The sequence below is a fragment of the Bacillus sp. YKCMOAS1 genome (assembly GCF_030268125.1).
GTDB classification, from domain to species: domain Bacteria; phylum Bacillota; class Bacilli; order Bacillales; family Bacillaceae; genus Bacillus; species Bacillus safensis.
In genome coordinates, this window is the sequence record NZ_BSEI01000003.1 from 631191 (window position 1) to 681491 (window position 50301).

A 50301-nucleotide genomic window follows, 5' to 3' on the forward strand; every position below is an offset into this window, starting at 1 on the left:
ACCGCCATTTCCTGACTCAAAAATGGTCACGATCTCACCATCATTTGATTGTTCACGTGCTCTTTCGGTGAAACCAAGGATGTCTGTTAAAACACGAATCGTCTTATCAGCTTCTGCAACAGTTAATTCAACTGGACCTAAACCTCTAATCGCATACTCTGCAGGAATATCATCATGCACTGGCGGTGATCCTTCTTCTTGTGCGTTGGGCTCTACTGTTAAAAACAGCTGCTGCCCTTCTGGGTCTTTAAAACGTAAGGCAGGTCTTCCGCCTCTCAAGGAAGCTGTTTCTTGCTGCACGCCTTTATCTTCAAACCGCTTTTCCCAAAACGTGAGTGCTTCTTCAGAAGAAACGAGAAGGCCTGTGCTTGTGATCGCATTTGTCCCTTCCAAACGGCGGGCAAGCATTGGAATTTCAAAGAATGTTAGCTCCGTTCCTGGTGAAGCGACCTCATCTCCATAAAATAAGTGGTACATAGACGGGTCATCCTGATTGACTGTTTTTTTTACAAGTTTTAAGCCAAGGATTTGGCGGTAGAAATCAACATTTTTCTGAGCATTGGCTGTTAACGCAGATACGTGGTGAATCCCATTGATTTTCATTATTTTCACTCCTATTTTAAATTATCTCGAATTCGAGATAATATCCTTATGAATAAAATAGTTCATTTTTCAAGAAAAGTCAACCATTTAACTGTAGGTTTACTGGATGTTCGGTTTCTGGCCATTAAATTAACATTAAATCGAAAATATTCTTTCATTGTTCGTTTTTAACACAACATTCACCCTAATATCTCCAATAAATGAACACTTTCAATCACAAATACGAAAATCAGAAAATTTTTTTAATTCTTGTTTTCCTAAAATCGTATTACAATGAACAAAATACATGTCACAGTAACGTACGAAAGTGATGCAGGAGGTCGTGTGTAATGAACAAAGAACAACCAGCGTTAAAACAAGACATCGGCTTATTTTTCGCCCTATCTCTTGTCATCGGGACCATTATCGGGTCAGGCGTCTTTATGAAGCCAGGCAACGTCCTTTCCTATTCAGGGAGCTCAGACATCGCATTATTCGCTTGGCTGTTAGGTGGAATCTTAACCCTTGCAGGCGGACTGACTGTCGCTGAAATTGGTACACAAATCCCGAGAACCGGCGGTTTATACGCCTATCTTGAAGAAGTGTATGGTGAATTTTGGGGCTACTTATGCGGCTGGGTGCAGATTATTATTTACGGACCCGCCATCATTGGTGCACTTGGTCTTTATTTTGGTTCATTATTAGCCAATTTATTTTCGCTTTCGACTTTATGGTCTACAACGATCGGCATTATCACCGTTTTATTTTTATGTATCATCAACATCATGGGAACAAAATACGGCGGATTTGTTCAGGGGCTGACCACTATTGGAAAGCTTGTCCCAATTGCCGCTATTATTGTGTTTGGCATATGGAAAGGTAACGAAAACATCTTCATGGCTGTCAACGATAGCATCGCTCAAATGAACTTCGGTGCAGCGATTTTGGCTACGTTATTTGCTTATGATGGCTGGATTTTACTTGCTGCGCTTGGTGGAGAAATGAAAAACCCTGAGAAACTGCTTCCTCGTGCGATGGCAGGCGGAATTTTAATTGTGACGGCTTGTTATCTCTTTATTAATGTCGCACTTTTGCACGTGCTGCCAGCTGATCAAATCGTCCAGCTAGGTGAAAATGCGACGAGCACTGCTGCTACCATGCTCTTTGGACCAATTGGCGGGAAAATCATTAGTATTGGGATCATCATCAGCATCTTTGGCTGTTTGAACGGAAAGGTTCTTTCATTCCCACGTGTGATTTTTGCAATGGCAGAACGAAAGCAGATTCCTTTCGCCAACGCGATTTCCCGTATTCACCCTACGTTTAAAACACCTTGGATCGCTGTATTTGTGCAAATTTTGATCGCCATTGTGTTTATGATCGTCAGTAATCCCGAGAAGCTCTCTGAAGTATCGATTTTCATGATTTACATCTTTTATGTCATGGCCTTTTTCGCCGTCTTTAAGCTGAGAAAACAAAACAGCGGAATGAAGCGTGCGTACAGTGTACCACTTTACCCGCTGACACCAATCATTGCGATTATCGGTTCATTATTCGTCTTAATCAGCACCATGATCACCGATTGGAAAAGCTGTCTGATCTCCATGCTGATCGGGATGGCTGGACTGCCTATTTATTATTATATGAAAAAAACACAAAATAAAGCAGAGCACTAATCAGTGCTCTGCTTCATTTTTTATATTGTTTGATCACTTTATATGATTCGTTTAAATATCTCATGAGCCGGTATGGCTTACTAAGCACGCGGATTGGGAGCCTTGAGATAAATCCATTCAGGTTCGACTTATATTCCTGCGTGATCCGCTTTGGCTTAGTCGCTATTTTTTCATATACTTCTTTGTAAAATTCCTTCATGATGTCGACTTGCACACTGATCTTTTGATGACACTCTGTACACTCAACGCTTTTCATCTGATCATTCACATAAACGATGCTGTGGAGGGTCTCTTCTTGGCACCGAGTACAATGTAGGTTTGCTTCCATTTCGGTTTTCTTCAAGATACACAGCTCCTTTCTCGTTTGATGTTGCTCTTGTTATACCATTCGAACGCTGCAAGCCTTTTATTGCACGGATGCTTCCTTTAAAATGGCTGCCGCCGTTAGTTCGTCTGTCACCAGTACTTGGATGAAGCCGCCATTTAAAGCCCCTAAAATACTTTCAGCTTTATGGGTTCCTTCTACAACAGCGATGACCGTTTTGACGCTCTTTAATTGTTCCAGCGATAAGCCTATGACCTTTTGATTCAGTTCATCTTGGACAGGTTTTCCTTCTCCATCAAAGAAACGAAAACCAATATCACCAACAGCGCCTGATTGCCTTAAACCAGATAAATCCTCTTCTTTTAAATAACCGACTGTTTTTAAAGTCGACCCTTTATGCGGGTTGCCAATACCGATGAGGGCAATATCCACATTTCTGCCTTCTTCAAGCACAGCTTCTATGTCCTGCATCGCCATAAGCCGTTCTTTTAATTCTTCTGTTTCTAAAATCGCAGGGGCGTATAAATAGGAACACGTGCCGTTCATTTTCTTTGCCAGCTCATATGCCAGCTGATTGGCATGAATATCGACTGCCTGCCTGCCCATTCCGCCCTCTAAAGGAATGACCTTCACATCGTTTCTTCGTTCAAACGGATATTCTTTGACAAGCTCAGCAAGCGTTGTCCCCCATGAAATCCCGATTTTCTCCGCATTTTTCATGTTTTTAGACAAATAATAGGCACCTGCTTGACCGACTGCCCGCTTCACCATCTCAGACATTGTCCCAACACTTGGGACAACGACCGCATCTGTTAATCGAAAGGTTGTTTCCAGCTGCTTCTCAAGTTCCACTGTATGAATGCTTTCATCTTTAATGTACACTTCAACGATTCCCACATCTTTTGCTTTTTGTAAGAGCTTTGAAATGACTGGTCTTGAGACATTGAGCTTTTTTGCAATTTCTTGCTGCGTCCACCCGTCTGTATAATAAAGATGAGCAACTTTGACGAGCTGTCGTCTTTCTTCCCAATTCAGCATGTGACATCATCCTTTTAATATACTATACTTACCAGTATATCAAACATTCGTTTCCAATTGGAACAATTGTTATGAAAATGAAAAAAGAGCGATTAACTCTCCGCTCTTTTTCCCTCAGTATATTTCGGCTGATATGTTCTCCCACCGTCTAACAGGATAATTTGTCCGTGCAAATAACTCCCCTCATCACGTGTGAGAAATAAAGTGAGTCCTGCAATATCCTCAGGCTTTCCTAACCTTCCGATGGGAATGAGTGATTGCAGCTGCCGTTTCTCCTCAACAGTCGGATAGAGTGTATCAAGCATTTGAGATTCAATCACGCGGGGAGCAATCACATTGATGCGTATATGATGGGAGCCTAGTTCCTTTACGAGCGATCGCATCAATCCAAAAGCACCTGCTTTTGATGCATAATATTGAATACCGCCGCCTGAGCCGGTGATGGCCGATCCCGATCCAATAATGACAACACTGCCTTCCTGCCGCTCACACATATAGGGTGCCAACGCTTTGATGCAATAGTAAAGACCATATAAGTTCACAGCCAGTGTCTTTTTCCAAAGTGAAAAATCGACTTCTAAAAAAGGCAGAGATTTTGTCATTCCTGCTGAATACACAAGATGAGCAATACCGCCCAGCTCCCTTTCAGCTGCTGATATCATTTGCTGAACACTTTCCCACGATGAAACGTCAGCTTGAAATATCAGCAGCTGAGGATACTGTGTCTTTAAGAGCGAAAGTCCCTTTTCATCTATATCTGACACAGCAACTGGCTGTCCTTCTTTTAAAAAACGCTCAGCTATTTCTTTTCCGATCCCTTGTGCTCCGCCAACGATGAGAACTGGTTTTTGATCATTAGCCAGCGCTCTCACCCCCATCAAGCATAATCGCCACGCCATCTGTAAATGCACCATAGGATGTACTGAGGAACACCGTCATATGGGCCACAGTCTCCTTGATTTGCTCTGTATCAGGAACCAAATCGAGAGGCGGAGGCAGCAGCGCAAGCACCCGAATGCCTTTGTCTTTAAATTCTCTCGCTAACCCTTTTGTCATGGCATTCAGCATAGAATTCGAAGTAGCATGCGAGATCCCGCCATCTCCTGTGATACTGCCTGATGACGATATATTAATGATGCAGCCTTGCTTCTGATCAACCATATGCCATACGGCAGCCTGACTGGAAAGAAAGACGGTATTCACAGCCGATTCCACTTCATCTACCCATCCATCAGGGCTCACGTCATCAAGCTCTGCGCACGCTCCTTGCTCTGCTTGATTGACCAGAATATCCAGTTTACCGCATGTATCAATCACTTGCCTCAGCATCCGTGTCGCATCACGTGGCGTTTCCAGCGGGTTCTGAATAATACTCGCTTGACCGCCCATTTTTTGAATGTCTTCACGAATGGTTTTAGCCTTTGATTCATCATGAAACGTGTGTAAAAAAACATGTGCACCTGCCCGGGCTAAAGCCAGGCAGATGGCTTCTCCAAATCCATCTGTGCTACCTGTCACAAGTGCCGCTTTCTGATGAAGCTGGACGTGCACACGTATCTCCTCCCTATCCCTTGTTTGACCATTATTTTCTCAGCTTACTCACGATATCAAGTGCTGCTTCATAAAAACCTTCTGAGATGGTCGGATGCGGATGAATCATTTTCGCCATCTCTTCTGCTGTTCCTTCTAAATACATAAAGGAGGAAGCTTCTGAAATCATCTCTGTGACGTGCGGGCCAACCATCGTCGCGCCAATTACTTCACCATAGGCTGTATCGTATACCAATTTAATAAAGCCTGTTTGCTCACCTGCCGCTAGTGCTTTACCGCTTGCCGCTAAATCAAATCGTTCTGCCCGCACGTTAAGTCCTTTGGCTTTTGCCTCTTTCTCAGTCAGACCGACACTTGCTACCTCTGGTAATGTATAAATACATCTAGGCATGATATCAGCATTCATTTTTTCAGACACACCGCAAATATTACTGACCGCAACAGCGGCCTCTGCCATCGCTGCATGAGCCAGTTGATAGCCGCCCGCAACATCCCCAACTGCATAGACACCTTCAACGCTTGTCTGCATCTTGTCATTCACCTTGATAAAAGGACCATCCAGCTGAAGATCAAGCTGGCTGACAGCAGAAACAGTAGGTCTTCTTCCTACACAAACAAGCAATCTTTCAGCCGTAAAGATATGCGTCTCCCCTTTATCGTCTGATGCATGAACCGCTTTGACTCCTTCACTTTCCGTTACCTCTGTCACAGTGGTTTTCTTCGCGATATGGATGCCTTTTTTCTTTAATTCTCTTTCTAGCAGCTTAGATGCTTCCTCGTCCTCTTGCGGAATAATGGACGGAGCTGCTTCAATAATCGTGACTTTTGATTGAAGGCTCTGGAAGATACAAGCCAGCTCAAGTCCAATGACACCGCCGCCAATGATGACGACAGAAGCAGGAATATCTGGGATGTCAAAGATCGTATCACTTGTGTCAAATTGAATGTCTTTAAGGCCCGGTATTGGCGGAATGGCAGGTGAAGATCCAGTGGCAATAATAAGCTCTTTCGTTTCAATCGATTCTGAACCGTCTTGTTTTTCAATCTCAATCTGGTGTCTTGTCACAGCTGTACCTCTGCCGTTATATACATCAATCTTTCCTTGCTTTAATAAAAAGGCAATTCCGCCTCTGAGCTTTTCAATGACGTCATCTTTGCGCTTTCTCATTTTATCGAAGGAAAGGACCAAATCACCTGTTTCAATTCCCCAGCTTTTCGCCTTCTCAATTGATTCAATGACTTCTGCATGTTTGAGCAGTGTCTTTGAAGGAATGCAGCCCCGATTTAAACAAGTACCGCCAAGAAAATCCTCTTCAATCAATGCGACCTTCCGTCCACGCTCAGCTGCTTGAAGGGCGGCAGTATATCCGCCAGGCCCTCCGCCAATGACTGTCAGATCATACGTTTTCGTCATCCGATTCATCTCCTACATTAGCAATTCAAATGGTTGTTCAAGCACTTTTTTAAGGTCTGTTAAAAAGGCAGCCGCTGGTGCGCCATCTACCACTCGGTGATCAAACGATAAACTAACGCCCATCATCGGCCGCACCTGAATTTCTCCATCTACCACAACAGGTTTTTCTTGAATGCGCCCAACGCCTAAGATCGCCACTTCTGGCTGATTAATAATCGGGGTAAAGGTATCAATGGCATACATACCTAAGTTACTAATGGTAAAAGTGGACCCTTTCAGCTGGTCTGGCAGCAGTTTTTGGTCACGTGCGTTTCGGCCGATTTCTTTCGCCTCTTTTGTCAGCTGTTTTAATCCTTTTTGGTTCGCATGAGAAATGACTGGAACCATTAAGCCATCTTTTACAGCGACAGCGAGACCAATGTGCACATCATCATGGAAATGGAGCTCATTTTGTTCAAACGTCATATTGATATGCGGGTGGCTCGTGAGTACATTGCTAACCGCATGAATGATAATTTCTGTGAACGACAGTCTGTAGCCTGTCTCTTTTTCAATCGCTGGCAATAGCTGTTTGCGTACTTCTTTTGCTTTTGTCATATCGATTTCACTTGTTAATGTCACGTGCGGTGCTGTAAAGGCACTTTGTGACATGCGATCAGCAATCACTTTTCTCATGCCAGCTAGTTTTTGTGTTTTCACTGGAGAAGACTCAGCTGTTTTTACAGCTGCTGCCGTTACATCACTCTTCATAATTTTTCCGTGCGCACCAGATCCAGCAACATTCGCTAAATCGATTCCTTCACGAGCAGCCACTTTCTCTGCTAGAGGTGACACGCGCTGATCTTTCTCATTAGAGTGGACAGCCGCCTCGACGTCCCGCTTTTGAACTCTGCCTTTAGGTCCTGTGCCAGATACCTCATGAATCGCTACATGATGATCCTTTGCCGTTTTTCTCGCCGCAGGAGTGGCACGCACTTTTTCATTAGGTGTTTTTGGGGCTTCAGTAGAACTGGATGAAGCCGTGTCTGATGAAGCCGATTCGCTGCTGCCGGATGAATCTTCATCTGATTGTGCTGGCGGTTCGCTTGGCACTTGTTCATTTGCCTCTCCGATGTATCCAATGACAGCATTGACTGGAATTTGATCATCGGCTTCATAATATTTCTTTAGAAAAATACCATCATCATAGGCTTCCACCTCGATATTGATCTTGTCTGTCATAATTTCAAAAAGAGGCTCACCGATTTCAACCGAATCTCCTTCTTCTTTAAACCATTGAAGCAAGGTGCCGACTTCCATCGTACTGCTTAGCTTCGGCATAAATATCTCTTTTGGCATGATCTTCTCCCCTTTACTTAAGAGCGCACAAGCTCTTTTGCTGCTTCAATAATATCTGGCACTTGTGGAATGACCGCTTTTTCCAGCGTCGGGTTGTATGGTATTGGAACCGCAAGACCGCCAAGTCGTTTAATTGGAGCATCTAAGTAGTCAAAGGCTTCACTTTCCGCTATCATACTTGCAATCTCTCCGCCATAGCCGCCTCGTTTTACCGCTTCATGAACCACGATACATTTACCTGTTTTCTTCACAGATTCGATAATCGTTTCTTCATCTAATGGGACAAGTGTTCTTGGGTCAATGATTTCAACATCGATTCCCTCTGCTTCTAGTTCCTTCGCAGCTTCTAACGCTTTGTGTACCATAATCGCTGTTGCTACAATCGTGACGTCCTTCCCGCTTCTTTTCACATCTGCTTTTCCTAGAGGAATTGAATATTGCTCTTCAGGCACTTCACCGATTGTTTTATATAAAAGCTTGTGCTCGTAGAAAATGACGGGGTTGTCATCATCCATCGCTGCTTTTAAAAGACCTTTTGCATCATAGGCTGTTGACGGCTGAACCACTTTGAGTCCTGGAATATGTGCCATCCACGCTTCTAAGCTTTGTGAGTGCTGCGCCGCTGCACCTGTTCCTGATCCTGCTGGTGTTCTTACAACGAGCGGCACCTTCCCTTTTCCGCCAAACATGTATCGTGTTTTGGCTGCTTGGTTCACAAGCTGATCCATTGCGATTGTAATAAAGTCAGAGAATTGAAGTTCTAAAATCGGACGCATACCGGTTAAAGCCGCTCCGACTGCCCCACCTGCGATGGCAGCCTCTGAGATAGGTGTATTGCGAACGCGCTCTGGCCCGAATTCTTCAATCATGCCGCGCGTGACCCCAAAAGCACCTCCATATACGCCGATATCTTCACCTAAAATGAAGACATCTTGGTTTTCTCTCATTTCCTGACTCATAGCCTCTCGAACGGCTTCTAAATATGAAATCTCTCTCACTGTTGTTTTTGTCACGTGATTCCCCTCCTAATTAGGCGTATACATCCTCTAATAGTGTGTCGATTGACGGTTCTTTACTGTTTTTGGCGAATTCTACAGACGCTTCAATTTCCTGCTTCGCTTCTTCCTGTAAGCTTGCTGCCTGCTCTTCTGTCAAAACATTCAGTTCAATCAAGAGAGACTTAAAGCGTTTGATGCCGTCTTTTTGTCTCCACTCTGTCTCTTCTTCACGTGTACGGTATTTTTTCGCATCACTCTTAGAGTGACCCTTCCAGCGGTACGTTTTCATTTCAATAAGTGATGGGCCTTCTCCCGCTCTCGCACGGTTGACTGCTTCATCAACTGTGTTCATAATTTCAACCATGTCATTTCCATCAACTGTTTTCCCTGGCATTCCATAGCTTTCTGCTCTTGTTGAAATATCTTCAATGTTGATCATTTCTTTCACAGGACCAGACATACCGTACTGGTTGTTTTCACAAATAAACACAACCGGTAAATCCCAAATGGATGCGAGGTTTAAAGCTTCATGGAAGCTGCCTTCATTTGTGGCACCATCTCCGAAGAAACAAAGAACAACAAAGCCTTCCTGCTTCATTTTAGATGTGAGCGCTGCACCTGTTGCCAGCGGGATACCGCCGCCAACGATTCCATTTGCCCCAAGATTTCCTTTTTCTAAGTCCGCGATATGCATGGAGCCGCCTTTTCCTTTACAATAACCGGTTTCACGTCCAAACAATTCAGCCATCATTTTATTGACCTCGGCCCCTTTTGCAATACAGTGACCATGTCCTCGGTGTGTGCTGACGATCTTATCTTTATCCTTTAACACGGCAATCGATCCAACAGCTGACGCTTCCTGTCCAACACATAAATGAGTGGTGCCATGGATAAGTCCTTTTGCAAAGAATTGATCGACCTTTTCATCAAAATATCTCACTAACCACATTTGTTTATATAAATCTGCTAACTTCTCATGACTAATCTGTTCAGGCAAAGTGATTTGTTTTTGCATTTCTTCTCTCCCCTTTACATTTGTTCTTGTATGTTACATTTGTAATCATCATACGTTTAAGTGTCAACGAAGTCAAGCAATTCTCTCTCATTTTTAAGCGTTTTCATCTTTTGTCAGAAAAAAAGAGAAAGGCAAAGCCCTTTTCCAAAGAACTTCTCTTTCTCTTTTAATCTCCTACACTCATTCATCTGGATACATCATGATTTTGACGCTCTCACCCTCAGGATTCCTTGCACATTCTATCGCCTGAAACAGCTGGCTTAACGGATAACGGTGCGTCACCATCTTTTCAGTGTTGACTACTTTTGCTTTCAGAAGCTCAAGAGCTTCACGATAATGATATGGATGCGATGAATAGGCACCTACTACCTTCACTTCATCATTGAAAAATTGTTCAGCAGGAATGGCCACATCTCCCTTTGGAAAATGAGCAAATACCAAAATTGTCCCGCCTCGCGCTACAGCCTGAAACGCCTCTTTTAAAAGCGCACTGCTTCCAACAGAAATAATAACGAGGTCTGCTCCCTTTCCATTTGTTTCTTTCATCACCCGGTTTTCCACTGGTTCAGCTGCTGGATGAAAAGCGGCATCTGCACCTAAACTTCTCGCACGCAGCAGCCTGTTCTCATTCACATCTGTTATCATCACTTTTCCAGCTAAATAATATTTGGCAAGCTGCAATTGAATACAGCCAATTTGCCCCGCTCCAAGGATCAAGACGGAATCTCCTGGATGAACAGGTGCTCGTTCAAACCCGTGCAGGCAGCAGGCAACCGGTTCAACCATCGCTCCTTGCTCATACGATACGTCTTTAGGAAGCTTGCCCATCGTGTGCTTGACATGCAAAGCAGGTATACGGATATATTCTGAAAACCCGCCTGGCTCTACATTTGTGGCTGTAAACTGCGGACACATCGTATAAAACCCCTTTTGACAAAAGTCACAGGTGAAACAAGGCACATGATGCGCCACATAGACCCTGTCTCCCGTCTGGACATTTGTCACCCGCTTGCCGGTCTCGACAATATCACCAGCGATTTCATGTCCCAGCACGGTCCCAGGCGGTACTGTCTCATGCGTTGCTTTATAAATATCCGTTCCGCATAAGCCGCAGGCTCGTAGCTTTAACAGAACTTCATCATCACCGATGGCTGGCCGGTTCCGCTCCTCATACCGAATATCCTCTGAAGAATAAAAGACAGCTGATTTCATGTAGCGGCATCCTCCTTTTCATCACCCGTCGCAAAATCCTGTAACGTTTGAACAAGCTGCTTATACTCACTCATCTCACTTGATATCCAGTAGCGCCCTCCGAATATCCGGGCTGGTCCCACCCTGACATAGACTTTCCCAATATGAGGATATGGCTTTAAAAAAAGCTTTCCTTTAATATCAGACACTGCATATGTGTGCCATCTGCCAAAAGCCCCTATCTTCAGTTGATCTTCACTAATGACGACATTTGTCGGCTGGTTCAGTCCTGTGATACTAGACAGCATGAGAATCGGCAGTGTATAAACGCCCAGCACAGCTAACGGCTCAGGTCCTGCTGACCATAACGTATAAAGAGACCAGAGAAAAAACAGACAGATGAGCACAGCCGGAAGAAAAATAGACAACACTGCAGACGTTCGGCTATAAGCATGATGCTGCATGAGACTTCCTCCTTTCAAATCACTAGAAGGAGCCGCGAAAGCTCCCTCAGAAAATAGCCCTCTACTTGATATGCTCTATGATTTTCTCGATATCATCTTCAATACCAAATCCAGTTAAAAAGGATAATGTTTGAATCACAGGCGTTCCTTTTGTATCACTAACAGGCGTTGTCGTCACAATTAAATCAGCACCCTCTGCTTTTTGCGGGACTTCAGATGCCTTACATTGTTCCACCACGACATCATATCCTTTTTCCTTTAATGTCTCTTCTACCTTTTTAGCCACAACCGTTGATGTTGCAACTGCCGTTCCGCATGATACTAATATTTTCTTCGCCATTAGAATCCCTCCAGCTCATTTATTGTTCTTTCTGATCTAAGCCCATTTCTTTTGCATACTGCTTTTTAATATCATTTCGCACCCAGTACCATAGAAGCGCATAAGCCAGAGCACAGATGATCGCTGCAATAAAGTAAGGGTTGCTCGGATCAAGAAGTCTCACCATGATCCAAGGAATGACGTGAGAACCAAGGTCAATACCTGAAATCATGTTTGCTCCTTCTGGGAAATCAAAGCCGACGGCTTTCCCCATGGTTGTTGCAAGCGGTGCAAGGTTCGTTGCGATAAAGAAGACAATCATTAATGTAAAAACACTGTTAATAAGGCCGCGAATAATATTTCCACGAGCGGCTGCTACTGCCCAGACAACTGTAAATGGCAGAACCGATAAGTCAGCAAACGGAAGCATGCCATTGTAAGGCAGAACAACAGCGAGCAAAATCGTAATCGGCACCATTAAAAGGGCTACCGCCATATTCGCTGGATGACCAATGACAATTGCTGTATCTAAACCAATATAGACATTTTTCCCTGGGAAACGCTTTTGAATATAAGAACGAGCGCCCTCAGAGATTGGAATCAGTCCTTCCATTAATAACGCAACCATTCTTGGCATTAAGACAAGAACTGCTGCCATTTGAATCCCGAGTGTCATCACGCCTTTTGCATCATAGCCGCCAAGAAGACCAATAATGATACCAAGTATGAGACCCATCACAAGCGGTTCGCCAAAAATGCCAAAGCGTTTCTTTAATGTTTCTGGATCAGCATGAATTTTGTTTAAACCAGGAATTTTATCAATGACGCGGTTGGACGCATACATCAGCGGTGCGAAGTTGACCGTTTCAGCATGAGCCATCGATACGCCTTTTAATCCAAAATGGTGTTCAATTGTCGGTGCTGTCCAATCGGCTAATTTAAGCGTGATCGCAGAAACGATCAAGCCAACAGCAAGAGCCAAGAACATATTATGATAAGCGTAGTAAGTAACAGAGGCTGCGAAAATCAAATGCCAGAAATTCCAAATATCCACATTCAGCGTTTTCGTAAAGTTCACGGACAATAAGATGACATTTAATAAAAGCACAAGAGGAATCATGAGCGGGGCAACGGGTGTACCAAAGGATATGGCAGCTCCAATCGGCCATCCAACATCCAAAATATCGAGCTTTAGCCCAAGGGAATTAACCATGGCTTTCGCTGCTGGCCCAAGACCGCTCACGAGCAAATTAATGACAAGATTGACACCGACAAATCCAATTCCGATCGTAATACCGGCCCTGAAGGATTTCTTAAAGCCCTGTCTTAAAATCATACCGAAAAGCGTCATAATAATCGGGAGCATAATAGTTGGCCCAAGATCTAATATAAAATCGACGGCTTGCTTGATCATACATCCACCTCCTGAATTTTTCAGATAAAGCGCTTACATATTTTCGTGAATGGCTATTGGTTTAGTTCTTGTTGAAGCACGTCAACCGCTTCTTCATAAGATGTCATGTGAGACAGCTTTGTCATCACTTCTTCTTTTCTAAAAAGTGTCATGAGCTTCTCGAGCATCACAAGCTGCTTACTAGGCTCAGAGATTGCTAGGACAAACACAATTTTGGCTTGCACTGTTTCATCAGGGCTTCCCATCTTATGAAAAATAACAGGTTCTTTTAAAGTAGCTACACTAATCGCCGGTTTGTTCACATGCTCAGGATCTGTATGCGGAATTGCTACCCCAAAGGCTGCAAGTGGAAGGCCTGTCGGATATGTTTTTTCTCTTTCAAGCACTGCTGGTAAAAAGCTCGATTTAATGTACCTTCCAGCTTCTAACCTATCTGCTAAGTATGTCGTCACCTCCTCTCTCGAAGATGCTTCGAACTGCAGCGTAATCAGTTGTTCATTTAACTCAAACAAGTTATTCAAACAACCACCCCTTTCATTTGGTATAAATGTGAACACATGTAACAAAAAGAAAGAACATTTTAGAATAGAACCTTTTATAAAGCGCTTACAATATTAATTTATTGAAAATGTTCAATATTGTTACCTTTGTAAAGATATTATAATATTCGAAATTATAAGTCAATGTTCCTAGGGAAATTTTTATAAAAAAAAGACGCAGTGATCGCTGCGTCTTTCCCTACTCACCTTCTATACTTCTTGTTAAATGTGGCTTCCTATATCTAAAAATTCAGATACAAATAGATTGTCAGTCTGTACTGCCATTTCTTCCTTTGTGCCAATTTTTTCGATTCTTCCTTCATTCATCACCACGACACGATCAGCAATATCGAATGCTTCTTCTTGATCATGTGTCACAAAAATAGTGGTCATTTGAAAGTCACGATGAACTTTTTTCAGCCAATGCCTTAATTCTTTCCTCACCTTTGTGTCAAGCGCACCAAAAGGTTCATCTAATAAAAGTGCCTTCGGCTGAACGGCAAGTGCTCGTGCCAGTGCTACACGCTGCTTTTGTCCGCCTGACAGCTGCTCTGGATAACGCTGCTCATACTGTGTGAGCTGAACAACCTCTAAAAGCTCATGCACCCGCTCTTTGATATCTTTTTTAGGTAGTCTTTCTCCTCTAGGTTTAATTTTCAGCCCATATGCCACATTATCAAAAACCGTCATATTTCGAAAAAGCGCATATTGCTGAAACACAAATCCAATCTGCCGCTTTCGTACTGGAACGTGTGTATAATCCTGATCTCCGAATAAAATCTGCCCGTAATTGGCGTAATCAAGACCTGCAATGATTCTTAACAACGTCGTCTTTCCAGAGCCAGATGGTCCTAGTAAAGAGATCAATTCACCATTTCTTATCGATAAATCCACGTTTTGCAAAACCTTTGTCTGACCAAATTGTTTTGAAATTTGTTTTGCTGTAATCCCCAAGGCCGATCCCTCCATTTATGTTGAACGCTTGCCAAGCCGGTGATCCCTCTGCTGAATGATTTGTTTAGTAATTAATGTAATGACTGCCACAAACGCCATGAGAGACGCCACAGCAAAAGCGGCTTGAAATTGGTACTCATTGTATAAAATCTCAATATGAAGTGGCATCGTATTGGTCATCCCTCGAATATGACCTGATACAACCGACACAGCGCCAAATTCACCAATCGCTCTTGCCCCAGCTAAAATAACGCCGTAAAAAAGAGCCCATTTGATATTTGGGAGTGTCACAAGGAAAAAAGTCTTCCATCCGTTTGCACCAAGTGTGAGCGATGCTTCCTCCTCATGAATGCCTTCATGCTGCATAAACGGGATTAATTCTCTAGCAATAAACGGAAATGTAACGAATATGGTGGCTAGAATCATGCCTGGTACAGAATAAATGACTTTCCATCCATTCTCCATAAGCCAAGGTCCTAAAAGCCCGTTTGAACCAAATAAAAGCACAAATACAAGTCCAGCAATCACAGGCGAAACGGCAAACGGGAGGTCAATCACAGTCGTTAACAAACGTTTGCCGCGGAAGTTAAATTTTGTGATAAGCCATGCAGCACTCACCCCGAAGATCATTTGAAGCGGCAAGGTAACGACGACAATGAAAACGGTCAATTTGATCGCCGCTAGTGTATCTGGATGTGAGATGGCCAGAAGGTATGAACTCCACCCTTTCTCAAAGGCCTTTGAAAACACGGCGATCAGCGGTATGAGTAAAAATAAAATCAAAAAAGCATACACAACCGTAATTAATAGGATTTTCACCGCTTTAGATTCGGTTACAGGACTTTTATACTGAACATGATGCCGATGACTAAGCTCTCTCTTCAATGGTTTCACCTCACGTATACTTGTTTTTTCCGCTCAACATACCACTGAATGCCGTGAATCAATAACAGGATGAAAAACGAAAGAAGCAGCATCAAGCATGCAATCGCTGCTGCACTATGATAATCATATTGTTCAAGCTTGGACATGATCATCAGCGGTGTAATTTCTGTTTTAAACGGAATATTTCCAGCAATAAACACAACAGAGCCATATTCCCCTAGTGCTCTTGCAAACGCAAGTGAAAATCCAGTCATCACCGCAGGAAACAAGGCTGGTAGCAGCACGTGAAAAAAGGTCTGTCTCCTTGTCGCACCAAGAATCGCCGCAGCCTCTTCCACTTCCTGCTGCAGCCCTTCTATCACAGGCTGAACGGTTCGGATAACGAATGGTATGCCGATAAAAATAAGTGCCAAAATAATCCCAATCGGTGTGTATGCCACCTTTAAATGCAGAAATTGACCAATCCACCCATTTGGAGAATAAAGGGTGGTGAGAGCGATACCCGCAACAGCCGTTGGGAGCGCAAAAGGCAAATCGATGAGAGCATCTAAAATTTTCTTTCCGGGAAATGTGTACCTGGCGAGAACCCAGGCAATCAGTACACCAAACCCTGCATTGATGAGAGCAGCTGCAAAGGAAGTCGTCACGGTCAGCTGGAGCGACTTCAATACTCTTGCATCGGTAAACACCTTCCAAATCCCCTCTGCTCCTAATGAAGCCGTCCAAATAAATACCATGGATAAAGGAATGACGACAATCGCACTTACATAAACGAGCGTCACCCCAAGGCTCAGCCCAAATCCAGGCAATATACGTTTTCTTTTATTGGCGGCTGCATGTGTTTTCTTCATCACATCGCCCCCTATTTTTGTCCGCTGTATATTTGATCAAATAAGCCGCCATCATCAAAAAATCTTTTCTGCGCCTTTCTCCACCCGCCAAATGCTTGATCAATCGTCACCATATCAATCTTTTTAAACTGGTCTTTATATTTGTTTAAGACTTCTTGATTTCTAGGACGATAATAGTTTTTCGCCGCAATTTCCTGCCCTTTTTTAGAATATAAATAATCTAAATAAGCCTTTGCCACTTTCTCTGTTCCTTTACGTTTCACATTTTGATCGACGACCGCAACAGGCGGCTCTGCTAGAATACTGATTGATGGGGTGACAATCTCAAATTTGTCTTTGCCTAGTTCGTGCTGTGTTAAATAGGCTTCATTTTCCCATGCAATTAACACATCTCCAAGACCGCGTTCAACAAAGGTCGTTGTGGCCCCGCGTGCACCTGAATCAAGGACTTCGACATGTTCATATAGCTTTTTGACAAAATCCTTTGTTTTGTCTTCATTCCCATGAAATGTTTTATCGGCATATGCCCATGCAGCTAAGTAATTCCATCTCGCACCGCCGGACGTTTTCGGATTTGGTGTAATGATGGACACACCTGGTTTAATCAAGTCGTCCCAGTCTTTAATATTTTTGGGGTTCCCTTTCTTCACAAGAAACACAATGGTCGATGTATACGGAGTTGACTGATTTGGAAATTCTTTTTGCCAATCTTTCGAAAGCAGTCCGCGATCTGCAATCGCATCAATGTCATACCCTAAAGCCAGCGTTGCCACATCTGCCTCGAGTCCATCAATAATCGATCTTCCCTGCTTTCCTGATCCACCGTGAGACTGCTTGATCGTGACATCCTCACCTGTTTTGTCTTTCCAATACGTCTGAAAGGCTTGATTGTATTCCTGATACAATTCACGTGTAGGATCATACGAAACATTTAACAGCTCAACCTTCCCCTTTTGCTTTGATGCTTCGTTTGCGTTTGAGCACGCAGCACTCGTCACAGCCAAGACCACTACGATGGTTACAACCGAGACCCATTTCCACTTTTTCACGTTATCCCGCTCCCCTGTTATCAAATAATAGTGACACCAACCTTGCCGTTTCATACGCAAAAAAGACCCTTAGCCACTTGAAATACATTACAGTCCTGTACTTCAAATTGCCAAGAGCCTTCGGTTGTCCGATCAGCTATGTATGATTGATGTTAGTCTATATATTATTCAAACTATTCACAGGTGTCAACTCTGTTTTTATTTAAACAAAAAAAGAAACGCCATCTTGCAGAGGCGCTTCTTTTCCCGGGAAATGGTTTTAATCGGCAGATAGCTTTAAATTGACACCAACAGCGGTTCCATTTCTCGAGGAGTCAGCTACTCCAGTAAATGTCCCTGCTTTTCGATCAATGAGTAAAGCTTGCACATTTCCTATATCAATAGGCGAACTGCCAAAACGGTGACCCATGTCATTTAGCTTCGTTCTCACATCAAGGGGAACTCCTACTTCGTAACGGTAAGAAGTTGGACTGTTTGTATATATCCGCGGCTCTTCCACTGCATCTTGAAGCTCCATATCGTATTCAAGCAAGTTTAGGATGGTTTGTGAAACAGAAGCAATAATGGTCGTTCCTCCAGGTGAGCCAACAGTCATGACCGGCTCGTTATCTTTGAATATGATCGTCGGGGTCATACTGGATAATGGACGTTTATTCGGCTGGACTTCATTTGCTCCGCCTGGTCTTGCGTCAAAATCTGTTAGTTCATTGTTTAAGAAAAAGCCATATTCCGGAACAAGAATCCCTGTACCAAATAACTGTTCAATGGTTGTTGTGAATGACACGACATTTCCCCACTGATCGGCAACAGTAAAATGAGTGGTCTCGCCAATGGTTTTATCTTCTGGCTGCGGGACAATCGGGGATGGATTTTTTTCATCCTCATAAGCCCATGGATCTCCTTCTTTCGGGTTTTTGTTCATTTGATCTAATTGAATGAGAGAAGCTCTTTTTGAAATGTAATCATCGTCTAGTAGTCCTTTTAGTGGAACATCTACGAATTCGGGGTCGCCTGCATATGCAGCACGGTCAGCATAGGAGAGATGCATTGTTTCAGCAAGCAGCTGATATTTTTCGAATGATTTGGGGTCATATTGTGATAGATTGAAGTGATCTAGTATTTTGAGTATTTGCAGCATAAACACACCGCCTGAGCTTGGTGGAGGCATGCTTGCAAGCTGGTATCCTTTATAGTCCCCCCAGATAGGCTTGTCAGTCTTGACCTCATAACGACCAATGTCATCAGTTGTCATTGTTCCGCCAAAATCTTGGACTGTATTTGCAAGTGCCTTTGCTACTTTTCCTTCATAAAATGCTTTACTTCCTTTTTTCGCAATGAGCTTAAATGTTTTGGCAAGGCCTGGCTGTACAAGCAGATCGCCTTCTTTGAGCGGCTGATCATCTGGAAGAAAGATTGGCGCTGCAGCCGTTTTTTTCAGCTTCCCTTGATGATCTTCAATGGCTTGTGCCAGAACAGAATCGATTTCAAATCCATCCTCTGCAAGCTGAATGGAAGGCTCAATCAATTCCTTCATCGAACGGGTCCCCCACTTATCCAATGCTGCCTCGAGGCCTTTTACTGTCCCTGGAACACCAACCGCATTACCGTGTGTAGACCGCTCAGCAAATGGGATGACTTTTCCCTCGTCCGTTAAAAACATGTCAGGTGTTGCGCCCTGTGGTGCTCGTTCTCTACTATTGATGATGGATGTTTCTTTTGTCTTTCCATCATAAACCATCATAAAACCACCGCCGCCAATTCCAGACATCATTGGCTCTGTCACATTCAGTGCGTACTGGATGGCAACAGCAGCATCCACTGCGTTTCCACCTTTCTTCAATACATCAGCACCTACTTCTGATGCCAGCGGGTGAGCAGTAGCCACCATGCCATCTTTACCAACAGCTACTTTACTCCCATGAGATTCGTTCGCATTGACTTGGCTGACAGGCAGAAAAAACGAGAAAACAAACAGACATATGGACAAAACAGTTAGAGAAATGCGTTTCATGAACAACACCCCTTCCATATTCTTACTTTGACCTTACCGACTTCTTGACCAGAATACAATAGATTATTCTAAAATTTCAAAAATTTTCATCCTATCATCCTACATTTCCCAAATTAAACATTGATTTTCAAAACATATGACGCACTCGATCATTAGGAATAAAGACACATCATTTCCAACGATTCGGCTTCAAGGTATAATAAATACAACAAAGAGGGGGAAAAACGGTGAACAACAAAAGCAAATTATTTTGGGAAGACTATTGGAAAGAGAAATCAGAACAAGCACCTGCTGACGCATTTGTATCGGCGTGGGCATTCGGATCAGATCCAGATCATTTACTTGATCTTGTCAAGCAAGGAAAGAAAACAGCCACTTGTTCTGGACACCTGTTTTATGAAAAGGAACAGGAGCCGCTTCCACAACCTGGACAATATGCGGTCATTTTGGATAGCCAGGAAAAGCCAAAAGCCATCATTGAAATCACACAAGTAGATGTCATGCCAATGAATGAAGTCCCCGAATCATTTGCAAAAGCAGAAGGTGAAGGCGATTTATCTTATGACTATTGGTATAGAGAACATAAAGAATTTTTCACAGAAGCACTCCAATCATACGGATTAGATTTCAAAGAGGATATGCTTCTTGTTTGTGAACGGTTTAAGCTGATTCATTCGGCTTCTTAGCCTATAAGCGGTGCCAAAAATGGCCCGCTTTTTTCGTTGCTTTTCCCCTTTTAGAAAAAGGTGTGTTGAGATCACATCTTTAGGTCAGAATAAGATCAAATAGAAAAAGTGAAGAAATTTTCGACTACACCTGTTTTTTTTCGACAAAAGAATATATAATTATTTGATGTGTGCATTGTCTCATTTATACAATGGAGGGTTTTTACATGTTAAAAAGGAAAAAAGACAAGTTTTCCGTCTTGTTAACGGAAATTGCTAAAAATTTAGATGAAACTGCTGAGTATTTTGTTAGCTATAAAGTAACAAATCAAACCACTCTGAAAGAATTTTCTGACACATTGAAGGAATATGAGACAAAAGGTGATAATCATGTTCATACCATGATTAAAGAGCTGAACAAAGCCTTTATTACACCGATTGAACGTGAAGACATTCTTCAATTAACGAATAGCCTCGATGATGTTTTAGATGGAATTGAGCATTTTTCCGCAACATTAGAAATTTACTCAATCACAAGCTCTGACGAACATATCGACAAATTCAGCCACTACATCAGAGAGTGTGCGAAAGAAATTTTAATCACAATTGATTTACTAGCTGAAAATCGCTTGAAAGATATTCATCCGCACGCAATTAAGATTAAAGAGATTGAACATAATTGTGACAATCTTCATCGTAAATCATTAAAGAACTTGTTTGGAAAAGAAACAGATCCAATTAAGGTGATTCAATACAAAGAAATTTACGAAACACTTGAAGAAATCGCTGATTCCTGTCAAAGTGTTGCCAACAATCTAGAAACAATCATTATGAAGAATGCGTAACGGGGTTAGTTAAACATGGACACATTACTCATCCTTACCATACTTATTGTCATTTGTGCACTTGCTTTTGATTTCATTAACGGGTTCCACGATACAGCAAATGCCATTGCGACTTCAGTTTCAACGAAGGCATTAAAGCCTAGACATGCGATTATCATGGCAGCGTTCATGAACTTCTTAGGAGCAATGACATTTACAGGTGTGGCAAAATCCATTACAAAAGACATCGCAGATCCATTTACACTTCAAAACGGCTCTGTTGTGATCTTGGCTGCTTTAATTGCCGCCATCACATGGAACTTGCTTACTTGGTATTACGGGATTCCGAGTAGTTCTTCACATGCACTAATCGGATCAATTGCAGGAGCTGTTATTGCCTCTGCCGGTTTTGGCGCATTAAACTATTCGGGATTCATTAAAATCATTCAAGCCCTTTTGCTTTCACCTATCCTAGCTTTCGTATTGGGATATATCGTGTATACCATTATCAAAATTATATTTAGAAACAACAATCTCGCAAAAACAAATAAACAATTCCGACGTGTTCAAATCTTAACGGCTGCACTGCAATCGTATACCCATGGAACAAACGATGCGCAAAAAGCGATGGGAATTATTACGATGGCTTTAATTGCAGGTAATTTGCATACAACAGACGACATTCCTTTCTGGGTACAATTCTCTTGTGCGCTTGCAATGGGGCTAGGTACTTCTATTGGCGGCTGGAAGATTATCAAAACAGTCGGCGGTAAAATTATGAAAATTCGTCCAGTAAACGGAGTATCTGCCGACTTAACGGGTGCAGCTATTATCTTCGGTGCAACGTTTATTCACTTACCTGTTAGTACCACTCACGTGATCTCATCTTCTATTCTAGGTGTAGGTTCTGCACACAGAGTCAAAGGAGTAAACTGGGGTACGGCAAAACGTATGCTTGTCACTTGGGTGATTACATTACCGATTTCAGGAACTCTAGGAGCTCTTATATACTTTGTGTTAAATGCGATTCTTTAATTTCAAAGACCTGTCTGACAGGTCTTTTTTTATTTGTCTGCACACTTAAATATCCTTTTCCTGCAGGACATTTTTTCATGAAGCAGGGTTTCCAATCATATCCATAGAAATAAACAAGTATTCATCTGTCTATGGGAGAGAAGAACATGCTATTATTTTTTCAATTGACTGTATGGTTATTGCTAGGTGCTCTTGCTGTGTATGTATTTGCGGTATGGCGCTTTGAACAAAAAGTAAAAGAAAAGATGTTTGCCATTCGTAAAACGTGGTATTGGATTTATGTAGCAGGTGCTGTCGTGTACTGGACAAATGACCCTTCTTCTATCTTCACTGATTGGATGCACTACTTGATTATTGCCGTTTTTTTCGCATTAACTGATGCTTTCATCTTTCTTAGCTCCTATATTAAGAAACTCGGAAATCATGAGCTTGAAACCGACACCCATCAACTCCTTGAACAAAATAACGATCTGCTTCATTCTTACCTCAATAAACTAAAAACGTACCAATACCTATTGAAAAATGAACCGATCCATGTATATTATGGAAGTGTAGAGGCATATATAGAGGGAATTGAGCGGCTGATTTATTCTTTTGCTGACAAGATGAATATTCAAGCGGTGCTTTGTCCATACGATACGCAGGAACAAAAAGATGACCTGCTTCGGACACTTGACCAGCGGGCTCTCATTCAGGCGAAGCTTGACAGGCAGGAAGTATATTATGATGATTTCGGTCATTTGGTGCTCATCCCATTTTCTGTAGCAGATGCTCATTTTGTCATTAAGCTCACCTCCGATGAGATTGTCACGGAGTTCGACTATTTGTTAATGACATCACTTACAACAATTTATGACCTAATCTTGCCTGACGAAGAGGAAGGTGATGAAGATGGACCACGCACTTCAAGGGGATAACAACAATCCTAAGAAAAACCCTTTTAAGATTTTAAAGAAAAAACGCCATATCAGTATGGCCGATTATAAGGTAAGCCCCCATACTGAACGAATTTTTAAAAAGAATGAACAGCTTCTGGATGAGTATAAAAATAAAAAGGCTTGATTACACTAAAGGACGCGGAACGAAATCCGCGTCCTGATTCCATTTTTACATAGACTTGCATACAATACACTATACGCTGCAACGATTGAGGTGCCAAAATGAAAAAAAAAATCAAACAACTAAGATATGTTCAGTTTGCCGAATATCAGCCATCCCCATATACTAGGCGATTAATTGAAAAAAGTGAAACAGCCATCCAATCATACAAACAGAAACACTCACTGATTTAACAGTTTAAGCAGCTTCTCCTTCGTTTTAGGACCGTATACCCCATCACTTGTCAGACCGTTCACCAGCTGAAAGCGTGCCACGGCATTCGCCGTTTTTTCCTCGTAAACACCATCGATGCCTTTATCTGCAGCCGATTTATCAGGATAAAAATAAACGGCAGCAAGCGCTTTTTGGACGAGGCGAACGTGCTCTCCCTTCGTTAGAGGCGAAGTCACCTTTAAAATCCCATCTGGCAGCTCATACATCATTTTTCCATCATTTCGATAAATTTTGAGAACCTGTCCAATTTGAATCTTGTTCGGGTCGCTAATGTTATTCCACTTCTGTAGATCTTGTACTGTGACGTCATGAGCTTTAGCAATACTCGTTAACGTATCCCCGCTTTTGACGACATACGTGATGACCGTCTCCGGATCTCCTGCCGTTTCAATTCCTTTTTTAAATTCATCCCATGTAGCGAGAAGCAGGCGCGGACATGCTTTTCCAGACCAGTGCTGATGTGTAACCACATTAGCTAGTGGAATATTATGTTCTTTCAGCAGCTTTTGGATAAGCCATTGCGCATGTTTGACCGCTTGCTGGAAATTCCCATCTTCATTTTCACAAATTTCAATGCCGATCGACTTTCTATTACCATTTCCATGTCCGTCCCCTGCATGCCAGCCATTTTCATTTAACGGCAGATGCTGAAAGATTTCATGATCATCCACTGTAAAGTGCCAGCTTTCCGCTGTCGTTGAGCGTTTCACATATGCTGCATGACTTTTCGCATCCGCTCCTTTTGACGTGTTTGCTGTGTTATGCACCGTCACATACATCGGTGTCATGGCGTATCCTGGGCGGTTACCGTTTCCAACTGGAATAAAATCTTGATAAATTTCTACCATGTTCTGCACTCCCTTTTGCTAGATTGAATTGATCTTTCTCATCAATTGGTGGCGTTCGTAAGACAACATGAGTTTGTTTTAGTGATAAGACTATGGTAAAATTTGAATTCAATCACTCATTTTAGTAGTGGAAAACGTAAAAATGAAGAAAAAAACAGGAATTAATTCCATTTTTCCTTGATTTTATGTTAAAATTGTTAAAAATAAGCCGATAATAAAAGTAAGCAATAGCTCAATTAGCTATTTAGTCCTATATGGACTTTTCTTTTACGCCAAAAACAGAACATACGTTTGCTTGGAGGTTTTTAAATGACTGGATTTTTAACCCATTTAGAAGAAGAGATTAAACGGTTATATGCCAAACTACAAATAAGCGGTCCTGCTTATAGAGACATGCAAAGGATCGCTTCTGAATTTCATGTATGGGTCCACTATGAGGATACTGGCAGCATGATGATCAAACATCAAGGTCTTTACAGTATTATATTAAACAGATCTCTATCATCAGAGGAACAATGGCAGGATTTTGCCCACGAGCTTTGTCATGTGCTCAAGCATGCAGGCAATCATTTCAAGATGCACAAACTCTTTCGAGAACTGCAAGAGTTTCAAGCTAAACAATTCATGTATCACTTTTGTGTGCCAACCTTTATGCTGATGCAAATGAAGCTTCCAAACCTTCGGCAGCAAGCCATTTTACACATTGCGCAAACATTTCATGTCACCTGGGCTTTTGCTGAAAAGCGGCTGGCCTTATTCGAACAGCGGAAAGCAGGCATTCGCTTTCAACAAGAGTTTACATCTTATTTAATGAAAGCTGAAAAGGTCGCGGAAAAAGAAGCTGTTTATCAAACGTAAGCCTCTCTGCATAGGGGAGCAGGCGTTTATTCATACAGGTTTAATACTTGCTTGAGTACATTTGTGTACCGATAAAATTGCTCATTTTGCGTTTCACGGCGATAGCGCCGTCTGAAGTCTTTAAAGAATGCTCTTCTTTGCGCCTGACTGATTTCAAGTTGTACACTTTTTCCCGTCAGACATTGATTATTAATATTGTGAGGATGTGTTCCAGAATAACGATCAGATTCAGATAGCAGCACTGCTTGGAAGCCATTAAGCGTTAAACGTTTCACTGTTTCCGCCGCTCTTTCTCTGTCTGTCCCGCCCACTAATGTTTGAAGCATCTCCGTTTCCCCGTAGCCATGGAGCGCAAACGTGTAATGATGGGTATGCACTAGAGAAAGGCAGACCGGCTCATCGAAACGTGTGCTTGTAATGTGAAGCACATGATTGCCTTTCACCTTAAGGCCTTCAAATAAATACATAGAATGATTACTTGCGATTTCATGAATGAGCTCACTTACGCCAGATTCAATACCTCCAGCATGAGGGGATAAAACCAAAAGCTGGTCACCTTTCCGCTCGTGAAGAATTTGATAATCGATTCCTTCTCTTTCATGAGCGGAAAGCTCTTCATAACTTTGATATGTATCAATGATTTGCGTCATTCCATCTTCCCCATTTCTCCATATGAGCATAAGTCTACTGATCTTAAATTCTTTTGTAAAGGGATTTCGAATGACTTATCGACATGAAACATCCTTAAATTTTCCTTATCTTTACGGCTATCTGTTGAATTTTGAGAAAAAATGACCGATAATTGAAATGAATAGAACTTTTGGACTATATGAATCTTTTTGCATTCTCTCTCATAAATTAGAAATATTGTGATCTACATCTGGAGGAATTCATGTTAAAAAAGAAAACCACCATCACCCTTGTCATCTTATTCCTTAGCTTCGCTGGCATCATTTACTGGAAATGCTTTTCTCTTCAAGGCGTATCTCACGGAACCTTTATCCGCTCGATGTCATCACCAGACGGAACATATATCATCAACACCTATCGACATAGCGGAGGGAAACTAAAGGAGAACGCAGTTAGAGCAGAAATTGAAAACAAGCTCACCCACCGAAAGAAAACGATTTACTGGAAATACCCTGATAAAGACCCCCTCATCAAATGGAAAAATGGACAGCTTGTTCAAATCGGGCATGAATTTTTAAATGTGGTAAAGGGTGAAACATACGATTACCGCTTTGATCGGAACAAAAGAAAATAGCGTATTAAAAAAACGAATCCCTCTTGGATTCGTTTTTTACGTTGACATCACATGCTGCATAAATTCTTTCATTTCTTTACTTACGATCGTCAGTCGTTCCACAATTTCACTAAACTCTGTAACAAGTAAAGCCTGCTCTGCTGATGAACCTTTCATATGTCCCATACTCTCAAGTAATGTATGTATATTGGAGGAAATTCCTTGCAAAGAGCTTTCGATATTTTCTGTTGCACGTGAAGTTTCACTTGAAAGCTTTTGAACCTCACTGGCTACAACACTAAAACCAGCCCCTTCTTTTCCTGCCCTGGCTGCTTCGATTGACGCATTTAATCCTAGCAAACTCGTTTGTTTCGAAATCCCTTTAATCATCTTTGTAATATCGGATGTTTTTTTCGAGCTTTCAAGTGTTTGCTGCGTTTGTAAGGTCATTTCCTCACTTGTCGCAGAAAGCTCTTCTGAATGCGCCGCCACCACATGCACCTTTTCTTGAATACTATGAATGATGTCATTTAATGACTCCATATATGCTTCAAGCTCTAATTGATTTTTAAGTGGAAAACCTAAAGCGAGTGCGCCGATCACTTGTTGATTTTCATCAAAAATTGGCAGACCCATGGCGTTTAACGGTATTCCGTAAACCGATTCAGGCACAAACATACTTGATGTCTCACCTCTAAGCGCTTTTTTCATATTTAAATCATCTGGTTTAATAAGTTCTCCAGCACGAATTTGAAAATCTACATCTTTCGATGGCAAATACAGCAAGAATTTCTCTCGATCAATGACACCCATCGTTACTTCATTTTTTAAAATCTGCATCATATAAGGTGCTGCTGTTACAATACTCTGTAGTATATCCAATTTCTCTACCCCCTTATATAGTTTATCGGTCGTTCTTCTTAAATTAATAGTTACTTTTTAAAAATAATAATAATGATTGAAGAAATTCTTCATATTTACGAGTAAAAAGAAGTACGTTTCCTTTCTATATTCAAGCGTAAATTTGCTATAATTAATGAATCAACATATGATGAAATGGTCATGTAACCATTTTGTGTATTCAATGGAGGCGCATGTTGTGACACAACCCATGAAATATGAGCGGGCAATCGTCATTGGCGGAGGTATCACCGGAATGCTCGCTGCAAAAGTTTTATCAACGTTTTATCATCAAGTATTGATTATTGAAAAGGATGAACTGCCAGACTCTCCTGAGAATCGTCTCGGCACTCCTCAAGCCTTTCACCCACATAGAATGCTGCCACTTGGCAAGCAAATCGTTGAACGTCTATTTCCTGGTTATACAAAAGAATTACTGGAAATGGACGGATTTAATACGATGCATCAAACCTCTCGATTTATTACAAAAGATGGCGAATTAACGCTCACTGATAGAGAAGAAACCGCCGTCACAAGACGCGCAATGCTAGAGTGGGTATTGATGCAAAGAATGGTAACAGAGGAACGTGTGCAGTTTTTAGAAAAACATGAAGCCATCTCCCTTCAGTTTAAAGAGGGAACTAATCAAGTCATGGGGCTTATCGTGAAGGACCGGCAAGTAAAACCTGGCAGCATTCATGAAATGAAAGCAGACTTAGTGATTGATACGTCTGGAAGAATGTCTAAGTTGCCAAAATGGTTGAAAGACGCTGGATTAACCTTGCCACAAACTGATGAGTTAAGTGTGTTTCTAGGCTACAGCACAAGATATTATCAAATACCATCAGGTGCGCCACCCCTGCAATCAATGGTTGTAGTTGGCCAGCCAGACAAGCAAATCCCAACAGGACTGTTTGAACGGGTAGATCATGATTTAGTAGCTGTGCTTCTTTCTGCAGCCGGCGGTTCACATTATCCAACAACGGATGCTGATCAGTTTGATTCAGAAACCGGTGCTCTGAGCGATCCCGCGATAGCAGAAGCCATCACCCATTTAACGCCCTTTACAAAACCAAAAGGATTTAGAGTTCCTTCTTGCGTAAGACATCACTATGAACACATGCAGGATTGGCCAAGTGGATTATTGGTGATGGGCGATGCCTTGTGTACATTGGATCCCATTCATGGGCAGGGCATGACCAAAGCAGCTCTTGAAGCACAAACACTTGACCGTATGCTCAAACAAGCACAAAAAAATGAGCGAGTCTCTTTTGAAAAGGACACATTACAACAAATGCAGCAAGCGAGTGAACTTGGCTGGTGGCTTTGTGCGATTGCTGATATGGCATGGGACGGTGTTGAGTTAAAAGGAGAAACAACCATCCCCCACTTGACGTTCGTACAAGAATTTTTAAATCGCTACGTACAATACGCCATTGTCACAAAACAGCCTGAACGTCTTGAGGTGTATCACCGGATGCATTCTTTCTTAACAGAACCGAGAGAAATCATCAACTTAGAACAGCTGCACGACATGATTCAAGCTGACACCTCAGGAGAAACCGCCGAATGGTGGAAGCAATGGGATCAAAAGAACGATGAAGGCAACCGAGCTTTTTTCCATGAAGCGGTTCCTGACTTTCGTCTAGAGCACATGCTGTCATTTGATTGAACTAAAAAAAGCCCCTTTATTGGGGCTTTTTCATTAACGTAATAATTGAAGTACGTTTTGCGGCTGTTGGTTTGCTTGAGCTAACATTGCTTGAGATGCTTGAGAAAGAATGTTGTTCTTTGTGAACTCACTCATTTCTTTCGCCATGTCAACGTCACGAATACGAGACTCAGCAGCTGTTAAGTTTTCAGCAGAAGCACCAAGGTTGTTGATTGTGTGCTCTAGACGGTTTTGAACTGCACCAAGTTTAGCACGTTGAGCAGATACTTGGTTGATAGCTGCATCAACAATTTTTAGTTGAGTATCAAAACCAACATCTTCTGCTTTTGCATCATTGTCAGCAAATTTTCTTACATCGATGTCTTTAACAGCTTGATTTTCTACAATTTCCCCATCAGTTTTAACTCCTAATGCATCAGTACTCATTTTTTCAATATTAACTGAAATTTGTTGAGTTGCGTTAGCACCGATTTGGAATACTAAAGCATTACCAGTAGCTGGAGTTGGAGTTGCATCTGGATCATCTGGATCTGGAGCTGCTGCATCCTCTCCTGCTTTAAACGTACCATCTAACAATTTTTTACCGTTAAACTCTGTACGATTTGAGATACCATCTACTTCTTCTTGTAATGCTTGAATCTCATCTTGAATAGATTGAAGATCCGTATCTTTGTCTTGTGTACCAGTGTTTCCAGCTTGAATAACTAGTTCACGAACACGTTGAAGGATTGAGTGAGTTTCAGTCAATGCACCTTCAGCTGTTTGGATAAGAGAGATACCGTCTTGTGCGTTTTTAGATGCCATTTCTAAACCGCGGATTTGTCCACGCATTTTTTCAGAAATTGCTAGACCTGCAGCGTCATCTCCTGCACGGTTGATTTTAAGACCAGAAGAAAGTTTCTCCATGTTCTTTTGCCCTGCTCCATTGTTTGCAGACAAACGGTTCAGAGTGTTAAGTGCTGCGATATTGTGGTTAATTCTCATTTCCTATTACCTCCATGTGTTTGAACCAATTAGACATCCATGTCCAAAAGTTCTAAAACAGATTTTTTTGTAAGCCTTACATTCCCTTTATCGAACCATAATAGAGAATGTTTAACAAAAAAGGATCAAATAAGGAAAAAGGCTTATTCATTATGATCGTTTCGCTAGAGAACACTTGAATTTTAGGTCTTTTTTCACATTTTACAAAAATGACTTAAGAATCATAAAAAGAGAAATTCGAAGAACAAGACATAAAAAAAAGCCCCATAAAGGGGCTTTTCATTAACGTAGTAATTGAAGTACGTTTTGTGGCTGTTGGTTCGCTTGTGCAAGCATTGCTTGAGATGCTTGAGAAAGAATGTTGTTCTTTGTGAACTCACTCATTTCTTTCGCCATGTCAACGTCACGGATACGAGACTCAGCAGCTGTTAAGTTTTCAGAAGATGCACCAAGGTTATTGATTGTGTGCTCTAGGCGGTTTTGAACCGCACCAAGTTTACCACGTTGAGCAGATACTTGGTTGATTGCAGAATCAACAATCTTTAATTGTGTATCAAAACCTACATCAGTTGCAGTTGCAGCATTATCAGCAAATTTAGTTACATCAATATCTTTCACAGATTGATTAGCTAAGATTGCTCTTCCAGTTGTATCAGCTGGATCTTTAACTCCTAGTGCATCAGTGCTCATTTTTTCAATGTTAACTGAAATTTGTTGAGTTGAGTTAGCACCGATTTGGAATACTAAAGATTTCTCAGTAGCAGTTGGTGCTGCAGGATCAACAGGAGCTTTAAATGTACCATCTAACAATTTTTTACCGTTAAACTCTGTACGATTTGAGATACCATCTACTTCTTCTTGTAGAGCTTTAATCTCATCTTGAATAGATTGAAGATCAGTAGTTTTATCCTGTGTACCAGTGTTTCCAGCTTGTACGACTAGTTCACGAACACGTTGAAGGATTGAGTGAGTTTCAGTCAATGCACCTTCAGCTGTTTGAATAAGAGAGATACCGTCTTGTGCGTTTTTAGATGCCATTTCTAAACCGCGGATTTGTCCACGCATTTTTTCAGAAATTGCTAGACCTGCAGCGTCATCTCCTGCACGGTTGATTTTAAGACCAGAAGAAAGTTTCTCCATGTTCTTTTGGCTCGCACCGTTGTTTGCAGACAAACGGTTTAATGTGTTAAGTGCTGCGATATTGTGGTTAATTCTCATTTCCTATTACCTCCATGTATATGGGACCTGACAGACGTCCTTGTCTGAAAAAAGTCCTTTATTCTAGGGCTTAACAACCCTGACAATTCTATTATCGGACGTGATTATAGGATGTTTAGCAGATTTTTTTAAAAAAATCGCATTTTTTTCATGACGTTGATCCTAACTTTGACAATTCTATAAAAATAAAAGCTGCTGATCTATAATCAGCAGCTTTACAAAATCTATGAATATCAGTATTGCTTGATATCAAACATTAAGATATTTTGGTACACAACGTAATCCTTCTTACTTGTGAAAGGACCTTTATTGTGTTCATCATTGATTTCATAGAAGTTCATGCCAATTCCAAAACTTCTCTCTTTATACCAGTTTAGAAAATCGTTGATTTCTTTCATTGAAAGCAAATAATCCTTTTGCAGCCCGTTTATCATGGTAATTGAAAGTATACCTTTTGTTGATTCTTCACCAGGTTTTGTCCCGTCTTGATCTTTCGGTTCTTCGGTTGTGCCATCACCCGGCTTTGTTCCGTCTTGATCTTTCGGTTCTTCGGTTGTGCCATCACCCGGCTTTGTTCCGTCCTGATCTTTTGGTTCTTCGGTTGTGCCATCACCCGGCTTTGTTCCGTCTTGATCTTTCGGTTCTTCGGTTGTGCCATCATCTGGCTTTGTCCCGTCTTGATCTTTTGGTTCTTCGGTTGTGCCATCATCTGGCTTTGTTCCGTCCTGATCTTTTGGTTCTTCGGTTGTGCCATCATCTGGCTTTGTTTCACCTTCAGCAATTTGTAAATCTTTTAGTGAGATAGAAATCACTGATTTGTAATCACTTTTAATCGATTTTGAATGATAATCTTGCTGGAAATTTCGTCCACCTATGATATATATGGTATCCTCAATCGTTACAGCACTTGAACCTACTCTAGCTTCAGGTAAATTGATCGAGCTTCTTTTCACAGAATTCGTTTTAGCATCATAAAACTGTGTATATGGTGATAATAGACTGGCTCTGTCATCATACTGACCTCCAGCCATGAACAATTTTCCCTGATATGTTGTAAATGCAGCCCCTAGTTGATAAAACTTTAACTGTGATTTTGTTTGTACCCATTGATTTGTTTCAATGTTGTATTCATATACTTGGGAATTTTTGTGATTACTAACTGTTCTTTCTCCACCTGTAGCATAAATTTTGTTGTCAACGACTTCTGACATAGACATACCAGTAAATTGCTGAGGAAACATTTTTAATTGTAGCCATTTATCTGTTTTTGTATCATAACTATAAAAATTATGTTCTTGATGAGGACTTTTATTCGTTGCAAGAATATAAATCTTATCATTTACAACACTTGCACTTATGTCACCTTTTGTCACAGCATAGTATGGTATATTAATCGGTGTTTCTGCCCATGTATCTAATTCTGCATCATAAATATCAATCGTATTTGTGCTATCTTGATATGCTCCTCCAATGACATATACTTTTTTACCTATCGCCACTGCCGTACTATCTGTTCTTTCTCTAGGCATGTCAGCTTTTGAGATCCACTCATTTTTGTGAGGATCGTACATGTAGGTATTTTTATTACTATATGCCTTTTCACTACTTCCCCCAAAAACAAAAATCTTCCCATTTACTACTGCGGAACTAGAATGAAGTCTCTCTTCCGGTAAGTCTGCTCGCTTCGTCCACCCATTTGTCTCAGCAGCATGAGCTTTTAACGGATGAATTGTGACCATCATAAAAATAGTCAAAAGCACTAAAAATAAACTTTTTTTCATCGTTTCTTTCCTCCATATCTTAAATATCCCTCCTTTTATCGACATATTTGTAATAAAATTTAATTTTTATCATTGTACACCAGAACAAATATCCTCAATTTGCACCTGTTATTTATCCTCACACATACATCACCGGCGTCGATATTTTAATAATCTTCCCACCTCGACGATAAAACCTAGGGACGCGGCGGCTTAAAGTGGCAACAACCTCGTAGTTGATCGTATTGAGCATTTCGGCGATTTCGTCGACAGAAATTTCTCCGCCCTTTTGACGGCCGTAAATAACGACTTCCTCGCCTTGCTTTGCTTTCATTTCTCCTAAACTGATCATGGTCATATCCATTGTGACTCTGCCAGCAATCGGCATTCGTTTTCCGCGGAAAAGCATAAATCCTCGATTTGATAAGGCTCGTGAGTACCCATCTGCATAACCAATTGGTATGGTTGCTATAACTTCATCAGGTTTTGCTACATAGGTTGCCCCATAACTGACGGTTCTTGGCTTTGTCACCATTTCTTTCACGAACGCAATCCTTGCTTTTAAACTGAGAGCGGGCTCTAGCTTAACAGCGTCTAAACTCTCAATGTATTGCGAGGGGTACAGTCCATATAGCCCGATGCCGAGCCGAATCATATCTGCACTAAATTCAGGAAACGCGATGGCAGCTGCTGTATTGTTCATATGTACCGTGGGCAATGTAATGCCTTGTTTTTTTAAGAAACGAAGAAAATCAATAAAAATGCTGTGCTGAAGCAGTGTGAAATCAGGGTCAGGCTCATCCGCAGTGGAAAAATGCGTAAATATTCCATCCCATCTCAGGTTTTCACTCTCTTCAAGCGCCCTCACCACCTCTAACAGCTCTTCCTTTGTCCGTACACCTAATCGTCCCATCCCCGTATCGACATTGACATGAATCCCAAGCCGGGGCAGACTTTCTTCTTCCGCTAAAATCTCATTTGCTTGAACAATCCAGTCTTCCCGAAGGCCGGAGAGATCAATTTTCCAGGTTGCAGCCCTTTTCACACAGTCGAGCGGGGTAAATCCAAGGACGAGAATCGGTGCTTCAATTTTTGCTCTCCGCAATACAATGCCTTCTTCCAAGCTGGCAACTGCAAGCTCTGTCGCACCGCTTTCTAATGCCTGCCGCGCAACCTCCACGGAACCGTGCCCATAAGCATTCGCCTTCACGACAGCCATGATCTTACTTTTCTTTGGAATATGCGCTTGAATGGCTTCGATATTTCTTTTAATCGCGTCAAGATTGACCTCGATCCAGACTTCCCTGCAAAGCTTTTGCATGTATGTTTCCTCCTCATCACATGAGTCATTTCGATATCAATGTTCGTTTTCGTGTCTAGTCTATCTTTATTCATTTTTGAGAAAAACATTCAACCGCAATGACTGAACCAGCCTTGTCTTGATTGACATAAAAAAAGAAACCACCTCAAATGGTGATTTCTTCTTTATGAACAGTCATTTCATTAATCCGCAGATTTCATCATTGAATCAATTTCATGATAAATCTCCTCCAGATTTTCTCGTTCAATCAAATATTCTGCGGTGCTCTTACTAACAGGCACATCAAATGTCAGAAAGGTGAGCGTGATCGTTGATGATTCCTGATCATTCATAGTTAATCTCAATTCAAGTGTCGAGATCTCTTCATTATTATCACTCTCAACAGATTGTTCAACCGGCACACCATCTTCTAACATGTCAACTTGTTTCAACTCTTTTAAGGAAAGCTCAGTAACATCAAACCTGAATTTTCGAGATGAGCCGCCAGGTTGATGTGTAATAAACCGCATGACCTTTCGTACATCATCAATCGCAAAGCCTTTATCCACATTTTGCGAAAAGATGTATGTTGAAGCCTGAAATCCGTCTTCTTGAAAAAGCATCATCATCTTATCTAATAATATGTTTGGCTCATTCTTTTCTTTTTGTCTTTGTAATCTACCAGCTATGAATAAAATGACCATTCCCCCGATGATGCTCAGAGCCGTCCCCAACCCATTCCCTACATCTCCGAAAACAGTAAAGCCTAAAATAGCAACAATATAAGCGATTACAATACCTATGATGAATACCACACCAAGCTCCTCCTGTCATGAATCTTCATTGTTATATTGGTTTAGCCATAGTATAGCATCTGGATTTTGATTGAAAAAAAATCTACTATAGACTAAACAGATACTACATTCATTTCACTTTTTAAATAGAAAGGATTTTTATGATGAACCTCTACACGACAGACGAAATCATTGATGCTCTTTATAAAGCATGGTCTTCTCAATCTAGTTCAAAATGGAGTAAAGACAACCCGGCAAACGGACAATGTGGCGTCACTTCTTTAGTCGTACATGATCTTTTAGGCGGAAAAATAAACAAAACCGCATTACCCAACGGATGGCACTTTTACAACGTAGTGAATGGAACAAGAATCGACTTTACTTCTTCACAATTCTCTGAGGAAATCGTTTATATGGATGTACCTTCAAATCGAGAAGAAGCATTTCAAGATACGAATGAGGATCAGTATCGTTATTTAAAAGAACGAGTCGTAGAATATTTAAACATTTCATATTCATGAAAACAGACCATAAGAGGTCTGTTTTCATTGCAGTTTGATAAAGTGTTTAAAAGATAGGTAGTAAGAACTCACACACGCCTTCTTCTTCTCTATATCGCTCTATAATAGGTGCCTGACGCATGTTCAATTGATTGTTTTGGATCATTTGAGGAAATTGTCTCCAAAATAAATTCACTTTTTCGGTTGTATGTGTCACTGTAAACACAGCATACGTTCCCCCTTCAAAATGACCAGTCTGAACCATTTGGTCATTTGAGAAATCTCTATTTGTCATAAGCATGAGGTCGTATCTGCATTTTTCTGATGGAATTTTTCCAGGATCATCTTGAGGAACACCATATATACCATATTCCTTTAATTCATCATTTAATTGATGTTGCTTGATCCATTTCTTAAATCTCTTCATCATCTCAAGATTCTCTTTGCTGCCATATGATCCTATATTTCTCATATACACCATTTTCATATTCGTTATCATTTCAATTTTGTAATTCATGATTTCCCTCCAACTCGTATTGGAAGACTGGCCAATCATTCCTTACAAACAACGGTAACATCCTTTAAAATAGAATGCAGTAGGATATTAAAAATAATGTAATGTGCGATCTAGATCATACATGTTCTCTGTCATTTTTAAAATAAAAAAGAACGGACTTTAGCCGCTCGCTCGTTATTGATTTTCTTTTGAAGATTTAGCATTGAGAAAGACGACAATCAAATAGATGATTGTTCCGAAAAACAAACCATTTAACAAACTGATAAACAACATCTTACAAACCAGGCCAATATAATAAGACGCTGGCGTTCCTGGAAACACAGCCATGTTAAACAAGCTAATCATAAAGGTTAAAGCAAAAAACATAATAAAAATCCTTCTAATATAATGTTGATTTTAACATTGTCATTTTTACTTCCTCCTCAATATCTTTTCTATGGAAAAAATATTCTTTATTCATAGCATAATAAAAAGCCCTTAAGGGGCTTTTTATTTAAGCAGTGTAACCGATACTTGCAGTATGACCTCTCCTAGCTTCATCATGACTTGCTGTCACTTCAGATGTAAAATAACCAACAATACTAATAACGCTGATCATCACGAATACAACTGATAACGTTTTAAATTTCATACTGACAGTCCCCCCGCTTCACTTGAGTTTGGAAATAAAGAATTTTCTCATAAAAAAGCATCGCATTGTCTTTATCTCCCATTTCATTATAATATTTTGCAGCATCTTTTGCTAAATCTTCTAGATCAGGATACATTGACTTTATTTCTAGCAATTCCATTATTTTTTCCAACTGCTCAAAATTGTTGTCAACGTATAGTGATCTTAAAAATTTGAATATCAATAACAGCACATGGTCTTTCAGTTTTTCAGATAGTTCTATACCGTTATTTAAAGCATATATACCTAAATCCTGTTCTTTCTTTTTGAAGTAGGCTTTTGACAACATAATAAGCGGGTCTAAGATTCTATTTAAATGTTCGTATCCCTGTTCTCTAAATGCTCGAATTGAGTCATTAAAGTGAATTATTGCTTGGGCTATTTCTTTGTTATGAAAATAACTCAACCCTAAATTATAGAGTGCTGATCCTTTTAATCGTTTTGTTGAGTTGTCGGCGGCTTTTTCTAGTGCGTGTTGAAAATGGGGTATTGCTTTTTCGGGGCAGCCCATATCTATGTAGTTTAATCCAATCACAAAAGAACATTGTATTTCTCTTACTGTGTATGTATCTTTTTCTCGATAACATTCTATCGCCTGTGCGATATGGTGCATGGACATGTGGGTTTGTTTCATGTGGTAATAGATTTCAGCCATCTTGTAATTGAACTCGGCCCGTTCAATATCGTCACTGACAAGAGACAGCTTTTTTTCTGCCCGTTTATAGAAGGTAATCGCATTTAGGTATTCATAGTTTTCAAATTCATACATGCCGTAGAAAAAATTGAAGTAATACTCGAGCAATCCTGTTAATTTCTCTTGGTCCCTTTTGATCTTCATTGCGAGTTCCTTGAAGTTAGCCCGCTCTTTCCCATTTTCTAAAGGATTCAAGTAATCAAGCATTAATTTATGTCTGAACTCCATGAGTGAGAAATACAATAATAAATCTTGATTTTCTTCCATATGATCAAGCATTGATTTGATTTCCTCTTTATATGCTTCGGCGTCCGGTACGTGAAATCTTTGAATATGATAATACCATTCATTGATTTTCAAACCGACGTGAGAAGAAAGCACTTTCTCCATCAGCCCTTACCCCTTCCTCTATTTTCCCTATAATGACATATATTATCATTGTATGAACCATTCGACACCGAAAAGAAACCGCAAAAAAGCCCTATAAAGGGCCATGCGAATGATAAGATAAAAAGACTTCTATTCATAAATAAGCACCCAGTATTCTGCCCCAGGTTCTCCTTCTTCTACAACAGCCTTCCAGCCTCTTTTTTGATAAAAAGATAAAGCTTTGTGATTTTCGGAGACACATTTGAGGGTGACCGGTGTTCCCAAAACTTTTATCGCTTGTTTGAGCAGCAGATCTCCAGCCCCTTGGCCCGCAGCTTCTGGATGTACAAACAAGAGGTGAATAAATCGATCGGGTACATATAGAGAAATGAATCCGAGGATTTTATTGTTCTCCTCAGCTAAGAAAATTTGCTCTTCCTGCGTATCTTGATCAAAATCTTGCAGATTGAGTTCTTCTGGATTGAGCCAGTGAAAGCTTTGGCGCCGGGATTCTAAATAGATTTGTCTTAATTCTGGATAATCTTCTATGCTTGCTTCTCTAATCACCATCGCAACATCCCCTGTGTTTTTTATTTGAATGTTAATTCGCCTCTAAAACGCGTTTTGCCTGTATTATGCCTGCCAGTAACAATTGATCACTGAACTGCGAATCATTGACAGCACGTGCAAGAGCAATTGTACCAATCATGCTGCTTACTAGTGCGTAACTCGTAGAGAGATCTATGTTTCCAGCATCAGCTATAAACTCCATAAATCGTTTCAATTCATCGGTATAAGCATTCCGTACCTCTTGCGATAATTGAGCAATTTCTCCTGCCAGCGCAGGCAGTATACAGCCGACCTCCGTCTGATCACGGTGAACCGAACTTAAATAGAATTCAATGATCGTCTGAATTCGAGGCTGGTCTGCTTTCTTGTCTGCAACACTTTGCAGCAGCTTGATCGTATCAGTGATAGCAAAATGAAAAGTCTCTATCACCAACTGATCCTTGTTCTTAAAGTGAGCATAAAACCCTCCATGAGTTAGGCCTGCTCCTTTCATAATGAATGGCAAACTGATATTACGAACGCCATTTGTTCGAAATGCTCGTGCAGCACTTGCAATGATCTGCTCTCTCACTTTTGACTTATGACCTTTCGGATAAGGCATCCCTCTACCTAACCTCCTTCTTATCAAAATATTATATTCATCATATTATCTTGTGTCAATTGACTGAAATCCATCTTTCCTCTCTCAGATGGGATTGACTTCATTAAAATATGATGACTATAATATATTATGATCATCATATTTTAAAGTTGGAGGTGCAAGAAATGATTCATTTAGACACAGTAGATACATTAGTAATTGGATCAGGTCCGGGAGGCTATGTGGCGGCATTACGTTCAGCTCATCTCGGCATGAAGACAGCAATTGTAGAGCGTGATCAGTTAGGTGGAGTATGCACCCATGTAGGCTGTATCCCTTCTAAGGCGCTAATAGCAGAAGCAGAGCGGTTCAAGCTCCGCACTCAATGGGGTGGTTTTCAATCAGGCGGCTCTTTCAAGGAAGCTCAAGCGTTCAAAAAAGCGGTTGTGGACAAACAAGCGGGAGGCGTACAATTTTTGTTAAAGTCAGCGGGAGTTACCATACTGGAAGGCGATGCAAGCTTGATCGATCAGCATACAGCGGTCATTCAACATGCAGAAAAAGGTGAAAAGCAAATCAACTTCAAACACCTTATACTAGCAACCGGCTCCCGTCCAATTGAAATTAAATCACTCCCTTTCGGCGGTCGTATATTGTCTTCCACTGAAGCTCTATCCCTTCCCGAGATCCCTAAAAGCCTTGTTGTAGTTGGGGGTGGTTATATTGGGGTTGAATTAGGACAGATGTTTGCTAGGTTTGGAACAAATGTCACCATCTTGGAAGGCGGCAATCATGTATTACCTGGCTTTGAAAGTGAACTTGTCTCGCCTGTCGTTCGTCAATTGAAAGAAGATAAAATCACACTGATTACAGGAGCAAACGTCACAGATGCCGAGCAGCATATGAGCGGAATTGACCTTCATTATGAGAAACAGAAAGAAAGCTACACGGTGAAAGCGGAATATGCACTGATTACTGTCGGAAGAAAACCGAATACAGATGGAACATTAGGTCTTGATTCTATCGGGTTGTCTATTCCTTCTCACGGACGAATTGAAATTGATGAACAATGCAAAACATCCATCCCGCACATATATGCGATTGGTGATATCACAGAGGGGCCTGCTTTGGCTCATAAAGCTTCCTATGAAGCAAAAGTTGCAGCAGAAGCAATCGCTGGTAAACCTTCGATGATAGACTATAAAGCGATCCCACTTGTTGTTTTTTCCAGCCCAGAATTGACGAGTGTTGGACTAAGCGAAACGGATTGCAAGCAAAAATCCATTCCGACTGTCATTGGGAAAGCAATGTTCTCCATTAATGGCCGAGCGCTTGCATTAAAAGAACCAGAAGGTTTTGTGAAGATTGTAGCCCATGCTGAATCTGGTCTTATTCTAGGGGCACAAATCGTAGGGACTGAAGCATCTACTCTTATATCAGAACTAGCTCTCTCTATTGAAGTTGGCGCTACAGCAGAAGATTTAGCAATGACGATTCATCCTCACCCAACATTAGGTGAAATGATCATGGAAGCTGCAGAAATGGCCACCCGTAAAGTTGAAAAATATCTTGCACGATAAATGGTTCAAGTGCAGCTTCTAAAAAAATAATCGCCATAGCCTATTTATTTAGGAATAGGCTATGGCGATTTCAATTTATCTTTAATTGGATCCCACTTCGCGTTTTTTACCGAGATTCATGGATAACTGAACGCCAATCATCAGCATGACGATGACAAGCATTGCCACAATGGAAGCATAAAAATGTCCGCTTAGATCGAAAACCAAGCCAATGAAAAACGGACCGAATCCACCCACGATGTACCCGCCCATTTGCGACATCGCTGACCAGGTTCCGGCTTCCTCTGGAGTATTCGTCTCCATAATCGGGAGCATAAGCGCTAAAGGAAATAATCCACCTGCACCCATCCCTAGGAAAATGACGGCTGGCAAGATCGGCATTGGCAGAAGAAGAAAGATAAGACCAATGAGTTCAGACAGACTGCATAAGATGAGAAATAATTTCGGTTTTCCTAATCGAGTAACGACCGCTGGAACGAGTAGTGCCACCGGAATCTGAATGAGTGTAAATATGGTCAAGAGCATGGCAGCATATTGCGGACTGTTTCCAAAGCTAAGAGCAATCGGTGAAATCCATGCCGTCAAAGAATAAAACATACTGGACATAAAGCCAAAGAACAAGGTGAATTGAATCGCCTTTTTGTTTCTCAGCGGCAATTTTAACGGTAAGGTTACATGATCACTTTGCTCATTTTTGCGAACTAAACCGACCCATAGAATAAGGGCAATCACCCCTAGAATCGCCCAGCAGGACAAAGCTAACGTAAGGTGATGCTGACTGCGTAGATAAATCGGAATGGTGAAGCCGGAAGCGAGCGCTGCACCTATTGTCATCGAAATTGAATACACACTAACAATACCAGGATTTCTCGGGAAATATTTTTTAATAAAACTAGACAATAAAGGACCCGCAAAGCTAATCCCTACCCCTCCTGCAAACGCAGTCATGAGCAGGATAGCAACCGATTGGCTTGTACCACGCAGTGCGGTGGCAATCGTGATAAGAAGAATTGAGAAAAACAGCGTTCTTTCTAAACCAAAACGCCGACTGAGTATCGTCGCAACAGGAGCAAATACCCCCATACAAAGGACAGGCAAAGTGGTCAAAAGACTTGCTGTCAGTGCGTTTACACCAAGCTCTGATTGAATCATGCTCATCATGGAAGCCACGGACGTAATGATTGGACGTAAGTTTAATGCTGCTAAAAATAAAGCGGCTAAATAATATATTTTTTTCATCAATACCCTTCTTTCATCTCGTTAAGGTTACTTTGAGTATAAAACTGCTGCATCCATTGATCAATACAATAAATCGTATTATGATGATAGGAAAAGGCTATCATTTATGAAAGGAGGACAAATGGATACCCGGCATATTACCTATTTTATGGCTGTATATCATCATTTACATTTTACAAAGGCCGCTGAGCAGCTAGGCATATCACAGCCGACACTTAGCCAGCAAATTCGACTGCTTGAAGCAGAAGTTGGAATGCCGCTCTTTGATCGAATCGGTAAAAAAGTCGTGGCTACCGAAGCTGGTTCGCTGCTTTATCAATATGGCTTGAAAATGCTTCAAGCTGAAAGAGATGCAAAAAATGCGATGAAAGAACTATTATCGGAAAAACGAGGAACCGTTCGTCTCGCAGTCCTCCCCTCCGATCTTGATTTTCAGCTGGTGCCACTTTTTGTAGAATTTAAAACACTTTACCCCGAAACCAATTTGAAGGCATATTCAAATATCTTCGTGCGTGAAGAAGTCCTTTCGCATAAAGTGGATCTCGGCATCGGGCTGCGAGGGCCTGCAGATAAGCGTCTCGTTCAAATTCCACTTGGAAGTGAGCCGTACGAATTATTTGTTCATTCAGAAAGTGATTTGGCCCAAAAGAGTGAAGTGACATTGGAAGAGCTGACTCAGCATGCGTTGGTCATGTATCCGAAGGGATATCTAGGAAGGGATTTAGTAGATAACGTATGTAAAGAACAGGGTGTTGAACTAGACACTGCCATGGAGGTTGGATCCGCATTTTCGCTATTGCAGCTGGTTGAAGCCGGGATCGGTGCAACCATTCAGCCAAGAGGATTACTAAAACAACATTCGACGTGGTCTAATATTGTTTCGATTCCTATTGCTGAGCCAGCACCTGTCCGGCACTTGGAATTAATTTATTATGCAGATCGATTTGTCAGCAAAGCACAACAGCAGCTATCTGAATGGCTGATAGACTTTTTCAAATCAAGAACAAACTAAAAAGTGAGGTTAACACATGAAGAATGCAAACAGCATATTTACAAGAACAAACCGGGTTGTTATTCGCCAATTTGACAGGCAGGATATTGAAGCATTTTATCAATACCGAGCAAATTCCTCTATTGCAAAATTTCAATCCTGGGAAAACTACACGTACGAAGATGCTGAATCATTTGTTCAACATCAAATGACACAAAAACCTAATCAACCGGGGACGTGGTTTCAATACGCTATTGCCTTATCTGAATCCAATCAGCTGATAGGAGATTGCGCCATTCATACACTTGACAGTGAGCCGAGAATTGTTGAAATAGGTTTTACACTCGCGCCTGAATACCAAGGAATAGGCTATATTCATGAAGCTCTAAGTGCAATTTTCGAATATATTTTTATGACACTAAACAAACATAAAATCATTGCCTTTACAGATGTGCGCAACGAAAAATCCATTCGAGTGCTGGAACGTTTAGAAATGAGACGCGAAGGACATTTGCTGCAAAATTATATGTCGAAGGGACATTGGGTCGATGAATATCAATATGCCATGCTTCAATCTGAGTGGGCCGCCAAGCACCATTAAACATTTATTTCCTATTCAAAATCCCTAAATAAGTGCTCCACGGGCCCACATCGGTTCGATATCGTTCCGCCATGACTCGAACAATCTGGGACATATGTGTGAAGTCATGGACAACCCACGCAGAAAGTAATTCGCTCACTTTCACGACTCCAAACTCCGGGTGAACGCCCTTTTTTTCTAAATCAAGGCCTGAATGTGTCATACGCTGAATGTATGCCACATTCTCCATCCGCATATGATGAAACTCAGATAATGCTTGTTCTATCTGTCTTTCAGATTGGTTCAAATGAGAGTAGCGGTCAAACGCAGGAAATGGTGTATTCTCTCCATCAGCTAGAATCACATTTAATCGAGGAATCCAGTTGAATTTCTCTGCTTCAATCAAATGTTCAATGACTTCAACTGGATTCCACGTCCCCTCTCCTTCACGGCTGTGAAGCCAATCCTTCGATAAACCCGACAAAAGACTTTCTAACGTGTGAGGAGTTCGACTCAACATATCCAAAGCTTCATTTAAATTAAAATTCATGTGGTTGCTCCTTTATCAGTTTTTCTTTATTTTAATGGATTTTGGATAAATTGTAACTTATAGCTCAAGACAGATAAAGGTGCTTATACCTTTTATTTTCTTGGACTATGGATCATTTGATCGATCAACTCAAACATTTTTTTCATGAATTAGATTAAAAAAAAGCCCTTTTCAGAGGCTTTTCTTGGATTCGTTCTGATTGATTAGCTCTCGTTTGCCAACATGTACGCTGCAGCTTCATGCATATCTTTCAATCCTGATCTCTGTGCGTACTCGGCCACAGTGATCGCACTTGTAGTCAGAAGTTCTATTATATGTTCATCCATTCCCTGCCAAGTTCTCCCGCCTGCTTTTTCATACGCATGGATAAGTTTTGTTAACCCTTCTTTCCCAAAGAGAAGTTGATGCGACAAAAAGTCTGCAGATACATCACCAACCCCCACTTCAGACCAATCAATCACCCCCGTCACACAATGATTTTCATCAATCAGAATGTGACCAGGATGCAAATCTCCATGCTTCACTCCCGCGAAAGGCGGCCATAAAGAATCTTTAGCTAGCCATTCTTGCCAGCGCTCCCATAAACCGCTGTTAATGGTGTATTGCGATTTGACACGTTCCATTCGCTGTTTCATTGATCCTCTTAATTCATGAGCACTGAGCATCTCCACACCGATCGTTTTAAAAGGCTGTTGATCTAAAGAATGTACATTCGCTAAAACTCTTCCTAAGGATTCATAATAAACTTGCGGTACATTCGTTGAGTCAAAACTCCACACATACGATTGCTTCTCCACATCAATACTAGCCGCCGGTACCCCCTCTAATTGTTTATAAGCAATCAGACTTTCTGTAAAGATTGACCACTGAGGGATCTGAAATTGAACCTTCTTACTAATATGATCTAATGTCTTTTTTTCTTGTAAGGTATGTTTCATTGATTCAGGTCTGCGAGGCACTCTTAATATCCATTTAACACCATTTGAATCTTCAACATGTGCGACACGGAAATCAACACCTGATTCATTTATTTTGATGGTATTCTCTGAAATTTCTAATCCGTGATGATTGGCTAACTGCTTTAATTCTAGTCTATTCATATCCATTCCTCCAATTGCTCATTTAGTCATGATCAATAGGCATCAAGAAAATCATCACAAAAAACCACTTTATGTGGTCAAAGTAAACAAAGCTAGACTTATGCCTTTCTTTGTATTATAAAAACATACAAAAAAGACAGAACAATTATCTGCCTGTCTTCTAGTGAAATTGCATACTTTCCCGCTGAAGATCATTAAAAATGTGCAGACTCCTCCGTTTGATAAAAACAGAGCCTTTGAACATATGAAATTACTGATTGTTCAAAGTTTGCTGACGTAATCTTCCTGCGTGCATCATCTTAAACCATCCTCCTCTTTGTCATATAAAGTTACTATACTTTATTTAATTGCAATTTCTAACGACACCAGAAACCAGGAAATATATAACATATAAAAATGATCAAATTCAATGCAATTGGATAATTTGTCATATTATTTATATGTTACAATATAATTACATCTTGTTACAAAGTAACATATTTTTGGTTTAAATGTTATTATATGGTCATTGATTATTTTGACTTATGCCAAAATAATCAATAAGAGTAGTTATAGAGTATTAGAAATACTTTAACAACTACATTATAACTATGAAATAGGGAGGGGTCATTAGAATTTTTCAATTCACAGAAATTTTTATTTTCTTACTATGAAATCAATCTTATTTAAATTGACTTTTCTCAAACCTAATACAAATATACATGTGAAAAATTGTTGTTTCATTGCTAAAGAAAATTGATAAAATAAAAAGTTCATATCTCCAAATTCTTACAATTATCAATATGAAATTTAATTTTAAGTACCTTGCTGAAATTAAAAGCGACATGTTTATTTGACAATATAGGTAGAGAATAATTCCAAAAAATTCAACTGGAGGATTTTTCATGAAGTTAAAAAAATTAGTATTATCTACTACAGCTACGTCAGCTTTATTATTTACTACTCTTGGATTCGGGAACATTGTCTCAGCAAAAGAAAAAGTCTCTACCAAAGATCATATTCTTCATTTCATTTTAGAAAAGAATCCTGGTCTTAAAAAAGAAGAATTAATGAAAGATATAAATAATATTGTTATTAATGAAAAAAAATCAGAAATGGAAATATTAGAGCAAATACAAAGTGAACTAAAATCACAGGAGGAAAATATAAATAAAGGAGAAGTCACAACTTTAGGGAATAATAAAGGTACCAAAATAATAGGAAATAGTAAAAAAGGAAATATCTATTATACAAATGCAGACACATGGGGTCTTAATCATGGACATGTAGGAATGTACTACAAAAAGACCCATATTGTGGAGTCAGTTCCAAAACTCGGTGTTCGTTCAATTTCAGCTAAAAAACGAAAAGTAGAAAAAGGGGCAGTGGTTAAATCAGTTAAAGTAGCAACAAAGAAAAAAAATGCTGCAGTCAACTGGGGAAAAGGACGTATTAAGAAAGATGGTTATTCATATAATTTTGCTACAAATCGAACAACCGGTCATTATGGAAGTAAAAATTGTTCAAAGTTAATTTGGTCTGCCTTTAAATTGAAAGCAAAGATTGATATAGACAAAAATGGAGGACTAGGAGTCTATCCTCGAGATGTTCGGGATTCAGGGTACACAAAGTTGGTGAGAAAAGTTAAATAAACTAAACTCCCTTTAGAGAATATTCATTCTCTCTAAAGGGAGTAAATTTTTTTAAGAATATTCTTTTCATTATACAAGCCCTAATGAGAAAGGTTGTTTTGAAAATGAGACCCAAGAAAAAAATAATTATTAGCATCATCATTGGTTTTGTTTTGTTTTCATCCTATTTTCTACTAAAAAATTTATTCATTAAAGAAAATACTACATCTGTATCAGAAAATGAGTTCAAACCTTCATTTCTAAATGACAAATTAGCTACCATTTATCTTTCAGCATCAATTGATTATCAGCGTGAAGGAAGCTACACAATATATATTAATAAAAAAGGTGAATTAACTATCTCAAAAGGTGACGCAATCGAATTAGGTTCTATTGCTCAAGGTGATCAAATGTTACTGAAAGAAAACCCTTCAGAAATAAATATTCTTGGAAAAAAAACTTCTCACTTTAAGTTCAAAAATAAAGTACATACTGGTTATGGACAAGCTAATGGATATTTAAAGAATAAAGAAATATTTTATACATTAAACAACCAAGGTTTTGGAGAGAAGGACTATAAAAGTTTAATTAGATGGGGCAACAGTCAAAACTTTCACGAGCAAATTTTAAATGGATACTTTGTTAGTACAGGTAACGACGAAGATAAAATTTACGTGATCAATCAAGATATGGATACTGATCAATCTACTTTTCATGAATTAAATTTAGAGCACAAACCGACTCTTCAAAATGGGGGTCATGTTAAGCCCATCAATGAAGACTGGGAAGTTTATTCAAATATTATCATTAAGGACAAATTAGCTTATTTTATCCTCTATCACACTCCTGAAGATTCTAAGGATGTGTCTTTTAAAGTAGCAGTATTTGATATAGAAAAGAAAAAATTAAGGGGAGCATACTTACTTGGTAGCTATAAAAGTGAAGATCAACTAATTCCACCAAATGAAAAGCACTTCTATATAAAAGACGATATTTTATATCACTTAACTGCAAATTCTAAGATTTATACATTTAACACAAAAACGATGAAACCAGAAGGATCCTTTTCCTTAGAGCAAAAAGAGGGACGGGAAGTTAAGTTTGTCTATTTTAATTCTGATCATATCTACTTATTAAACCAAAAAAAGTCGGGAGAATATGAAATCTCTTCTCATTCATACCAAAAGGGAAAAAGATTGAATTCTTTAAAGATAAAAGGTCTCGACAAAATCTTGGATAATAATCATGTATCTGAATATGACTTTTTGATGTTAGAACAAAATAGAAATGATATTCTCAAAATATTTAATAGGTGATTCTAAAGGGAGAATTGGTATGACTCATTTAGAATTCGTATTCGGCTTGCTTCCAGTAAGTATGATCATCGCTTCTTTTATCGTCACATTGTTAGTACAAAAGGTTTATTTCATGCCAGTTGTGAGCTTTATCATTTTGCTCATCCTGACATTTACACTTTTTAATGTCTCCTTCTTAGGGTGGTCAGTTGTTTACACTTTAGGCTCATTCATTGCTTCATATATAGCATTATTCATCATGAAAACTTTAAATAAAAAGAGGTCTTAAACTACATTTTAAAAGCCCATTTCAAGGGCTTTTATTCTTTCACTATCGTATGAATGTCTTCTCCCAAAAAAGCGGTATTAGGCTCACCACTATTTTCTAGAAACTCGGCAATCTCTTGCAACTCTTTATTGATACGGTCATTCCTTGGCATTTCTGGATTTAACAAAAGGATTGAGTGAACAGTAGTGGCTGCTTCGTACAAGACATTTTGATCTTTTATCTGTTTGATGCATTTTTTCATACGATCGAAAAACCATTCAATCTCTTCAATGTCTTCCATTGGATAATGTGCCATTTTAAAGAGGTTCTGCTGACAAAGGTCTCCTCTCTCAAATATGAGTTCAAGTTCTTCTCTACTTATATATAATTCAGAAGATTCCTCATCAATCTCTACAACCTCGATCATCGCATCTTCAGCTGTATATAACTGCTCAATAAAATCTTCGAAAGTATCCGCCAGTTTAAAATCGACTCCCATCTCTAAATCAAAATAGTGAATAGACGGGTGTTCTTTCGTTTCTCGATAATCCATTGCGATCCATGTATCTTCTTCTCCGCTGATGAAAACAAGTCCCTGAGGCAGCTCCAATTCATCACTTAACTGAGGGCTAGTCATAATTCCATCACCTATGGCAATTCCTCTTAGATGATCAAATTGAACATGATCATCTGCCCAAGAATTCGGATTTTCGGTTGGAAAAGCATTACGAACTGTAAAACCACCGTTCCATTCTAAAACGAGCTTTTTATATGTATCAGGTAAAGTGACACCAAGTCTCGCCTCTGCTTCACGAATTTTTTTCTCATCTATCTTTTCTAAAGTGAAAGGACTTTCTTCTTCTTTCTCCCAAAATGGCTTCAAAGTGGATGCCTCCCTATATCTATTGAGGTTAGTATAACATTGACCAACTGATCATTTACCATTTTAAAACCTCAAATTACAAACCTGTTCAATCCTTTGCTCCAATAAAGAATTTATCAGTAAATATAAAAAAGATCTGACTGAAGTGCCAGCTAAGTACAAGGCACTTAAAGTGCTCAATGCCAGCATCCTCAGGTTATTCCTTCTGGACAAAATATTCACGTTCGATTTGTTTATCTATATCATACGATGATCCACGTAGAAAAAGATCCTCTTTTTCTCGGTTTGTTTACCAATAGAGACAAAAAAACCTTGAAAGGCATTAGCCAATCAAGGTTCATTTTGTTACTTCATTTTCACTGCTTCTTTCATTTCCTCTATTATTTTATTAAACCACTGTAAAGGGTTTAATGAGATCGCCGGAAAGTAGATTTCTGCATTGTTTTCGATAAAGCTTTCTTTTTCCTGTATTGTTAAAGTACTATTCAAAAAATCCTGACAATCCTTTATAGTAGACACCAGACATTCTTTGCTTGCTTCATGAATAAACTCATCCATCGCTTCTTCTGGTGAATCGATATCTTGATGAAATGTGCCACCTAAAAAATCTTCTAACTCTTCTAAATATCTGTAACTCTCATTCATTTTATCATCCTTCTTTCTATTTAACAGGGTATCCTGTTAAAATAAAACCGCCATTCTCATCTTTTTTCAATATAATTTTCGCATTTGTAACATTCTCGACTACTTCTGAATTTCTCGAAACACTTTTGCCAATTACCTCTCCATCACCCTTATATTTTAATTGTAAAGTAGGTCTACTGTTGGGGTCAGATAACCACTTTTGTATTTTATCAACACTCTTAGGATCACCCAAAACTGAATCAGCAACTTTTTCTGCAGTCATTCTATCATTAAAAGTAGAAGAACCCGTAATTTTAGGATTACTTTTCAATCTTTCTAATAGTTCTTTATCTGTTTTCCCAACGTGTCTTTCTATTAAGTGCCCACCTCTGGATTCATGTGTAGCTAATCCATTACCTGGAGATAAAGAATTTTTCTCACCTTTCTTAATTCCCATTTTCCCATGAAACCCTTTCGCCCCAAATGGCAAAAGCATTCCCAGCGCCGCATTCATACTCGCTTCCTGCTGTTCTTTTGAGATCTTGTTTCCAAACATATCTCGGCCTGTGATCGCTTCGCTGAAGCCGTTGGTGGCGGTGAGGCCATATAAACCTTTTTGAGATGTTTTCAGGGC

At 40.3% G+C, this 50301-nt stretch carries 54 protein-coding genes (1 of these 54 cut by a window edge); 16 read left to right on the forward strand and 38 right to left on the reverse strand.

Annotated elements, in window-relative coordinates; translation table 11 throughout:
- Positions 1-603, reverse strand: the 5' portion of a protein-coding gene (locus QSJ46_RS12320; RefSeq protein WP_285604770.1) for a ring-cleaving dioxygenase. It extends 354 nt beyond the left edge of the window; 603 of the gene's 957 nt are visible here — the first part of the coding sequence; the start codon lies at positions 601-603; the stop codon falls past the left edge of the window.
- Positions 604-932: 329 nt separating this feature from the next.
- Between QSJ46_RS12320 and QSJ46_RS12325 the strand changes: the two genes are divergently transcribed.
- Positions 933-2258, forward strand: a complete 1326-nt coding sequence (locus QSJ46_RS12325) for an APC family permease (protein WP_039177966.1) — start codon at positions 933-935, stop codon at positions 2256-2258.
- Between the two features lie 13 nt (positions 2259-2271).
- Here the strand turns inward: QSJ46_RS12325 and QSJ46_RS12330 are convergent, their stop codons facing one another.
- From QSJ46_RS12330 to ggt, 18 genes are all read right to left on the reverse strand, one after another.
- On the reverse strand, positions 2272-2601 hold the full coding sequence (locus QSJ46_RS12330) for a hypothetical protein (RefSeq protein WP_024426788.1): 330 nt from the start codon (positions 2599-2601) through the stop codon (positions 2272-2274).
- 63 nt (positions 2602-2664) lie between these two features.
- The gene (locus QSJ46_RS12335) at positions 2665-3621 is read right to left on the reverse strand and encodes a sugar-binding transcriptional regulator (protein WP_107163534.1); all 957 of its coding nucleotides are present in this window, start codon (positions 3619-3621) and stop codon (positions 2665-2667) included.
- Positions 3622-3713: 92 nt separating this feature from the next.
- Positions 3714-4499, reverse strand: a complete 786-nt coding sequence (locus QSJ46_RS12340; protein WP_047203570.1) for an SDR family NAD(P)-dependent oxidoreductase — start codon at positions 4497-4499, stop codon at positions 3714-3716.
- The gene (locus QSJ46_RS12345) at positions 4477-5172 is read right to left on the reverse strand and encodes an SDR family NAD(P)-dependent oxidoreductase (RefSeq protein WP_064498344.1); all 696 of its coding nucleotides are present in this window, start codon (positions 5170-5172) and stop codon (positions 4477-4479) included. The genes QSJ46_RS12340 and QSJ46_RS12345 overlap by 23 nt, the downstream gene beginning before the upstream one ends.
- 31 nt (positions 5173-5203) lie before the next feature.
- The gene (gene lpdA / locus QSJ46_RS12350; protein WP_047203572.1) at positions 5204-6586 is read right to left on the reverse strand and encodes a dihydrolipoyl dehydrogenase; all 1383 of its coding nucleotides are present in this window, start codon (positions 6584-6586) and stop codon (positions 5204-5206) included.
- A 12-nt stretch (positions 6587-6598) separates the two neighbouring features.
- On the reverse strand, positions 6599-7924 hold the full coding sequence (locus tag QSJ46_RS12355) for a dihydrolipoamide acetyltransferase family protein (RefSeq protein ID WP_107163532.1): 1326 nt from the start codon (positions 7922-7924) through the stop codon (positions 6599-6601).
- A gap of 17 nt (positions 7925-7941) precedes the next feature.
- Positions 7942-8922, reverse strand: a complete 981-nt coding sequence (locus QSJ46_RS12360) for an alpha-ketoacid dehydrogenase subunit beta (RefSeq protein ID WP_034281944.1) — start codon at positions 8920-8922, stop codon at positions 7942-7944.
- Between the two features lie 31 nt (positions 8923-8953).
- On the reverse strand, positions 8954-9937 hold the full coding sequence (gene pdhA, locus QSJ46_RS12365) for a pyruvate dehydrogenase (acetyl-transferring) E1 component subunit alpha (protein ID WP_047203574.1): 984 nt from the start codon (positions 9935-9937) through the stop codon (positions 8954-8956).
- Between the two features lie 180 nt (positions 9938-10117).
- A complete protein-coding gene (locus QSJ46_RS12370; protein ID WP_285604771.1) occupies positions 10118-11149 on the reverse strand; it encodes an alcohol dehydrogenase catalytic domain-containing protein in 1032 nt (343 codons plus the stop codon).
- Positions 11146-11592 carry a hypothetical protein gene (locus tag QSJ46_RS12375; protein ID WP_039177951.1) on the reverse strand — a complete coding sequence of 149 codons (447 nt, stop codon included), beginning with the start codon at positions 11590-11592 and terminating at the stop codon, positions 11146-11148. Before QSJ46_RS12375 ends, QSJ46_RS12370 begins: the two co-directional genes overlap by 4 nt.
- Before the next feature lie 61 nt (positions 11593-11653).
- Entirely contained in the window at positions 11654-11932 is a 279-nt protein-coding gene (locus QSJ46_RS12380; RefSeq protein WP_047203576.1) for a PTS sugar transporter subunit IIB, read from the reverse strand.
- A 19-nt stretch (positions 11933-11951) separates the two neighbouring features.
- Positions 11952-13325 (reverse strand): PTS galactitol transporter subunit IIC, encoded by a 1374-nt coding sequence (locus QSJ46_RS12385; protein ID WP_047203577.1) that lies wholly within the window; start codon positions 13323-13325, stop codon positions 11952-11954.
- Between the two features lie 53 nt (positions 13326-13378).
- Positions 13379-13846 carry a PTS sugar transporter subunit IIA gene (locus QSJ46_RS12390; RefSeq protein ID WP_047203578.1) on the reverse strand — a complete coding sequence of 156 codons (468 nt, stop codon included), beginning with the start codon at positions 13844-13846 and terminating at the stop codon, positions 13379-13381.
- 240 nt (positions 13847-14086) lie between these two features.
- Positions 14087-14818 (reverse strand): sulfate/molybdate ABC transporter ATP-binding protein, encoded by a 732-nt coding sequence (locus QSJ46_RS12395; protein ID WP_052773122.1) that lies wholly within the window; start codon positions 14816-14818, stop codon positions 14087-14089.
- A 15-nt stretch (positions 14819-14833) separates the two neighbouring features.
- The gene (cysW, locus tag QSJ46_RS12400) at positions 14834-15703 is read right to left on the reverse strand and encodes a sulfate ABC transporter permease subunit CysW (protein WP_285604772.1); all 870 of its coding nucleotides are present in this window, start codon (positions 15701-15703) and stop codon (positions 14834-14836) included.
- A 5-nt stretch (positions 15704-15708) separates the two neighbouring features.
- Positions 15709-16554 carry a sulfate ABC transporter permease subunit CysT gene (cysT, locus tag QSJ46_RS12405; RefSeq protein WP_285604773.1) on the reverse strand — a complete coding sequence of 282 codons (846 nt, stop codon included), beginning with the start codon at positions 16552-16554 and terminating at the stop codon, positions 15709-15711.
- Positions 16555-16565: 11 nt separating this feature from the next.
- Positions 16566-17603 carry a sulfate ABC transporter substrate-binding protein gene (locus QSJ46_RS12410; RefSeq protein ID WP_099663181.1) on the reverse strand — a complete coding sequence of 346 codons (1038 nt, stop codon included), beginning with the start codon at positions 17601-17603 and terminating at the stop codon, positions 16566-16568.
- A 259-nt stretch (positions 17604-17862) separates the two neighbouring features.
- Positions 17863-19614, reverse strand: coding sequence for a gamma-glutamyltransferase (gene ggt / locus QSJ46_RS12415; RefSeq protein ID WP_058838928.1), 1752 nt, complete (start codon positions 19612-19614; stop codon positions 17863-17865).
- A 227-nt stretch (positions 19615-19841) separates the two neighbouring features.
- Between ggt and QSJ46_RS12420 the strand changes: the two genes are divergently transcribed.
- The 5 genes from QSJ46_RS12420 to QSJ46_RS12440 all read left to right on the forward strand — a co-directional run bounded on the left by QSJ46_RS12420 (position 19842) and on the right by QSJ46_RS12440 (position 23200).
- Positions 19842-20300: an ASCH domain-containing protein gene (locus QSJ46_RS12420; protein ID WP_107163526.1), complete on the forward strand. Its 459-nt coding sequence runs from the start codon at positions 19842-19844 to the stop codon at positions 20298-20300.
- A 206-nt stretch (positions 20301-20506) separates the two neighbouring features.
- Positions 20507-21124, forward strand: coding sequence for a DUF47 domain-containing protein (locus tag QSJ46_RS12425; RefSeq protein WP_024426775.1), 618 nt, complete (start codon positions 20507-20509; stop codon positions 21122-21124).
- 15 nt (positions 21125-21139) lie between these two features.
- Complete coding sequence (locus QSJ46_RS12430) at positions 21140-22138, forward strand: inorganic phosphate transporter (protein ID WP_017359158.1); 999 nt, start codon at positions 21140-21142, stop codon at positions 22136-22138.
- 146 nt (positions 22139-22284) lie between these two features.
- Positions 22285-23055, forward strand: coding sequence for a type II toxin-antitoxin system SpoIISA family toxin (locus QSJ46_RS12435; RefSeq protein WP_039177934.1), 771 nt, complete (start codon positions 22285-22287; stop codon positions 23053-23055).
- Entirely contained in the window at positions 23030-23200 is a 171-nt protein-coding gene (locus QSJ46_RS12440) for a type II toxin-antitoxin system SpoIISB family antitoxin (protein ID WP_024424961.1), read from the forward strand. The genes QSJ46_RS12435 and QSJ46_RS12440 overlap by 26 nt, the downstream gene beginning before the upstream one ends.
- A gap of 218 nt (positions 23201-23418) precedes the next feature.
- On the opposite strand, the gene QSJ46_RS12445 is transcribed toward QSJ46_RS12440, so the two are convergent.
- Entirely contained in the window at positions 23419-24318 is a 900-nt protein-coding gene (locus QSJ46_RS12445) for an N-acetylmuramoyl-L-alanine amidase (protein ID WP_285604774.1), read from the reverse strand.
- Positions 24319-24627: 309 nt separating this feature from the next.
- On the opposite strand from QSJ46_RS12445, the gene QSJ46_RS12450 reads away from it, so the two are divergent.
- On the forward strand, positions 24628-25176 hold the full coding sequence (locus tag QSJ46_RS12450) for an ImmA/IrrE family metallo-endopeptidase (RefSeq protein WP_024424963.1): 549 nt from the start codon (positions 24628-24630) through the stop codon (positions 25174-25176).
- A gap of 26 nt (positions 25177-25202) precedes the next feature.
- On the opposite strand, the gene QSJ46_RS12455 is transcribed toward QSJ46_RS12450, so the two are convergent.
- The gene (locus QSJ46_RS12455) at positions 25203-25826 is read right to left on the reverse strand and encodes a poly-gamma-glutamate hydrolase family protein (protein ID WP_285604775.1); all 624 of its coding nucleotides are present in this window, start codon (positions 25824-25826) and stop codon (positions 25203-25205) included.
- Positions 25827-26068: 242 nt separating this feature from the next.
- On the opposite strand from QSJ46_RS12455, the gene QSJ46_RS12460 reads away from it, so the two are divergent.
- On the forward strand, positions 26069-26440 hold the full coding sequence (locus QSJ46_RS12460; protein WP_285604776.1) for a DUF5412 domain-containing protein: 372 nt from the start codon (positions 26069-26071) through the stop codon (positions 26438-26440).
- 36 nt (positions 26441-26476) lie between these two features.
- Here QSJ46_RS12460 and QSJ46_RS12465 read toward each other — a convergent pair whose 3' ends face one another.
- A complete protein-coding gene (locus tag QSJ46_RS12465) occupies positions 26477-27301 on the reverse strand; it encodes a methyl-accepting chemotaxis protein (RefSeq protein ID WP_047203586.1) in 825 nt (274 codons plus the stop codon).
- A gap of 217 nt (positions 27302-27518) precedes the next feature.
- Between QSJ46_RS12465 and QSJ46_RS12470 the strand changes: the two genes are divergently transcribed.
- Complete coding sequence (locus tag QSJ46_RS12470; protein WP_285604777.1) at positions 27519-28991, forward strand: FAD-dependent oxidoreductase; 1473 nt, start codon at positions 27519-27521, stop codon at positions 28989-28991.
- Between the two features lie 33 nt (positions 28992-29024).
- Here QSJ46_RS12470 and hag (QSJ46_RS12475) read toward each other — a convergent pair whose 3' ends face one another.
- The 5 genes from hag (QSJ46_RS12475) to QSJ46_RS12495 form a co-directional block, all read right to left on the reverse strand.
- Complete coding sequence (gene hag / locus QSJ46_RS12475; RefSeq protein WP_107163522.1) at positions 29025-29975, reverse strand: flagellin Hag; 951 nt, start codon at positions 29973-29975, stop codon at positions 29025-29027.
- A 282-nt stretch (positions 29976-30257) separates the two neighbouring features.
- Positions 30258-31193, reverse strand: a complete 936-nt coding sequence (gene hag, locus QSJ46_RS12480) for a flagellin Hag (protein ID WP_285604778.1) — start codon at positions 31191-31193, stop codon at positions 30258-30260.
- Positions 31194-31426: 233 nt separating this feature from the next.
- Complete coding sequence (locus QSJ46_RS12485) at positions 31427-32974, reverse strand: Kelch repeat-containing protein (protein ID WP_285604779.1); 1548 nt, start codon at positions 32972-32974, stop codon at positions 31427-31429.
- A 118-nt stretch (positions 32975-33092) separates the two neighbouring features.
- A complete protein-coding gene (alr, locus tag QSJ46_RS12490) occupies positions 33093-34274 on the reverse strand; it encodes an alanine racemase (protein WP_047202749.1) in 1182 nt (393 codons plus the stop codon).
- 182 nt (positions 34275-34456) lie between these two features.
- Positions 34457-35068, reverse strand: a complete 612-nt coding sequence (locus QSJ46_RS12495; protein WP_047202750.1) for a hypothetical protein — start codon at positions 35066-35068, stop codon at positions 34457-34459.
- 143 nt (positions 35069-35211) lie between these two features.
- Here QSJ46_RS12495 and QSJ46_RS12500 point away from each other — a divergent pair, with 143 nt between their 5' ends.
- Positions 35212-35568 (forward strand): YunG family protein, encoded by a 357-nt coding sequence (locus QSJ46_RS12500; RefSeq protein ID WP_144413638.1) that lies wholly within the window; start codon positions 35212-35214, stop codon positions 35566-35568.
- Between the two features lie 46 nt (positions 35569-35614).
- Here QSJ46_RS12500 and QSJ46_RS12505 read toward each other — a convergent pair whose 3' ends face one another.
- The 5 genes from QSJ46_RS12505 to QSJ46_RS12525 all read right to left on the reverse strand — a co-directional run bounded on the left by QSJ46_RS12505 (position 35615) and on the right by QSJ46_RS12525 (position 38968).
- Entirely contained in the window at positions 35615-36064 is a 450-nt protein-coding gene (locus QSJ46_RS12505) for a GyrI-like domain-containing protein (protein WP_107163517.1), read from the reverse strand.
- A 493-nt stretch (positions 36065-36557) separates the two neighbouring features.
- Positions 36558-36695 (reverse strand): aspartate phosphatase, encoded by a 138-nt coding sequence (locus tag QSJ46_RS12510; protein WP_095408252.1) that lies wholly within the window; start codon positions 36693-36695, stop codon positions 36558-36560.
- Complete coding sequence (locus QSJ46_RS12515; RefSeq protein WP_107163515.1) at positions 36685-37818, reverse strand: Rap family tetratricopeptide repeat protein; 1134 nt, start codon at positions 37816-37818, stop codon at positions 36685-36687. The genes QSJ46_RS12510 and QSJ46_RS12515 overlap by 11 nt, the downstream gene beginning before the upstream one ends.
- A 129-nt stretch (positions 37819-37947) precedes the next feature.
- On the reverse strand, positions 37948-38367 hold the full coding sequence (locus QSJ46_RS12520; RefSeq protein ID WP_047202755.1) for a GNAT family N-acetyltransferase: 420 nt from the start codon (positions 38365-38367) through the stop codon (positions 37948-37950).
- 31 nt (positions 38368-38398) lie between these two features.
- The gene (locus QSJ46_RS12525) at positions 38399-38968 is read right to left on the reverse strand and encodes a TetR/AcrR family transcriptional regulator (protein WP_047202756.1); all 570 of its coding nucleotides are present in this window, start codon (positions 38966-38968) and stop codon (positions 38399-38401) included.
- A gap of 164 nt (positions 38969-39132) precedes the next feature.
- On the opposite strand from QSJ46_RS12525, the gene lpdA (QSJ46_RS12530) reads away from it, so the two are divergent.
- Positions 39133-40527, forward strand: coding sequence for a dihydrolipoyl dehydrogenase (gene lpdA, locus QSJ46_RS12530; protein ID WP_047202757.1), 1395 nt, complete (start codon positions 39133-39135; stop codon positions 40525-40527).
- Positions 40528-40608: 81 nt separating this feature from the next.
- Here the strand turns inward: lpdA (QSJ46_RS12530) and QSJ46_RS12535 are convergent, their stop codons facing one another.
- Positions 40609-41766 (reverse strand): MFS transporter, encoded by a 1158-nt coding sequence (locus QSJ46_RS12535; RefSeq protein ID WP_099663168.1) that lies wholly within the window; start codon positions 41764-41766, stop codon positions 40609-40611.
- A 121-nt stretch (positions 41767-41887) separates the two neighbouring features.
- Between QSJ46_RS12535 and QSJ46_RS12540 the strand changes: the two genes are divergently transcribed.
- Both QSJ46_RS12540 and QSJ46_RS12545 read left to right on the forward strand, forming a co-directional pair.
- Positions 41888-42778, forward strand: coding sequence for a LysR family transcriptional regulator (locus QSJ46_RS12540; protein WP_285604780.1), 891 nt, complete (start codon positions 41888-41890; stop codon positions 42776-42778).
- Positions 42779-42794: 16 nt separating this feature from the next.
- On the forward strand, positions 42795-43358 hold the full coding sequence (locus tag QSJ46_RS12545; protein WP_285604781.1) for a GNAT family N-acetyltransferase: 564 nt from the start codon (positions 42795-42797) through the stop codon (positions 43356-43358).
- A 4-nt stretch (positions 43359-43362) separates the two neighbouring features.
- On the opposite strand, the gene QSJ46_RS12550 is transcribed toward QSJ46_RS12545, so the two are convergent.
- Together QSJ46_RS12550 and QSJ46_RS12555 are read right to left on the reverse strand one after the other, a co-directional pair.
- On the reverse strand, positions 43363-43887 hold the full coding sequence (locus QSJ46_RS12550; RefSeq protein ID WP_224928000.1) for a DinB family protein: 525 nt from the start codon (positions 43885-43887) through the stop codon (positions 43363-43365).
- A gap of 203 nt (positions 43888-44090) precedes the next feature.
- On the reverse strand, positions 44091-44987 hold the full coding sequence (locus QSJ46_RS12555) for a macrolide 2'-phosphotransferase (protein ID WP_285604782.1): 897 nt from the start codon (positions 44985-44987) through the stop codon (positions 44091-44093).
- An 884-nt stretch (positions 44988-45871) separates the two neighbouring features.
- On the opposite strand from QSJ46_RS12555, the gene QSJ46_RS12560 reads away from it, so the two are divergent.
- The 3 genes from QSJ46_RS12560 (at position 45872) to QSJ46_RS12570 (ending at position 48181) form a co-directional block, all read left to right on the forward strand.
- Positions 45872-46618: a hypothetical protein gene (locus tag QSJ46_RS12560; RefSeq protein ID WP_285604783.1), complete on the forward strand. Its 747-nt coding sequence runs from the start codon at positions 45872-45874 to the stop codon at positions 46616-46618.
- Between the two features lie 104 nt (positions 46619-46722).
- Entirely contained in the window at positions 46723-47913 is a 1191-nt protein-coding gene (locus tag QSJ46_RS12565) for a hypothetical protein (RefSeq protein ID WP_285604784.1), read from the forward strand.
- Between the two features lie 19 nt (positions 47914-47932).
- Entirely contained in the window at positions 47933-48181 is a 249-nt protein-coding gene (locus QSJ46_RS12570; protein ID WP_285604785.1) for a DUF2651 family protein, read from the forward strand.
- A 31-nt stretch (positions 48182-48212) separates the two neighbouring features.
- On the opposite strand, the gene QSJ46_RS12575 is transcribed toward QSJ46_RS12570, so the two are convergent.
- The 3 genes from QSJ46_RS12575 to QSJ46_RS12585 all read right to left on the reverse strand — a co-directional run.
- Positions 48213-49043, reverse strand: a complete 831-nt coding sequence (locus tag QSJ46_RS12575; RefSeq protein WP_285604786.1) for an SMI1/KNR4 family protein — start codon at positions 49041-49043, stop codon at positions 48213-48215.
- Positions 49044-49388: 345 nt separating this feature from the next.
- Positions 49389-49688 (reverse strand): contact-dependent growth inhibition system immunity protein, encoded by a 300-nt coding sequence (locus tag QSJ46_RS12580; RefSeq protein ID WP_107163510.1) that lies wholly within the window; start codon positions 49686-49688, stop codon positions 49389-49391.
- A 16-nt stretch (positions 49689-49704) separates the two neighbouring features.
- Positions 49705-50301 (reverse strand): RNase A-like domain-containing protein (locus QSJ46_RS12585; protein ID WP_352230648.1); only part of this gene is annotated, 597 nt, incomplete at its 5' end.

Coding starts and splice junctions, on each gene's coding strand:
- QSJ46_RS12325 (WP_039177966.1), top strand. CDS start 933: ATGAACAAAGAACAACCAGCGTTAAAACAAGACATCGGCTTATTTTTC.
- QSJ46_RS12335 (WP_107163534.1), bottom strand. CDS start 3,621: ATGCTGAATTGGGAAGAAAGACGACAGCTCGTCAAAGTTGCTCATCTT.
- QSJ46_RS12340 (WP_047203570.1), bottom strand. CDS start 4,499: ATGGGGGTGAGAGCGCTGGCTAATGATCAAAAACCAGTTCTCATCGTT.
- lpdA (WP_047203572.1), bottom strand. CDS start 6,586: ATGACGAAAACGTATGATCTGACAGTCATTGGCGGAGGGCCTGGCGGA.
- QSJ46_RS12355 (WP_107163532.1), bottom strand. CDS start 7,924: ATGCCAAAAGAGATATTTATGCCGAAGCTAAGCAGTACGATGGAAGTC.
- pdhA (WP_047203574.1), bottom strand. CDS start 9,937: ATGCAAAAACAAATCACTTTGCCTGAACAGATTAGTCATGAGAAGTTA.
- QSJ46_RS12370 (WP_285604771.1), bottom strand. CDS start 11,149: ATGAAATCAGCTGTCTTTTATTCTTCAGAGGATATTCGGTATGAGGAG.
- QSJ46_RS12375 (WP_039177951.1), bottom strand. CDS start 11,592: ATGCAGCATCATGCTTATAGCCGAACGTCTGCAGTGTTGTCTATTTTT.
- QSJ46_RS12380 (WP_047203576.1), bottom strand. CDS start 11,932: ATGGCGAAGAAAATATTAGTATCATGCGGAACGGCAGTTGCAACATCA.
- QSJ46_RS12385 (WP_047203577.1), bottom strand. CDS start 13,325: ATGATCAAGCAAGCCGTCGATTTTATATTAGATCTTGGGCCAACTATT.
- cysT (WP_285604773.1), bottom strand. CDS start 16,554: ATGAAGAAAACACATGCAGCCGCCAATAAAAGAAAACGTATATTGCCT.
- ggt (WP_058838928.1), bottom strand. CDS start 19,614: ATGAAACGCATTTCTCTAACTGTTTTGTCCATATGTCTGTTTGTTTTC.
- QSJ46_RS12425 (WP_024426775.1), top strand. CDS start 20,507: ATGTTAAAAAGGAAAAAAGACAAGTTTTCCGTCTTGTTAACGGAAATT.
- QSJ46_RS12430 (WP_017359158.1), top strand. CDS start 21,140: ATGGACACATTACTCATCCTTACCATACTTATTGTCATTTGTGCACTT.
- QSJ46_RS12435 (WP_039177934.1), top strand. CDS start 22,285: ATGCTATTATTTTTTCAATTGACTGTATGGTTATTGCTAGGTGCTCTT.
- QSJ46_RS12440 (WP_024424961.1), top strand. CDS start 23,030: ATGGACCACGCACTTCAAGGGGATAACAACAATCCTAAGAAAAACCCT.
- QSJ46_RS12445 (WP_285604774.1), bottom strand. CDS start 24,318: ATGGTAGAAATTTATCAAGATTTTATTCCAGTTGGAAACGGTAACCGC.
- QSJ46_RS12450 (WP_024424963.1), top strand. CDS start 24,628: ATGACTGGATTTTTAACCCATTTAGAAGAAGAGATTAAACGGTTATAT.
- QSJ46_RS12455 (WP_285604775.1), bottom strand. CDS start 25,826: ATGACGCAAATCATTGATACATATCAAAGTTATGAAGAGCTTTCCGCT.
- QSJ46_RS12460 (WP_285604776.1), top strand. CDS start 26,069: ATGTTAAAAAAGAAAACCACCATCACCCTTGTCATCTTATTCCTTAGC.
- hag (WP_107163522.1), bottom strand. CDS start 29,975: ATGAGAATTAACCACAATATCGCAGCACTTAACACTCTGAACCGTTTG.
- hag (WP_285604778.1), bottom strand. CDS start 31,193: ATGAGAATTAACCACAATATCGCAGCACTTAACACATTAAACCGTTTG.
- QSJ46_RS12485 (WP_285604779.1), bottom strand. CDS start 32,974: ATGAAAAAAAGTTTATTTTTAGTGCTTTTGACTATTTTTATGATGGTC.
- alr (WP_047202749.1), bottom strand. CDS start 34,274: ATGCAAAAGCTTTGCAGGGAAGTCTGGATCGAGGTCAATCTTGACGCG.
- QSJ46_RS12500 (WP_144413638.1), top strand. CDS start 35,212: ATGAACCTCTACACGACAGACGAAATCATTGATGCTCTTTATAAAGCA.
- QSJ46_RS12505 (WP_107163517.1), bottom strand. CDS start 36,064: ATGAATTACAAAATTGAAATGATAACGAATATGAAAATGGTGTATATG.
- QSJ46_RS12510 (WP_095408252.1), bottom strand. CDS start 36,695: ATGAAATTTAAAACGTTATCAGTTGTATTCGTGATGATCAGCGTTATT.
- QSJ46_RS12515 (WP_107163515.1), bottom strand. CDS start 37,818: ATGGAGAAAGTGCTTTCTTCTCACGTCGGTTTGAAAATCAATGAATGG.
- QSJ46_RS12520 (WP_047202755.1), bottom strand. CDS start 38,367: ATGGTGATTAGAGAAGCAAGCATAGAAGATTATCCAGAATTAAGACAA.
- QSJ46_RS12525 (WP_047202756.1), bottom strand. CDS start 38,968: ATGCCTTATCCGAAAGGTCATAAGTCAAAAGTGAGAGAGCAGATCATT.
- lpdA (WP_047202757.1), top strand. CDS start 39,133: ATGATTCATTTAGACACAGTAGATACATTAGTAATTGGATCAGGTCCG.
- QSJ46_RS12535 (WP_099663168.1), bottom strand. CDS start 41,766: ATGAAAAAAATATATTATTTAGCCGCTTTATTTTTAGCAGCATTAAAC.
- QSJ46_RS12540 (WP_285604780.1), top strand. CDS start 41,888: ATGGATACCCGGCATATTACCTATTTTATGGCTGTATATCATCATTTA.
- QSJ46_RS12545 (WP_285604781.1), top strand. CDS start 42,795: ATGAAGAATGCAAACAGCATATTTACAAGAACAAACCGGGTTGTTATT.
- QSJ46_RS12550 (WP_224928000.1), bottom strand. CDS start 43,887: ATGAATTTTAATTTAAATGAAGCTTTGGATATGTTGAGTCGAACTCCT.
- QSJ46_RS12555 (WP_285604782.1), bottom strand. CDS start 44,987: ATGAATAGACTAGAATTAAAGCAGTTAGCCAATCATCACGGATTAGAA.
- QSJ46_RS12560 (WP_285604783.1), top strand. CDS start 45,872: ATGAAGTTAAAAAAATTAGTATTATCTACTACAGCTACGTCAGCTTTA.
- QSJ46_RS12565 (WP_285604784.1), top strand. CDS start 46,723: ATGAGACCCAAGAAAAAAATAATTATTAGCATCATCATTGGTTTTGTT.
- QSJ46_RS12570 (WP_285604785.1), top strand. CDS start 47,933: ATGACTCATTTAGAATTCGTATTCGGCTTGCTTCCAGTAAGTATGATC.
- QSJ46_RS12580 (WP_107163510.1), bottom strand. CDS start 49,688: ATGAATGAGAGTTACAGATATTTAGAAGAGTTAGAAGATTTTTTAGGT.